At 66.1% G+C, this 57671-nt stretch carries 52 protein-coding genes (2 of these 52 only partly in view); 32 read left to right on the top strand and 20 right to left on the bottom strand.

Going from position 1 to position 57671, the window contains the following annotated elements; translation table 11 throughout:
- On the bottom strand, positions 1–1074 hold the 5' portion of the coding sequence (locus DW2_RS15745) for a LacI family DNA-binding transcriptional regulator (protein WP_051856250.1). The gene continues 6 nt to the left of window position 1, outside the view; the window shows 1074 of its 1080 coding nt (coding positions 1–1074); the start codon lies at positions 1072–1074; its stop codon lies beyond the left edge, outside the window.
- A 311-nt stretch (positions 1075–1385) separates the two neighbouring features.
- Here DW2_RS15745 and DW2_RS15740 point away from each other — a divergent pair, with 311 nt between their 5' ends.
- Entirely contained in the window at positions 1386–1775 is a 390-nt protein-coding gene (locus DW2_RS15740) for a response regulator (RefSeq protein ID WP_051856248.1), read from the top strand.
- 20 nt (positions 1776–1795) lie between these two features.
- On the opposite strand, the gene DW2_RS15735 is transcribed toward DW2_RS15740, so the two are convergent.
- Together DW2_RS15735 and DW2_RS19500 are read right to left on the bottom strand one after the other, a co-directional pair.
- On the bottom strand, positions 1796–2320 hold the full coding sequence (locus DW2_RS15735) for a hypothetical protein (RefSeq protein WP_051856246.1): 525 nt from the start codon (positions 2318–2320) through the stop codon (positions 1796–1798).
- Positions 2307–3053: a response regulator transcription factor gene (locus DW2_RS19500; protein WP_238321347.1), complete on the bottom strand. Its 747-nt coding sequence runs from the start codon at positions 3051–3053 to the stop codon at positions 2307–2309. Before DW2_RS19500 ends, DW2_RS15735 begins: the two co-directional genes overlap by 14 nt.
- A 631-nt stretch (positions 3054–3684) precedes the next feature.
- Between DW2_RS19500 and DW2_RS19850 the strand changes: the two genes are divergently transcribed.
- The 14 genes from DW2_RS19850 (at position 3685) to DW2_RS15660 (ending at position 21655) form a co-directional block, all read left to right on the top strand.
- A complete protein-coding gene (locus tag DW2_RS19850; RefSeq protein WP_038148023.1) occupies positions 3685–5115 on the top strand; it encodes a hypothetical protein in 1431 nt (476 codons plus the stop codon).
- A gap of 177 nt (positions 5116–5292) precedes the next feature.
- Positions 5293–7458 (top strand): hypothetical protein, encoded by a 2166-nt coding sequence (locus DW2_RS15720; protein ID WP_038148022.1) that lies wholly within the window; start codon positions 5293–5295, stop codon positions 7456–7458.
- A 41-nt stretch (positions 7459–7499) separates the two neighbouring features.
- A complete protein-coding gene (locus tag DW2_RS15715; protein WP_081875026.1) occupies positions 7500–9494 on the top strand; it encodes a type I secretion system permease/ATPase in 1995 nt (664 codons plus the stop codon).
- Positions 9491–10831, top strand: coding sequence for an HlyD family type I secretion periplasmic adaptor subunit (locus DW2_RS15710; protein ID WP_038148021.1), 1341 nt, complete (start codon positions 9491–9493; stop codon positions 10829–10831). The genes DW2_RS15715 and DW2_RS15710 overlap by 4 nt, the downstream gene beginning before the upstream one ends.
- 256 nt (positions 10832–11087) lie before the next feature.
- The gene (locus DW2_RS15705; protein ID WP_051856258.1) at positions 11088–11369 is read left to right on the top strand and encodes a FeoA family protein; all 282 of its coding nucleotides are present in this window, start codon (positions 11088–11090) and stop codon (positions 11367–11369) included.
- Positions 11366–13273: a ferrous iron transporter B gene (feoB, locus tag DW2_RS15700; protein ID WP_081875025.1), complete on the top strand. Its 1908-nt coding sequence runs from the start codon at positions 11366–11368 to the stop codon at positions 13271–13273. Before DW2_RS15705 ends, feoB begins: the two co-directional genes overlap by 4 nt.
- Before the next feature lie 162 nt (positions 13274–13435).
- Positions 13436–15058 carry a phospholipase C gene (locus tag DW2_RS15695; RefSeq protein ID WP_038148020.1) on the top strand — a complete coding sequence of 541 codons (1623 nt, stop codon included), beginning with the start codon at positions 13436–13438 and terminating at the stop codon, positions 15056–15058.
- A gap of 702 nt (positions 15059–15760) precedes the next feature.
- Positions 15761–16816 (top strand): phosphate ABC transporter substrate-binding protein PstS, encoded by a 1056-nt coding sequence (gene pstS, locus DW2_RS15690; protein ID WP_038148019.1) that lies wholly within the window; start codon positions 15761–15763, stop codon positions 16814–16816.
- A gap of 73 nt (positions 16817–16889) precedes the next feature.
- Entirely contained in the window at positions 16890–17858 is a 969-nt protein-coding gene (gene pstC / locus DW2_RS15685) for a phosphate ABC transporter permease subunit PstC (protein ID WP_081875024.1), read from the top strand.
- A gap of 3 nt (positions 17859–17861) precedes the next feature.
- A complete protein-coding gene (pstA, locus tag DW2_RS15680) occupies positions 17862–18704 on the top strand; it encodes a phosphate ABC transporter permease PstA (protein ID WP_038148017.1) in 843 nt (280 codons plus the stop codon).
- On the top strand, positions 18704–19513 hold the full coding sequence (gene pstB / locus DW2_RS15675) for a phosphate ABC transporter ATP-binding protein PstB (RefSeq protein ID WP_081875023.1): 810 nt from the start codon (positions 18704–18706) through the stop codon (positions 19511–19513). The genes pstA and pstB overlap by 1 nt, the downstream gene beginning before the upstream one ends.
- 120 nt (positions 19514–19633) lie before the next feature.
- Positions 19634–20281 (top strand): HupE/UreJ family protein, encoded by a 648-nt coding sequence (locus tag DW2_RS15670; RefSeq protein WP_156102994.1) that lies wholly within the window; start codon positions 19634–19636, stop codon positions 20279–20281.
- Positions 20271–21074, top strand: a complete 804-nt coding sequence (locus DW2_RS15665; protein WP_038148016.1) for a hypothetical protein — start codon at positions 20271–20273, stop codon at positions 21072–21074. The genes DW2_RS15670 and DW2_RS15665 overlap by 11 nt, the downstream gene beginning before the upstream one ends.
- Complete coding sequence (locus DW2_RS15660; protein ID WP_038148015.1) at positions 21071–21655, top strand: DUF1007 family protein; 585 nt, start codon at positions 21071–21073, stop codon at positions 21653–21655. Before DW2_RS15665 ends, DW2_RS15660 begins: the two co-directional genes overlap by 4 nt.
- A 70-nt stretch (positions 21656–21725) precedes the next feature.
- Here DW2_RS15660 and DW2_RS15655 read toward each other — a convergent pair whose 3' ends face one another.
- Both DW2_RS15655 and DW2_RS15650 read right to left on the bottom strand, forming a co-directional pair.
- Entirely contained in the window at positions 21726–22847 is a 1122-nt protein-coding gene (locus DW2_RS15655; protein ID WP_038148014.1) for a CaiB/BaiF CoA transferase family protein, read from the bottom strand.
- Positions 22844–24064, bottom strand: a complete 1221-nt coding sequence (locus DW2_RS15650) for an acyl-CoA dehydrogenase (protein ID WP_038148013.1) — start codon at positions 24062–24064, stop codon at positions 22844–22846. Before DW2_RS15650 ends, DW2_RS15655 begins: the two co-directional genes overlap by 4 nt.
- Before the next feature lie 133 nt (positions 24065–24197).
- Between DW2_RS15650 and DW2_RS15645 the strand changes: the two genes are divergently transcribed.
- Positions 24198–25091, top strand: coding sequence for a LysR substrate-binding domain-containing protein (locus DW2_RS15645; protein WP_038148011.1), 894 nt, complete (start codon positions 24198–24200; stop codon positions 25089–25091).
- Here the strand turns inward: DW2_RS15645 and DW2_RS15640 are convergent.
- From DW2_RS15640 to glpD, 6 genes are all read right to left on the bottom strand, one after another.
- Positions 25088–26215: a zinc-dependent alcohol dehydrogenase family protein gene (locus DW2_RS15640; RefSeq protein ID WP_038148010.1), complete on the bottom strand. Its 1128-nt coding sequence runs from the start codon at positions 26213–26215 to the stop codon at positions 25088–25090. The two genes, DW2_RS15645 and DW2_RS15640, sit on opposite strands and share 4 nt — an antisense overlap.
- Before the next feature lie 90 nt (positions 26216–26305).
- The gene (locus tag DW2_RS15635; RefSeq protein WP_038148009.1) at positions 26306–26785 is read right to left on the bottom strand and encodes an ureidoglycolate lyase; all 480 of its coding nucleotides are present in this window, start codon (positions 26783–26785) and stop codon (positions 26306–26308) included.
- Positions 26786–26861: 76 nt separating this feature from the next.
- Entirely contained in the window at positions 26862–27695 is an 834-nt protein-coding gene (locus DW2_RS15630; RefSeq protein WP_038148008.1) for a bifunctional allantoicase/(S)-ureidoglycine aminohydrolase, read from the bottom strand.
- Positions 27695–29110, bottom strand: a complete 1416-nt coding sequence (gene puuE, locus DW2_RS15625; protein ID WP_038148007.1) for an allantoinase PuuE — start codon at positions 29108–29110, stop codon at positions 27695–27697. Before puuE ends, DW2_RS15630 begins: the two co-directional genes overlap by 1 nt.
- An 85-nt stretch (positions 29111–29195) precedes the next feature.
- Positions 29196–30683, bottom strand: a complete 1488-nt coding sequence (glpK, locus tag DW2_RS15620; protein WP_038148006.1) for a glycerol kinase GlpK — start codon at positions 30681–30683, stop codon at positions 29196–29198.
- 20 nt (positions 30684–30703) lie between these two features.
- Positions 30704–32272 carry a glycerol-3-phosphate dehydrogenase gene (glpD, locus tag DW2_RS15615; RefSeq protein ID WP_038148005.1) on the bottom strand — a complete coding sequence of 523 codons (1569 nt, stop codon included), beginning with the start codon at positions 32270–32272 and terminating at the stop codon, positions 30704–30706.
- 284 nt (positions 32273–32556) lie between these two features.
- Between glpD and DW2_RS15610 the strand changes: the two genes are divergently transcribed.
- Positions 32557–33519: an aldose epimerase family protein gene (locus DW2_RS15610; protein WP_051856234.1), complete on the top strand. Its 963-nt coding sequence runs from the start codon at positions 32557–32559 to the stop codon at positions 33517–33519.
- Positions 33520–33594: 75 nt separating this feature from the next.
- Here DW2_RS15610 and xylA read toward each other — a convergent pair whose 3' ends face one another.
- The 5 genes from xylA to DW2_RS15585 all read right to left on the bottom strand — a co-directional run bounded on the left by xylA (position 33595) and on the right by DW2_RS15585 (position 39561).
- Positions 33595–34896, bottom strand: coding sequence for a xylose isomerase (xylA, locus tag DW2_RS15605; RefSeq protein ID WP_038148004.1), 1302 nt, complete (start codon positions 34894–34896; stop codon positions 33595–33597).
- Positions 34893–36329, bottom strand: a complete 1437-nt coding sequence (gene xylB, locus DW2_RS15600) for a xylulokinase (RefSeq protein WP_038148003.1) — start codon at positions 36327–36329, stop codon at positions 34893–34895. Before xylB ends, xylA begins: the two co-directional genes overlap by 4 nt.
- The gene (locus tag DW2_RS15595; RefSeq protein ID WP_238321346.1) at positions 36329–37120 is read right to left on the bottom strand and encodes an ATP-binding cassette domain-containing protein; all 792 of its coding nucleotides are present in this window, start codon (positions 37118–37120) and stop codon (positions 36329–36331) included. The genes xylB and DW2_RS15595 overlap by 1 nt, the downstream gene beginning before the upstream one ends.
- Positions 37117–38442 carry a sugar ABC transporter permease gene (locus DW2_RS15590; protein WP_038148002.1) on the bottom strand — a complete coding sequence of 442 codons (1326 nt, stop codon included), beginning with the start codon at positions 38440–38442 and terminating at the stop codon, positions 37117–37119. Before DW2_RS15590 ends, DW2_RS15595 begins: the two co-directional genes overlap by 4 nt.
- A 96-nt stretch (positions 38443–38538) precedes the next feature.
- Positions 38539–39561: a substrate-binding domain-containing protein gene (locus DW2_RS15585; protein WP_038148001.1), complete on the bottom strand. Its 1023-nt coding sequence runs from the start codon at positions 39559–39561 to the stop codon at positions 38539–38541.
- Positions 39562–39771: 210 nt separating this feature from the next.
- Between DW2_RS15585 and DW2_RS15580 the strand changes: the two genes are divergently transcribed.
- Both DW2_RS15580 and DW2_RS15575 read left to right on the top strand, forming a co-directional pair.
- Positions 39772–41040 (top strand): ROK family transcriptional regulator, encoded by a 1269-nt coding sequence (locus DW2_RS15580; protein WP_038148000.1) that lies wholly within the window; start codon positions 39772–39774, stop codon positions 41038–41040.
- The gene (locus tag DW2_RS15575) at positions 41037–42533 is read left to right on the top strand and encodes a CRTAC1 family protein (protein ID WP_038147999.1); all 1497 of its coding nucleotides are present in this window, start codon (positions 41037–41039) and stop codon (positions 42531–42533) included. Before DW2_RS15580 ends, DW2_RS15575 begins: the two co-directional genes overlap by 4 nt.
- On the opposite strand, the gene DW2_RS15570 is transcribed toward DW2_RS15575, so the two are convergent.
- Together DW2_RS15570 and DW2_RS15565 are read right to left on the bottom strand one after the other, a co-directional pair.
- Positions 42530–43852 (bottom strand): cytochrome-c peroxidase, encoded by a 1323-nt coding sequence (locus DW2_RS15570; protein ID WP_038147998.1) that lies wholly within the window; start codon positions 43850–43852, stop codon positions 42530–42532. The two genes, DW2_RS15575 and DW2_RS15570, sit on opposite strands and share 4 nt — an antisense overlap.
- Positions 43853–43935: 83 nt before the next feature.
- Complete coding sequence (locus DW2_RS15565) at positions 43936–44850, bottom strand: LysR substrate-binding domain-containing protein (protein WP_038147997.1); 915 nt, start codon at positions 44848–44850, stop codon at positions 43936–43938.
- Positions 44851–44925: 75 nt separating this feature from the next.
- Here DW2_RS15565 and pcaD point away from each other — a divergent pair, with 75 nt between their 5' ends.
- From pcaD to ubiV, 13 genes are all read left to right on the top strand, one after another.
- On the top strand, positions 44926–45711 hold the full coding sequence (pcaD, locus tag DW2_RS15560) for a 3-oxoadipate enol-lactonase (RefSeq protein WP_038147996.1): 786 nt from the start codon (positions 44926–44928) through the stop codon (positions 45709–45711).
- Complete coding sequence (gene pcaC / locus DW2_RS15555) at positions 45704–46078, top strand: 4-carboxymuconolactone decarboxylase (RefSeq protein WP_038147995.1); 375 nt, start codon at positions 45704–45706, stop codon at positions 46076–46078. The genes pcaD and pcaC overlap by 8 nt, the downstream gene beginning before the upstream one ends.
- Positions 46075–46797, top strand: coding sequence for a protocatechuate 3,4-dioxygenase subunit beta (gene pcaH / locus DW2_RS15550; RefSeq protein WP_038147994.1), 723 nt, complete (start codon positions 46075–46077; stop codon positions 46795–46797). Before pcaC ends, pcaH begins: the two co-directional genes overlap by 4 nt.
- On the top strand, positions 46797–47396 hold the full coding sequence (pcaG, locus tag DW2_RS15545) for a protocatechuate 3,4-dioxygenase subunit alpha (protein ID WP_038147993.1): 600 nt from the start codon (positions 46797–46799) through the stop codon (positions 47394–47396). Before pcaH ends, pcaG begins: the two co-directional genes overlap by 1 nt.
- 3 nt (positions 47397–47399) lie before the next feature.
- Complete coding sequence (locus DW2_RS15540; protein ID WP_038147992.1) at positions 47400–48242, top strand: 3-oxoadipate:acetyl-CoA acetyltransferase; 843 nt, start codon at positions 47400–47402, stop codon at positions 48240–48242.
- On the top strand, positions 48239–49561 hold the full coding sequence (locus tag DW2_RS15535) for a lyase family protein (protein WP_038147991.1): 1323 nt from the start codon (positions 48239–48241) through the stop codon (positions 49559–49561). Before DW2_RS15540 ends, DW2_RS15535 begins: the two co-directional genes overlap by 4 nt.
- Positions 49558–50727, top strand: a complete 1170-nt coding sequence (gene pobA / locus DW2_RS15530; RefSeq protein ID WP_038147990.1) for a 4-hydroxybenzoate 3-monooxygenase — start codon at positions 49558–49560, stop codon at positions 50725–50727. The genes DW2_RS15535 and pobA overlap by 4 nt, the downstream gene beginning before the upstream one ends.
- Positions 50728–50773: 46 nt before the next feature.
- Positions 50774–51823 (top strand): TRAP transporter substrate-binding protein, encoded by a 1050-nt coding sequence (locus tag DW2_RS15525; protein ID WP_038147989.1) that lies wholly within the window; start codon positions 50774–50776, stop codon positions 51821–51823.
- 17 nt (positions 51824–51840) lie between these two features.
- Positions 51841–52323: a TRAP transporter small permease gene (locus tag DW2_RS15520; RefSeq protein WP_038147988.1), complete on the top strand. Its 483-nt coding sequence runs from the start codon at positions 51841–51843 to the stop codon at positions 52321–52323.
- The gene (locus tag DW2_RS15515; protein WP_038147987.1) at positions 52323–53678 is read left to right on the top strand and encodes a TRAP transporter large permease; all 1356 of its coding nucleotides are present in this window, start codon (positions 52323–52325) and stop codon (positions 53676–53678) included. Before DW2_RS15520 ends, DW2_RS15515 begins: the two co-directional genes overlap by 1 nt.
- A 495-nt stretch (positions 53679–54173) precedes the next feature.
- Positions 54174–54677: a ubiquinone anaerobic biosynthesis accessory factor UbiT gene (gene ubiT, locus DW2_RS15510; RefSeq protein WP_081875020.1), complete on the top strand. Its 504-nt coding sequence runs from the start codon at positions 54174–54176 to the stop codon at positions 54675–54677.
- Complete coding sequence (gene ubiU, locus DW2_RS15505; protein WP_038147986.1) at positions 54674–55690, top strand: ubiquinone anaerobic biosynthesis protein UbiU; 1017 nt, start codon at positions 54674–54676, stop codon at positions 55688–55690. The genes ubiT and ubiU overlap by 4 nt, the downstream gene beginning before the upstream one ends.
- 4 nt (positions 55691–55694) lie before the next feature.
- Complete coding sequence (gene ubiV, locus DW2_RS15500; protein WP_038147985.1) at positions 55695–56603, top strand: ubiquinone anaerobic biosynthesis protein UbiV; 909 nt, start codon at positions 55695–55697, stop codon at positions 56601–56603.
- A gap of 76 nt (positions 56604–56679) precedes the next feature.
- Here ubiV and minE read toward each other — a convergent pair whose 3' ends face one another.
- Together minE and minD are read right to left on the bottom strand one after the other, a co-directional pair.
- Positions 56680–56970 carry a cell division topological specificity factor MinE gene (gene minE, locus DW2_RS15495; protein WP_038147984.1) on the bottom strand — a complete coding sequence of 97 codons (291 nt, stop codon included), beginning with the start codon at positions 56968–56970 and terminating at the stop codon, positions 56680–56682.
- Positions 56967–57671, bottom strand: partial view of a septum site-determining protein MinD gene (gene minD / locus DW2_RS15490; protein ID WP_038147983.1) — the 3' portion only. It continues 138 nt past the right edge of the window; the window shows 705 of its 843 coding nt (coding positions 139–843); its start codon lies beyond the right edge, outside the window; it ends in the stop codon at positions 56967–56969. Before minD ends, minE begins: the two co-directional genes overlap by 4 nt.

The following is a 57671-nucleotide window of genomic DNA, read 5'->3' as shown; positions in this document are numbered from 1 at the left end:
GGTCACGGGCGGCCCGTCCGAGCCACCCGGCTGAAGGCGTGCCTCGACGAGTTCCCTCAGGTTCTCGGCGGGGGCGCCGCGCAGTTGCGCGATGAGCAGCGCGGCGAGCCTTTCGCCCGCCTGACGGCTGTCCACCGCGAAACTCGTGAGGGGCGGATCGATCATCCGCCCGTCGGGGATCCCGTCATAGCCGATGACGGAGAGATCCCGGCCGATCGTGATCCCGCGCGCGCGGGCCGCATCATAGGCCCCGAGCGCGGTCATGTCGGTCGAGAAGACGATCGCGGTCGGCGGGTCGGGGAGATCGAGCAGCTCCTCAGTCGCCCGCATGCCGTCCGCGCGATTGATCACACCGAGCCGCTCGAGCGAGGGATCGAGCGGCAGCCCCGCCTCGGCAAGCCCCTCGCGATAGCCGTCGCGGCGCAGCAGCGCGAAATTGTATTCCTCGGCATATCCGACAAAGCCGATGCGGCGATGGCCGAGCCCCGCGAGCCGCAACACGGCCGCACGCATCGCCTGCCCCCCATCGACATCGAACCAGGACAGACCGTGCTCGGGACCGCCATAGCCGGTGCGGCCATAGAGGACAAAGGGGACATGCTTGGCGCGCAGGAAATCCACCCGGTGATCCGCGACGCGGGTCCGGGGCAGGATGAACCCGTCCACCTTGTGCTCTTGCAGCAGGCGCGTCACCGTCGCTTCCATCTCCTCGCGCGAGCTCGAGGAGGCCACGGTCAACGTCCAGCCCTCGAGAGAGGCCTCCTGCGTGATCCCCCCGAGGAATTCGGCGAGGAAGGGCCCGTACCGGTCCGGCGCGTCAATCTCAAGCACCAGCCCCAGCGCCCGCACGCGTCCCGTGCGCACCGCCTGCGCATAGGGCATCGGCGCGTAGCCCATCTTCGCGGCCATCTCGGCCACCCGGCGGCGCGTCTCCGGCGCAATGTCGGAATAATTGTTCAGAGCCCGCGAGACCGTGCTCTTGGTCAGGCCGAGCGCATCGGCCAGATCGGATATGCGCACTCGCCGCGAAACGGGCGCGCCCTCCGACACTTTGGTATCGCGAATCTCCTCCATGCGGGGAATTTACGATTGCGAAACTGGTTTCGTAAAGCCGAAACTGGTTTCGGTGCGAAAAATTGAGCGTAGATCCGCGGGCGTTCGGGCACCGAGAAGACAGGCGGAAAGCCGGACGGAAACCCGGGATGGGCGGGGGGAACGGGTAGGGGTTCAAGGTGCTGGGGAAAGGCGAAAGCTGTATTTTCTCTCGCCGCTGCGACCCGGCGGCAGACTCAGGTCATCTGGAACCTGCGATGGAACCGGACCCGAGTTTCGCGGGTTCCCTCATTGCATCCATGTGCCAACCGCAACGAAAAAAGGGTAACCCCATGCCCGTGATATCGAGCAGACCTCTCACGGGCACGCAGGTGCTCGTGGTCGAAGATGAATTCTTCATCGCCTACGACATCGCGCAGTCGATCGAGGAGGCAGGCGGCCGCGTCGCCGGCCCCGTCGCCACGCTGGAGCAGGCGCGCGAACTTTTGCACGACGAGTCGCTCGAAATCTCGGGCGTGATCCTCGACATGAACCTGCGCGACGGCCGCGCGGAAGGCCTCGCGCGGGAATTGCACGATCGGGATTTGCCGGTTGTCGTCAATACGGCCGAGCCGCTGCCGCTGCCTTTCCAGGCAACGATGCCGGACATCCCCGTTTTCTCGAAGCCGACGCTTCCCCAGATGCTGACGGACGCACTCTATAGCCGCATGCACGCGGCCTGACAGTTCGCGCCCCGATCTGCTCAGGCGGGGAGGTCGAAGGCGCGGATGATCCCCCAGATCTCGGCATTGATGTCCTGCAACTCGCCCAGTGACACGTCCATTTCGTCAAGCGTCGCCCGGTCGAGCACGCTTTCCTCGCCGATCCTCAGCCCGGATTTGCGATCCGCGATGCGCATCTCGATCGCGCGCACCGGTCCACCCGCGGCATCGAAGGCATAGAGGCAATGGTTGAAATGGTTTCGCAGCCCCGAGACCTTCTTCATCCGCCCCGAGACCGCGAGTATGCGGGCGCGCGCTTCGTCCGGCAGCGGACAGGCGTCGCGCTTGGCGAGCCGCTCCACCAGATCGAGGCGCGCCCGCGTCGTGTTGAGCGTGAGATGGATGATGATTGCGGCATCCTTGTCGGTCCCCGAAAGCCCGGCGATCAGGTGGATCAGCAGGCTTTCGGTATTGGTCCAGGCGTAGTTGATCCGCCCCACCTTCATCAGGAAAGTGTCGAATTCGGGCGGAGGCGAACCGCGCGGTGCCAGCTCAGCATCCGGCATGGCGGTGATACCAGATCGCCGCCTCGGTCCGGTTCGTCACGCCGAGCTTGCCGATGATACGGTGGATGTGAAGCTTCACCGTATGCTCGGAGAGATTGAGGCGGCTCGCGATGATCTTGTTGGCCTGCCCGGAGGACAGCATTCCCAGAACCTCGGCCTCACGCGGGGTCAGCCCCGAATTCGCGGCAGCTTCGCTGTCCGTCTCGGCCGGGATGAGCGCACTGCGCGGCGGGTCCGACGGGCGGCAGCGCACCAGCGTGGGCGGGATGTAATGCCCCCCCGACACGACCATGCGCAGGATCAGAAGCCAGGTCGTCAGGTTCACGTTCATCGGCAGCAGGCTGATCTGACGCGAGATGAGCTGCGGGCCGTACATGTCCATCAGGTGCTGGCCGTAGCCCTGCTCCTCGAAGGCAATGATCGGCTTGACGCGCGTCAGCGGGCTGGACTTGCTCCCCAGCAGCGAAATCAGAGCCTCCGCGTGCCGTTCGTCCACGATCAGCGTACGCAGCGTGCCGCCTTCCGGGAACTCGGCATCCGCGTTCAGCATATCCTCGAGGTCATCGAAGTCGGTGAAGCGATGGCATGCCGAAGGCGGCACTTCCGCCTCGACCGTCCGCAGGACCGTATCCGAGAAGGCCTGCGCCGCCCCGAGAAATCCGATCACGGAATCGTCGCGATGCACAGCCGTGCCCACACGTTCACTGGCAACAGTGTTATGGATTGCATTCATGGTGTCCCCCTTACACAACCAAGAATTTTCATTTTCGTCTTTGGCGGGGCCACACACTATCCCGCCGAATTACATCCTAACATGGATCGCGCGAACCGGCGTCGTCCAATGTGTTTACGCAGCGGTAAGGATTCCCGGACACCGAAGAAGTTCAGCCGAATCGCAGCTTCGCGGGGAGAATTTGGAGATCGAGTCCCGGATCATCTCGTGGATCGCGGGGGTCGCGGACACAAGATGCTGCGGGTCTTGCGGCAGGATTTGGCGAGCGATCCGCAGGGTTTCCCAGAAGGCGACAACCTAGCCGCAAACGCCTCTTTGGCTCGCGAATCACTGCGGAAACAAATCGTTAACGCCCCCATCCGAAGCGCTAGACCCATTTGCTAACTAGGTATGAAGGGGGCCTGCGCGCAGGATGTTCTCGTCACGGCATTCCGCTGTGATCCGTTTTGCCTTCGATCCGCGACGAGCGATCACCACCCGCGAATCATCCTGATTTCCGGGCACGGGAGAGGTCTGTCGGGAATTCGAAGCGGGCGGCCCGGGGGCTCCGGCCCCCATGGTGAAACCGGTCCGATATATCCGTTTGAGAGAGAGTGACGGGGTTCGGACCAGCTCAACTGGGAGAACAACCATGTCCAGGAGACACAATTTCTTCGACCCGAGCTTCCAAATGCAGGGTCAGGGCCAAGGTCAGGCCGAAATTCAGGGCCAGGGCCAGGCCGAAGTGCAGGGCCAGGGTCAGGGCCAAGGTCAGTATCAGCACTCGACCACCACCAATACCAGCGACTCCGGCTCGCTGTCGGGTGCGGGCGCCGGTAGCCTTGCCGGCTCGGGCGCTCTCGCAGGTGCTGGTGCCGGTGCGGTTTCCGGCAGCCACTCGGGCAGCAATTCGGGCTCGGCGGCGGATGCCAACAGCTCGAGCCACAATGCGAACCTGAACGGCAACGGGAACCTCAACGGGAACCTGAACGCCAACCTCAATGCGAACGTCACCGCGGTCGACGTGTCCGTCGGGGTCGCTATGGAAGGCTATGGCCCGTCCGATGACGACTTCGCCGATTTCGATCTCAGCCACTCCTCGGTGGGTGACGTGCTGATGGCGAAGGGCGACATCGAGTACGATCCGGGCAACGACCTCAAGCTCGACGACATCCTGAAGGATGCGCTCGACGGGGCCGGCAACGATGTCGGGATGGTCAATGCGCAGTCGAACAACCTCGTCGACAACGACACGCTGAACAACCCGTCGGTGTCCAATAGCGGGGCCGGCTTTACCATCAGCGGCGACGCGAATGGCGGCGAGGCCTATGCCGACGACGGCATCCAGGCGATCTCGGAAGGCGGCAACGGGGCCGATGATGTCGAGTCCGAGGGCGGAAACTCCTTCGCTGGCGGCGGAATCGCTCTTTCGGGCGGCGGGATCGCGCTCGCGGCATCCAAAGCCGAGGGTGAAGGCGACGACGGCGGCGACGGCGGTGCCGGTCTGGGCATCGGCCTGGGTCTCGGTGTCGGCGCATCCGGCGCGGGTGCCTCCGACGGCGGTGCTATGGCCATGAATGGCGGCGGTGGCGGTGGTCACCACATGCCGAGCATGCTTGGCGGCCACCCCAACAAGGGCGGCGACGACGGTGCGAGCGCTCATGATGGCGGCGCTTCCGCGGGCTCGACCGGCATCGGCGGCGGAATGGGTGGCGGCATCGGAGCCGGTGGCGCTGGCGGCGCTGGCGGTGACGGTTTCGGCCTGGCTGCGACCAAAGCGATGGCGTCCGGCGGTGAGGCCTGGGCCGAGGGCGGCTATGCCGGCGGCGGCAACACGGCAGGCGACGTTACCGCGGGCGGCGGCGGCGCAGGCGGCAACCTCGGAAGCTGGGGCTCGGGCAATGGCGGCGACGGCATCGTCACCGGTCAGTCCTATGCCGATGCGAGCGCGGTGATCGACACGACTGCCTTCAACCAGTCGATCGTGATGGGCGCGAACATCCTCAGCAACGCCGTTGACACCACTGTCGTGGGTGGCTCGCTGACCTCGACGCTGATCGGCGACGACGACATGAGCGGCTAATCGAACAAGCGGCGCGCCCTCCCAACCGGGGGCGCGCCGCATCTCTTTTCCGGGCCTCCGTTACAGCGCCGATATCCGAATGGCGGCCCGACCGGTCGATGCGAGTGAAACGACCGGAAATCCCGAACCCGACGCAGGAACGCGCCACGTTCGGGACAGCGCTACAGGGAGGGTGACATGCTAGATCGTCAGACCGAAATCATTGCCCATTTCATCGGCGCCTTCCAACAAACCACCGAAAAACTGGCCGCACGGCAGGATTACGACGCCTTCCGCGGTCTGAAGCTGGCCGAAGACGAGCCCGGCTCGATTCTGAGCGTGAACGTCAATGTCAGCTCCGATTACGCGCTGGACGGGTTCGACCCGGCCGCAAGACCCTATTTTCCCGGCGACCCGGGCCAGCCCGTTCCGTGGCTTGTCCCCGTCGACACCCTGCCCCGGCTGGGGCCCGAAACGGCCGGCCTGCGCGCGCCGGAATTCGTCGAGCCGCCTTTGACCAGGTTCCCGAACGTGCCGATCCCGCCGGATTATTTCCTGACGCTTCCGCCCCCCTCGTCGGTGATCCACATCACGGTGCAGACGAACCGGCTGATCGACAACGACATCCTGTTCAACCGTCCCCTCGAGATCTCGAACGATCTGTACGATCAGTACGGCCCCGAGGCGAGCGCGGCGAAACTCGTCGAGCTGGCGCAGGTGGCGGACGCCCTTTCGGTTTCGATCCCCCCGCTCGGGGCGAGCGCGGCGACGCAAGCCGAAGCCTTCAACGAAACGGTCCAAGGCCTCGACCCCGATGCGGTCCCCGAAGGCGCCGAGGCATATCTTTTCCGCACGGAAACGATCCTGGCCCGGACCGAAACGGGTGACGCGATGTCGGAGACCGCCTCCGAGACGCAGGATGCACCCGCTTCCCACCCCGCCTTTGCCGGCGCACCGGTGGTGAACGGGGAGATCCTCGAAGAGATTCCCGACACGCTCGCCGTCCGTCTCGAAGCCCGGCACGGCGGTGACGACGAGGAGGGCGATGCGACCGACATGCCCGGCGTGATCGATGTCGAGGATGGCGCCGCGGGCTCCGTCTCCGGGCAGACCGCGAGCGCCGACCCGTTCGAATTCACCCAGACGCTCGAGACCGGAGACAACCTCCTGCTCAACCAGATCCAGGTCGCGCATGACTGGATCGACGCGCCCGTCATCGCGGTGGGCGGCATGATGCAGTCGCTCTCGCTCATTTCGCAGATCAACGTGATGCGCGATCTCGATTTCACGCCGGGCAATTCCGCGTTCGCGCATGGCGGCGCAGGGGATCCCGCATCTGAAGCGATGAACATCGCGAGCTTCACCCAGGACTCGAACATCGCGCAGTTTCTCAATATCGCGACCCCGACCGGAACGCCCCTGATCGCGATGACCTGTATCGGCGGCGATCTCACGATCGACAATCGCATCACCCAGATCAACACCATCTCCGACAGCGATATCGTGAGCTACGAATTCGGCGAGTGTCAGGCCGAGATCTCGCTCGGAGGCAACTCGGTGGTCAACCTCGAGACGCTGCTCGAACTCGGCTCGCGTTTCGACGTGATCATGGTCGGCGGCAACATGATCGAAATCGCCCAGATCCAGCAGATCAACGTCCTGCTCGATGACGATCTCATCATGGGTGGCGGAGCCGGGGCCTGGGATCCCGCCCTGACGAGCCACGGGAACCTGCTATGGAACGAAGCGAGCCTGAACCGGATCGGCGTCGATGCGAGCGCCGAGATGAGCGCCCGCTTCCAGGCAACGCTCGACCAGCTCGCGGAAATCTCGGCCGGCCGGGCCGCGGGCGACCCGCTTTCCTATGACGGCACGCCCGACGCCGGAGCCTATGGCGCGGTCGAGTCGCTCTTCGCGGACCCGCTTCTGGCGGGACTGGGAGCGCTTCGGGTGCTCTGGATCGAGGGCGATCTGATCATTCGCGACACGCTCACCCAGATCAACCTGCTCAACGATGCGGATCTGATCTCGGTGGACGGCCCGGATGGCCTGCAGATTGCCGCCGGCGACAACATTCTCGCGAATGTGGCGGGTCTCACGATTGCGGGCGTGGACAGCACGATCATGGCCTCGGACGGGGTCTATTCCGACGCCGTGCTCTGGCAGTCGGGGCTGATCGCGGGAGACCAGATGCCGGGCAACCTGGGCGGGGGCATGGACGGACTCGCGTCCGAGGCGGTGGTCTTTCTCGCGGACAGCATGCTCGGAGAGGCGCCCGCACTGAGCGATGACGAATTCCAGACGAGCCCGATGCCCGACGGGTCATCGAGCTCGCTGGACGCAATGCATAGCGTGCTCGCCTGAGGGGGCGCACAGCGCACGATGCGAAAAGAGGGGTAAGGGGAATGAAAGACTCGGTGGCGGGGGCCTCGGGAGAGGCGAAGGAATACGGCGACGGGACAGAGAATAGCGACAGGTTGATCCTGAGCCCCGAACAGCGGGCCAAGGAACCCGGAGCGGAGCGAAGCGAAAGCGACGTCTCCGGCCGGTCGGAGGGTGGTGTGGAAACCCCTCAGGAGGCGAGCCGTGTCCCCGCTCGTGAAGCCTCCGGCTCCCCACCCGCGCCGCCCTCCACACCGACGTTTCACAAGCGGCTCGGGCCGGTCGATTACTCGCGCAGCCTGGGTGAGGTGAAGCGGCGCCTGCGCACGAACATCGCCTTCGTGGCGCTGATGACCTGTGCGACGAATGTCCTCATCCTGGCCATTCCGATCTATCTGTTCCAGATCTCCGACCGGGTGTTCACCTCGCGCTCCACCGATACGCTGGTGATGCTGACCATCGTCATCGTCGGTGCGATCGTCGTGCAGACCATGCTCGATGCGGTGCGCAGGCTGGTGCTGATGCGCTCGGCGGTGGACGTCGCCTCCCGGCTCGGCGCGCCGGTCCTTTCGGCCGCGGCCCAGGCATCGCTCCATTCGAACGGGCGCGAATACCAGGTTCTGGGCGATCTCGGCGCGCTGCGCAGCTTTCTTGTTTCGGGGACGCTGTTGTCCTTTCTCGATGTGCCCTTCGCACCGCTTTTCGTATTGGCGGTGTTCCTGATCCACCCGCATCTGGGGATGATCGTGGTGGTGACCGCACTGATCCTCGCGCTCTTCGCCTGGATCAACCAGAAGATCACCAGTGACGGGTTCCGCCGCGCGAATGTCGCGCAGACCCGGGCGAACCTCCACCTCGAGTCGATGTCGCGCAACAGCCAGATAATCAACGCGATGGCGATGATCCCCGAGGCCGTGGCGATCTGGGGACGCGACACCGCGACCTCGCTCAAGGCCCAGACGGAGGCACAGGACCGCAACGTCTTCACCGCCTCGGCCTCGCGCATGTTCCGCCTCTTCACCCAGATCGGCATGCTCGGCTGGGGCGCCTATCTGGCGCTCGACGGGCAACTGACCGGCGGGATGGTGATCGCCGCCTCGATCGTGGCAGGCCGCGCGCTCGCCCCGATCGAAGGCTCGATCGAGGGCTGGAACTCGTTCCTGCTGGCGCGCGGCGCCTATGAGCGGATCGGCAACCTTCTCGCGACCGCCAAGAGCCGCAACGACAAGCTGCGCCTGCCCAAGCCCGAGGGGCGCCTCGACGTGGAGCGGCTTCTCTATGTCCCGCAGGGCACCAAGCATGTCGTCCTGAACGCCTTGACCTTCTCGCTCGCTCCTGGCGACCAGCTGGCCATCATCGGCAATTCGGGAGCGGGCAAGACGACCCTGGGCAAGATGCTGGTGGGCGCGATCCTTCCGACCTCGGGCGCGGTGCGGCTCGACCTGATGGATATCCGCAACTGGGATCCGCGTCAGTTCGGCGAATGCATCGGCTACCTGCCGCAGGACGTGCAGCTGTTCCCCGGCACGATCAAGGCCAATATCGCCCGGATGCGCGAGGATGCGAATGACGCCGCGATCCATCGCGCCGCCGCGCTCGCCGATGTCCACGAGATGATCGCGAGCCTGCCGCAGGGCTACGAAACCGTGGTTGCCGCCGATGGCGCGCCGCTCTCGGGGGGGCAGAAACAGCGGATCGGTCTCGCCCGCGCCTTCTTCGGAGACCCGAAATTCGTGGTGCTCGACGAGCCGAACTCGAATCTCGACACGGCCGGCGACGCCGCGCTGGTTCGCGCGCTCGGCCATGCCAAGGCAAGCGGGATCACCACGGTGGTCGTCACGCAGAAGCCTTCTCTGCTGAGCTCGGTGGACAAGATCATGCTGCTTGCCGACGGCAATATCGCGATGTTCGGCTGGCGCGATCAGGTCCTCGGCGAACTCGACAGACGCAAGCGCCCACAGGAGATGCAGGTTCGGCAGCCTCGCGGGCCCCAATCGCTTGAAGGAGCCCCGGCATGAGCATGCAGATTACAGATGCCACCGCGCATGAGTGGTTCTCCGAGGTCCCGCGCTCGATCCGTGGCCTCGTGTTCGTCGGCTTCGCGATCTTCGCGCTCACCTTCGGCGGGTTCGGCGTCTGGGCGTTCACCGCCCCGCTCGCCGCCGCCGTGATGGCGCCCGGCTCCTTCGTCGCCACGGGCCGCAACAAGATGATCCAGCATCTCGAGGGCGGGATCATCAAGGAGATCCATGTCTCCGAGGGTGATTTCGTCACCGCGGGCCAGCCGCTGATGCGGCTCGACGAAACCTCCGCGCTTGCGAACGAGCGGGCGCTCTTTCTGAGACGTGCCCGGCTCGAGGCGATGGAAACCCGGATTCTTGCCGAGTATGACGGCTGGAAGGAACTCGTCTATCCAGACTGGCTGCAAGCCGCGCGGAGGGATCCCGAGATTGCGGCGATGCTCGACTCGCAACAGCTTTCCTTCGACGTGACGAAGGCCAAGGTGCAAAGCGAACTCGATCTTCTCTCGCGCAACATCTCTGCGATGGACAGTCGCGGCGACGGGTATCGTGCCCAGCTCGGCGCCTCGCGCGCGCAGCTCGAGCTTCTGCGCGACGATCACGACAGCAAGGCGCAGCTTTACGACAACGGGTTGATCCGGCGTTCGGAACTGAACGCCTTGCGCCGCGCGATCGCGGATGCCGAAGGGCAGATCGGACGCCTTCAGGCCGAGGTCTCTGAAAGCGAGGAGATGCGTGCGAAATACGAAGCGCAGAAGACCCAGACGATCGAGACCCACCGGCAAGCCGCGCTCGACGAGCTGGAAACCGTGCAGGCCGAACTCGACTCGGTGCGGGAGCAGGAGCGCAAGGCCAACTCCGTGCTCAAGCGCGTGGTGATCGACAGCCCGGTATCGGGCACGGTGGTGCGGCTGAACTACTCGGGCGCAGGTGGCGTCATCGAGGCCGGCAAGGTGATCGCGGAGATCCTGCCTTCCGAAGCGCCCCTCATCATCGAGACGATGATCGCCCGGACCGATATCGACGCGATCAGGGTGGGTCAGCAGGCCTCGGTGCGGCTCTCAGCGCTCAACCAGCGCACGACTCCGATCCTTCTCGGCGAGGTCTATTACATCTCCGCCGATGCGATCATGGAGCGCTCGAGCGACCATCCCCGCGAAGTCTATCTGGCTCGGATTCGCCTGCCCGCCTCGGAATTGCGCCGGGTGCCGGGCTTCGCGCCCATGCCCGGGATGCCGGTCGAGGTGATGATCCAGACCGCATCGCGCACCTTCGCGCAATACATCGCGAAACCGGTCATGGACTCGATGAATCGTGCCTTCCGGGAGCATTGACGCCACGGAATGCGAAAAAATACGAGGGAGGCGTGTCGATTCAGAACGGATCGGCACGCTTCAATTTTTTCGTCGAAACGACTTATTTTCAGATAGTTGCCGCGCAGATTAGAGTCGGTCTAAATTTCCGACAAAAATTCTCGATCACAAATCCGGAAAAATACCAGAGTTCATTTGTCAGAGATCAAATTCCGCGCTATTTCCCGAGTGTAGAGATCGGGTATCGAGTCCCACCCGTCACGGAGCTGATCGCATGATGGCCAACCCAGAAAAGATCGAAGCTTGCAGCGCCCTCCCGCTTGGCCAGTGCCGCCGCGGGTTCAAGGGCAAGCTGGTCTCGGTGTCCCCGGTCGCCACCCAGGGCGGGTTCGACGCCGAGGAACTGGAGCGCCGCCTGCTCGAGCTCGGCTTCATCGAAGGCGCCTCGGTCCAGATCCTGCATGAAGGTCCGTTCGGCCGCGATCCGATCGCGGTGCGCGTGAATGACACCACGGTCGCCTTGCGCCGTCACGAGGCCATGGCGATCCTCGCGGAATGACCTCGGCCTCCGCCATACCCGCGCCCCAAGACATCCTGCCAGACCCCGACGCCCAGACCATCGAGGCCGCCCTCGTCGGCGCGCCCAATTGCGGCAAGACGGCTCTGTTCAACGCGATGACGGGAGCGACCCAGAAGGTCGGGAACTATTCCGGCGTGACGGTCGAGCGCAAGGTCGGGATCGCGACGACGCCCTCAGGGCGCAAGTTCTCGGTCATCGACCTGCCCGGCACCCACTCGCTGCGCGCCCGCTCCCCCGACGAGGAAGTGACCCGCGACGTGCTCCTCGGGCAGCGCCCGGGCGAACGTGTTCCGGACATGCTCCTCGCCGTGGCCGATGCGACGAACCTGCGCGGCGCGCTGCGGCTCGTGAACGAGCTCAAGAAGGTCGGACTGCCGATCGTCCTGATCCTCAACATGATCGACATCGCGCGCCATCGCGGATTGCAGATAGACCACGAGGCGCTGAGCGCCGAGCTGGGCATCCCGGTGATCCCCGCGACCGCAGTGCGGCGCGGCGGTCTCGATGCGCTGTGGGAGGTGGTCGACCCGATGCTCGAGGCGGGCCTTCCCGAGCGCCGGCCCAGCACCTGGCAAGCGCCCAGTTCACATGATCTGCGCATCGCGATGCGCGAGGCGGAGCGCCTGGTGACGGCCCATGTCGTGCAGCCGCCCGCGCCCGACACCGCGTCGGCACGGATCGACCGCGTCGTCCTTCACCCGGTCGCGGGGCCTCTGATCCTGCTCGGCATCCTGTTCCTGATGTTCCAGGCGGTCTTTTCTTGGGCCGCGCCCTTCATGGACGCGATCGACGCGGTCTTCGGCTGGCTCGGCGCTCTCGTCGCGCAGGTCGTGCCCGCGGGCCTCGTGCAGAGCTTCCTTGCCGACGGGATCGTCGCGGGGATCGGCTCGGTCATCATCTTCCTGCCGCAGATCCTCTTCACCTTCCTCTTCATCCTGCTGCTCGAGGATTTCGGCTACATGGCCCGCGCCGCCTTCCTGATGGACCGGGTGATGGGCAAGGCCGGGCTGAACGGCCGCGCCTTCATTCCGCTGCTCTCGAGTTTCGCCTGCGCGATCCCCGGCATCATGGCCGCGCGCGTGATCGACAACCGCCGCGACCGGCTCACCACGATCCTCGTCGCGCCGCTGATGACCTGCTCGGCCCGGATCCCGGTCTATACGCTCATCATCGCGGCCTTCATCCCGAACGTGAAGGTCTTCGGCGGGCTGAGCCTGCAGGGGCTGGTGATGTTCGGGCTCTATGCGGCGGGCGTGTTCTCTGTCCTGATCGTCGCCTTCGTCGCCCGCTATGTCTTCGCGCGCGAAGAGCGCAACGCGCCGCTGATGCTCGACCTTCCCGATTACAAGATGCCGCGCCCGCGCAACATCGCGCTCGGCCTCTATCAGCGCGCCCGCGTCTTCCTGCGCCGCGCCGGCACGGTGATCTTCTGGGCGATGGTGGTGATCTGGGCGCTTTCGACCTTCCCGCAGCCCCCCGAGGGCGCGACGCAGCCCGCGATCAACTACTCGCTCGCGGCGATGATCGGCAAGGCCGTGGCCCCGATCCTTGCGCCGCTCGGCTTCAACTGGCAGATCGCGGTCGCGCTCGTGCCCGGCATGGCCGCGCGCGAAGTGGCGGTGGCGGGGCTGGCGACGGTCTATGCCGTGTCGGGCGAAGGCGGGCTGATCCACACGCTCGCGGGTCAGTGGAGCCTCGCCACGGCGCTCGCGCTGCTGGCATGGTACATCTTCGCGCCGCAATGCATCTCGACGCTGGCGGTGATCCGGCGCGAGGCGGGTTCGGCGAAATGGATGTGGGTCGCGGTCGTCTACATGTTCGCGCTGGCCTATCTGGCGGCCTTCGCGACCTACCAGATCGCCGCCGCGCTCGGCGCGGGCTAAGCCCGCTCACGCGGCGCTTACGCGTCCGTGTTTGCCCGCGATCAAACGTCATCGCGGCTGTTACCTAACTGTCATCGCGTCTGCCTACCCCGGTTCCCAACCGGAGGGCCCAGCACGCGGCAGTCCGGCATTCATTACGAACATTCAACGAGAGGAACAGCCATGTCTGCCCCCTTCTCCCGCGCGCTCATGCTGAGTGCCGCGTCCGCTCTCGCATTGGCCGGCGCCACCGCACAGGCCAAAGAGGCACAGCGCAATACCGCGACCCCGATCAAGCATCTCGTGGTGATCTTCCAGGAGAACGTCTCCTTCGATCACTACTTCGCCACCTATCCGCATGCGAAGAACCCCGATGGCGTTCCTGCCTTCAAGGCGATGTCCGATACGCCCAAGGCCGACACGCTCGAGGCGGCCGGCCTGCTGGACACGAACCCGAACAAGACCAACCCGAAGAACGCCGACGCGGCCGTGGCTCCGTTCCGGCTCAGCCGCGCCCATGCAGCGACCGCCGACCAGGATCACGGCTACACGGCCGAGCAGGCGGCCTTCAACGGCGGCAAGATGGATCTGTTCCCCGTCAATACCGGGCGCGGCGACAAGACCGGCGACGGCGCCTTCGTGACCAAGGGCCTCGTGATGGGCTATTACGACGGCAACACGGTCACCGCGCTGTGGAACTACGCTCAGCATTTCGCGATGAGCGACAATTCCTTCTCGACCACTTTCGGACCCTCGACCCCGGGCGCGATCAACCTCGTCTCGGGCCAGACCAACGGCATGGAACTGCCCCCGGGTTACAAGCTCGAGGCGGACGGCACCTATGACAAGGGCCGTGTCGTGCCCGATGGCAATGGTGGCTGGACGATGATCTCGGATCTGGACCCGACGGGCGATGTCTGCTCGAAGGGCAAGACCGCGCTGATGACGGGCCGCAATATCGGCGACCTGCTCAACGAGGCGGATGTGACCTGGGGCTGGTTCGAGGGTGGCTTCGATCTGGGCGTGACCAATGCGAACGGCACCACCGGCTGCGCGCGCACCACCACGTCGCAGGTGACGAATGCGAGCCCGGTCGACTACATCCCGCATCACGAGCCCTTCCAGTATTACCCCTCGACCGCGAACCCGACGCACCAGCGTCCGGCCTCGGTCGACGTGATCGGCACCAACAAGGATGGCGGCGCGAACCACCAATACGACCTGACCGATTTCTACGCCGCGCTGAAGGCAGGCAACATGCCGGCGGTCAGCTTCCTCAAGGCGCCGGGTTACCAGGACGGCCATGCCGGCTATTCCGACCCGCTCGACGAGCAGGAATTCGTGGTCAAGGCGGTGAACGACATCGAACAGTCGCCCGAGTGGAAGGACACCGCCATCGTCATCGCCTATGACGACTCCGACGGCTGGTACGACCACGCGATGGCGATCGTGAACGGCTCGAAGATCCCGGTCGGGAACTACGACGTTCTCAACGGCGATCGCTGCGGCGCGGGCACCGCGCTGCCGGGCGTGAACGGTCAACCGGCGCAGGGCCGCTGCGGCTATGGCACGCGCCTGCCGCTGCTGGTGATCTCGCCCTATGCGAAGGCCAACCATGTCGACCACACGCTGACCGACCAGAGCTCGGTGACCCGCTTCATCGAGGACAACTGGCTTGGCGGGCAACGCATCGGCCAAGGGTCCTTCGACGCGATCGCGGGGTCGCTCGACGGGATGTTCGACTGGGCGCGGGCCCCGAACAAGGCGCTGATCCTCGATCCGCAGACCGGCGAACCCAAGGCCTGAAACGGCATTTGCCGAACCTGATACGATCACTCCCAACCTGATCCGTTCGGCAATAGGGGCCGCGAGCGTCACGCTCGCGGCCTGTTTCATGTGCACCGCCTCGCAGATTGCAGCCGCGAGCTGCGCCCCTGTGCGTTCTCCGCTCCGCCCGCGACGATTCGTCCGGGGACGTGACGCCGAGCGCCAAAAAAGCCCGGACTGAGGGCGAAATCTCACATCCGCGAACACGTCACCTCACAAGCGCGTGCAAAGCATGTGAGCAGGTCGGGACGTGTCACATGGAAAAACACGCGGCATGGCGCGTGCAGCGGAGCGCTTCGGACGGAGTGCCGGTCACGGCGGCCTTCTCTACGAGGGCTTCTGAGCGAAGGGCGTAGATGGCACCTTCAGCCCACCCAATGCGTCTATTTTTGTCATTTTAAATCAACGATATAAACCGATACCACGGCTTCCCAAAACCAGCGCCGGGACGCGACACCCCCCTTCCCCACATCCCCCGAAACCAGGCAGCGAAGCCCTCGCGGACGCTCCGTTCTCCGGGGCACTCGCCCCCCCGCTCCGGGCGATCACGTTTCATGAGGGGGGCCGAGAAACCGTTACAAAGCTGTCAAAAACCACCTCTAGGCCGTGCCTCGGCAGCGACGGGTTTTCTCGTCGCGGCACTGAACCGACCACCTGGGACAAACACAAGGACCATAGTTCATGTTCACCCTTCGCAACCTCGTCCGCAGCACCGCGATTGCTGGCGTTGCCATCGTGACCGCGGCTGGCGCTTATGCTGCCGATATCTCGGGCGCCGGCGCGACCTTCCCCTACCCGATCTATTCCGACTGGGCGAAAGCCTACAAAGAGAAGACCGGCACCGGCCTGAACTACCAGGCGATCGGTTCGGGTGGCGGCATCAAGCAGATCGAAGCCCGCACCGTGACCTTCGGCGCCTCGGACAAGCCGCTGGGCGGCGACGAGCTTTCGAAGAACACCCTCGTGCAGTTCCCGACCGTCATGGGCGGCATCGTCCCGGTCGTGAACATCGAAGGCGTCAAGCCGGGTGAGCTGGTGCTCGACGGCGAGACCCTCGCGAAAATCTACGAAGGCAAGATCACCAAGTGGAACGATCCGGCCATCGCCAAGCTCAACGAAGGCGTGAAGCTGCCCGACGCGGCGATCGCGGTCGTGCACCGTTCGGACGGATCGGGCACAACCTTCAACTTCACCTACTACCTGGCCGCGGTCGACGCGGGCTGGAAGAACGATATCGGCGTGTCGACCTCGGTCGAATGGCCGGTGGGTCTGGGCGCCAAGGGCAACCAGGGCGTGGCCGCGAACGTGGATCAGACCGCGAACTCGATCGGCTATGTCGAATATGCCTACGCGCTGCAGAACAAGATGACCTACACCGACATGGTCAACGCTGCCGGCAAGCGCGTTGCGCCGAAGGCCGACGCCTTCGCCGCTGCCGCCGCGAATGCCGACTGGTCGTCGCAGCCGGGCTTCGGCGTCATCCTCGCCAACCAGCCGGGCGATGCGACCTGGCCGATGACCGCCGCGACCTTCATCCTGATGCACTCGGATGCCAAGGACGGCGCCGCGTCGATGGAAGCGCTGAAGTTCTTCGACTGGGCCTATGCCAACGGCAGCGACATGGCCGCGAAGCTCGACTACATCCCGATGCCCGAGAATGTCGTCGCTCAGATCAAGAAAGAGTGGATGGACATCAAAGGCAAAGACGGCAAAGCCGTCTGGGCGATGAACAACTGATCCTTCCCTCAGTGATGCATCGGGGAGGGCCGCGAAGGCGGCCCTCCCTTTTCCCGTTTCAGCGGAGCGCGTGATGACGGCAACGACGGATTATGAAAGCGGCGGGCGCGCCGCACACCCGGCGGCGAGATCCGACCGGGTTTTCGGCACCCTGACCCTCGCGGCGGCAGTGATCGTGCTGCTCACCCTGCTCGGCGTCTTCGTGTCGCTCGTGATGGGCGCCTGGCCCGCCTTCCACGAATTCGGAGCGAAATTCCTCGTCACCGAGAAATGGAACCCGGTCACCGAGAAATTCGGCGCCCTCGCCCCTCTTTACGGGACCGTGATCACCTCCGTCATCGCCATGCTGATCGCCGTGCCCGTCGGCCTCGGGATCGCGATCTTCCTGACCGAGACCTGCCCGCGCCCGCTGCGCCGCCCGCTCGGGATCGCGATCGAGCTGCTCGCGGGCATTCCCTCGATCATCTACGGGATCTGGGGCCTTTTCGTCTTCGCGCCCTTCATGCAGAAAGTGGTCCAGCCCGCGCTGATCGCGACGCTCGGCAAGCTGCCCCTGATCGGCGATCTCTTCGCCGGCCCGCCCTACGGGATCGGGATACTGACCGCGGGGCTGATCCTGGCGATGATGGTGCTGCCCTTCATCGCGTCGCTGGCGCGCGACATCTTCCTGACCGTGCCCGACATGCTGCGCGAAAGCGCCTATGGGCTCGGCATGACCCGCTGGGAGGTCAACCGTCACATCGTGATCCCGCATGTGCGTACCGCGCTCGTGGGCGGGGTCATGCTCGCGCTCGGGCGCGCTCTGGGCGAGACGATGGCCGTGACCTTCGTGATCGGCAACGCGCACCGCATCACCACCTCGATCCTGCAGCCGGGCACCACGATCTCGGCCGCGATCGCCAATGAATTCACCGAAGCGACGACGCCGCTCTACACGGCCTCGCTGGTCGCGCTCGGGCTCGTGCTTTTCATCCTCACCTTCATCGTCCTCGCGGCGGCACAATGGATGCTGCGCCGGATGAAGGCCAAGGCGGGAGTGTAAGCGATGCAAGCCAGAATGACCCGCCGCAAGGCGGTGAACGCGCTGATGATGGCGCTCTCGACGGGCGCGGCGGGGCTGGGGCTCCTCGTCCTCGCGCTGATCCTCGCCCACCTGATCTTCAAGGGAGCGGGCGCGCTCAACCTCGCGGTCTTCACGCAGGACACGCCCTCGCCCAACGATGTCGGCGGACTGCGCAACGCGATCGTCGGATCGCTCATCATGAGCGTGATCGCGGTGGCCATCGGCACCCCGATCGGGATCCTCGCAGGCACCTACATGGCCGAATACGGGCGGTTCACGAAGCTCACCAAGGTGATCCGCTTCGTCAACGACATCCTGCTCTCGGCGCCCTCGATCATCGTCGGCCTCTTCGTCTACCAGATGCTCGTGGTCACGCTGGGCCATTTCTCGGCGCTGGCGGGCTCGGTCGCGCTTGCGATCCTCGTCGTGCCGATCGTGGTGCGCACCACCGAGGACATGCTGCTTCTGGTGCCCGACACGCTGCGCGAGGCCGGGCTCGCGATGGGCGCGCCGCGCTGGCTGGTGATCCGCCAGATCGCCTACAAGGCAGCCCGCGCGGGGATGGTCACCGGCGTGTTGCTCGCGATCGCACGGATCTCGGGCGAGACCGCACCGCTTCTGTTCACCGCGCTGTCGAACAACTTCTTCAGCGCGGATCTGACCCGGCCGATGGCCTCTCTCCCGATCACGATCTTCCAATTCGCGCTTTCGCCCTATGATAACTGGCAGGCGCTGGCCTGGGCCGGGGCGCTTCTGATTACGGTGGCGGTGCTGGCGCTGTCGATCATCGCCCGCCTCGTCACTTCGAAGAAGGACAAATCCTGATGGACACCCTCACGCGAGACCGCAGCCCCTTCACCTTCCAGGAGGTCGACCCGGCCCCGAAGCCGCGCATCTCGATCCGCAATCTGGAGTTCTTCTACGGCGAGACGCGTGCCCTCAAGGGGATCGACCTCGACCTGCCCGAGAACCAGGTCACCGCCTTCATCGGCCCGTCGGGCTGCGGCAAGTCCACGCTCCTGCGCGTTCTCAACCGGATGTATGACCTCTACCCGCATCAGCGCGCCACCGGCGAGGTGCTGCTCGATGGCGAGAACATCCTCGCCAAGGGCACCGATCTGAACCGCCTGCGCGCGAAGGTCGGGATGGTGTTCCAGAAACCCACCCCCTTCCCGATGACGATCCACGAGAATATCGCCTTCGGCCTGCGGCTCAACGGCACCGCGAAATCCGAAATCGACGACCGGGTGCAGGCGGCGCTCAAGGGCGCGGCGCTGTGGGAGGAGGTGAAGGACAAGCTCAACGCCTCGGGCCAGTCGCTCTCGGGGGGCCAGCAGCAGCGCTTGTGCATCGCGCGCACGATCGCCGTGGAACCCGAGGTGATCCTGCTCGACGAGCCGGCCTCGGCGCTCGACCCGATCTCGACCGCGAAGATCGAGGAGACGATCCACCAGCTGAAGGAGCGCTTCACCATCGCCATCGTCACCCACAACATGCAGCAGGCGAGCCGGGTCTCCGACCGCACCGCCTTCATGTATCTGGGCGAATTGATCGAGACCGGCGAGACCGCGCAGATCTTCACCCGCCCCCGCGAGGAGCGCACCTCGGATTATATCACCGGCCGGTTCGGCTGATCGTGGCTGGCGGACCTGCTCCTCAACCGATGGTGACGAGGGCGGCATCTCTGATACCTTGAGTTTCGGGCGGGCATTCGTAAGATGCCTGCCCAGACGTCACGACAAAGAGAGCCCACCATGCCGCTTCGACACCTCGCCGCCCTGCTGGGCCTCATCGCCATGATGATACCCCAGGTCGCCGCCGCCCATATCACCCAGACCGGTTCGGGCGGTTTCACGGCGGGGTTCGAACATCCGCTCTCGGGATACGACCATTTCCTCGCGATGTTCGCGGTGGGCCTGTGGGGGGCGCAGATGGGCGGAAGCCGGGTCTGGTCGCTTCCGGTCACCTTCCCGATGATCATGGTCGTGGGCGGCGTGATCGGCATTCTCGGCCTGCCGCTGCCGGGCATCGAGATCGGCATTGCGCTCTCGATCATCGTGCTCGGCCTCGCGATCGCGGCCGCGTGGAAACCCGCTGAATGGGTGGCCCTCGCGATCATCTCGGTCTTCGCGCTCTATCACGGATACGCGCATGGTGCTGAGCTGCCGATGGCGGCGGACCCGGCCGATTACGCGATCGGCTTCGTGCTCGCGACCGGCTTCATCCATGTGATCGGGGTGGGAGTGGGCCTCGTGCTCGAACCGATCCGGCAAGGGCGCGTCTCACGGGGGCTCGGCGTCTTCATCGCCGTGGTGGGCTGCAGCTTCCTGGCACTCGCCTTCGGCCTTCTGACCGCGCAACTCGGGTTCCTGCAAGGAGGGTTGTCGCTCTTTGGCAAGTGATCTGACTTTTCGGCGCCCGGCGCGCCTGGGCTGGCTGCGTCACCTCTGGGTGCTGGCCGGACTGTCCGTGTTGATCGCGCTGGCCCTGCTCGGGCCCGAACAGCGCGGCGAGGCCGGCGCCTGGCTGATCCGGGATGCAGTATCGGCGGCCCGGCTCTTCCCGCTCGTCGGCCTCGGCATTGCGCTTGCGCTGGCGCCACGCCGCGCAGCCGGGACCGCGGCCGCGCTCTGGGTGGCGGGCATGGCGGCGGGCCTCGTGTTCCGGGTCGAGATCATGGCCGCGCTCCAGCAGATCCCCGGCGCGATCACGCATCACTTTCTCACGCTGCCGATCTCGGCCATCGCGATCGGTGCCACGCTGGCCCTCGGGCGCTGGCCGCGCCCCGTGCTGATCCAGCCCGCCGCGCTGATCGTCGGCGCGATGTACGCGCTCGCCACGAAGCTCTCGGATCCGAGCTATGGCGGCGCGCCGTGGATCTTCGCGGCCGGAGCGGCGCTCGCAATCTGGCTGATCGGCGCGGTGTATCTCGTGCTGCGCAGCTGGAACGCGCGCTGGTTCGAGATCGCGGGCCGGATCGTCGGAAGCTGGCTCGTCGCGATCGGGCTGCTCTATGGCGGGGTCGCGCTGATGGGCGGCAAGCTGAAACCGAAGACGCAGACCCCCGCCAATGCGGCGTCGGAAAACGCCCCCGCCCCGCAGGCGGCCGTGCCCGGCGCCGACGAATTCCCGAGCTTCGGAGCGCCACCCTCCTCCGCGCCGCCCGGCGCCCGCACACCGGATTTCCAGCCATGATCCGCCGCGCCGTCCTCCCCGCCCTGATCGCGCTGCTGCCGCTCGCCGCACCGGCCCATCCCGAAGACGAAATCCTCATCCGTCTCCTCGTCGGAATGGAGGGCGGCAAGGTCACGCATATCGGTGAGAGCTGGACCTTCGATCCGAGCGTGTCGCAATGGCTGTTGCAAAGCTTCGATACGAATGGCGATGGCCGGTTCGAGGCGGACGAATTGGAGGGGGTGCAGGAGGCCGCGCGGCAGAACACCGAAGGGTCCTATTTCTATACCCGGATCTGGAAAGGGGATACGCAACTCCCCGACCCCGAACTCTACGGTTTCCAGGCAACGGTGAAGGACGGGTCGGTGACGATGGCCTTCGCGCTCGCTCTCCCGCAGCCCGAGGATCCCGAGGGAATGCGTATCGAACTCTACGACCCGGAGAACCTGACCGGGCTGGTGCCGGTAAAGGAGAACCCGGTGATCATCCGCGGGGCGGAGGAAGGCCAGACCTGCGTGCCGAATGTCGCGGTGAACCAGCCCGATGCGCATGGCGGGCCGGGCGATATCCCGATCGCGCTGACGCTGGCCTGCAGCGGATAGGGTGGAGAGGGGCGCTGCCCCTCCGCCTTGCGGCCTCACCCCGGGATATTTCGATCAAGAGGAAGCAGGCTCAGTCCGGTCGGCCCAATTTCGGGGCGGCTCTCGGATCGGCAAGTGGCGTATCCGAGAACCGGATCGGCGTGCGGATGCCGGGGATGCCCTCGGACTCCACCGCCATCCCGCGCGCGCGCACCTGCGGATCGGCGAAGACCTGGTCGAGCGAGTTGATGGGCCCCGCCGGGACCGTGTCAGCCTCGAGCGCTGCCAGCAGCTCGGCGCGCGGCCATTGCGCGAGCGCAGGCAGCAAGACCGTCCGCAGCGCCTCGCGATGGGCCACCCGTGCCTCATTCGTCGCGAATTCCGCCTGCTCCGCGAGATCGAGCCCGAGAACCGTGCAGAGCCGTTTGAATTGCCCGTCATTGCCGACCGCGAGGATCAGATCGCCATCGGCGGCGCTCACCACCTCATAGGGCGCGATATTGGGATGTGCATTGCCCAGTCGATGCGGTGCGGTGCCGGTGGCGAGGAAGTTCATCCCCTGATTGGCGAGCACGCCCACCGCGCAATCCAAGAGCGCCATATCGACGAGCTGGCCCCGCCCGGTGCGGGCCCGCGCCGCCAGCGCCGCCTGGATCCCGATCACCGCGTAGAGCCCGGTGAATATATCGGCGAAGGCCACGCCCACCTTCTGCGGCTGGCCGTCGGGATCGCCGGTGAGATCCATCCAGCCCGCCATGCCCTGGATCAGGAAATCATAGCCCGCCCGCGTCGCATAGGGCCCGTCCTGGCCGAAACCGGTGATCGAGCAATAGACGAGGCGCGGGTTGATCGCTGAAAGGCTCTCGTAATCGAGCCCGTATTTCTTGAGGCCCCCGAGTTTGAAATTCTCGATCACCACATCGGCGTCCTTGACCAGATCGTGCACGATCTTCTGGCCTTGCTCGGTGCGAAAATCGGCCACGACCGAACGCTTGCCGCGATTGGTGGCGTGGAAATAGGCGGCCGAGCGGCCCTCGGGGCCGTCGCCGTCGCGTGCGATGAAGGGAGGGCCCCAGCGGCGGGTGTCGTCGCCTTCGGGGGCCTCCACCTTGATCACTTCGGCGCCGAGATCGGCGAGCACCTGACCGGCCCAGGGCCCGGCCAGGATACGCGCCAGTTCGACGACCTTCACACCTTCCAGCGGGGCCATCAGAAGAAGGCCTGCAGGCCCGTCTGCGCACGGCCCAGGATCAGTGCATGGACGTCATGGGTGCCCTCATAGGTGTTGACCGTCTCGAGGTTGACCATGTGGCGGATCACCTGGAACTCGCCCGAGATCCCGTTGCCGCCATGCATGTCGCGCGCCACCCGTGCGATATCGAGCGCCTTGCCGCAATTGTTGCGCTTGATGAGCGAGATCATCTCGGGCGCGGCATCGGCTTCGTCCATCAGGCGACCGACTTGCAGCGCCGCTTGCAGACCCAGCGTAATTTCGGTCTGCATGTCGGCGAGCTTCTTCTGGAAGAGCTGGGTCTGCGCCAGCGGCTTGCCGAACTGCTTGCGGTCGAGCCCGTATTGCCGCGCGGCGTGCCAGCAGAATTCGGCAGCCCCCATCACGCCCCAGGCGATGCCGTAGCGGGCGCGGTTGAGGCAGCCAAACGGGCCTTTGAGCCCTTCGACATGCGGCAGCAGCGCGTCCTCGCCGAGCTCGACGCCATCCATCACGATCTCGCCGGTGATCGAGGCGCGCAAGCTGAGCTTCTGACCGATCTTCGGCGCGCTCAGCCCCTTCATCCCCTTTTCCAGCACGAAGCCGCGGATCTTGCCGCCATGGGCTTCGGATTTCGCCCAGACCACGAAAACGTCGGCGATCGGGGAGTTGGTGATCCACATCTTCGAGCCGGTCAGGCGATAGCCGGTCGCGGTCTTCTCGGCGCGGGTCTTCATCCCCGCCGGGTCCGAGCCCGCATCGGGTTCGGTCAGGCCGAAACAGCCGATCCATTCGCCGCTGGCCAGTTTCGGCAGGTATTTCTGCCGCTGCTCTTCCGAGCCATAGGCATAGATCGGATACATCACGAGGCTCGATTGCACCGACATCATCGAGCGGTAACCGCTATCGACCCGCTCGATCTCGCGCGCGACGAGGCCGTAGGAGACGTAGCCCGCGCCCAAGCCGCCATATTCCTCGGGGATCGTCGCGCCGAGCAGACCCATCTCGCCCATCTCGGTGAATATCGCGGGATCGGTGGTTTCGGTGGCGAAGGCGTCGATCACGCGCGGGGCGAGCTTGTCCTGCGCATAGGCGCGCGCCGCATCGCGCAGCATCCGTTCTTCCTCGGTCAGTTGCGCATCCAGGCGCAGCGCGTCCTCCCAGGAAAAGCGGCCCAGGTCCGGGGCGTCCTTGGCTTTGATCTTCGGTCTCTCGCTCATGCTCGTCCTCACCGCAAAGGGGTCAATTCCCGACCGGACTCTAGGCGTGCGCGCGGCAGGCGCAAACGATTAAAATTGCGCAGTTCATGAGTAGGGCGCATAATCGACACGAAAGATCCGGAGGGCGCCCGCGATGCGCAAGGCCTATACCCCGACCGTCAGCGAATTGCTGGCTTTCACCGCCTGCGCCCGGCACGGCACGACCACCCGCGCCGCGGAGGTTCTGAACCTCACCCAAAGCGCGGTCTCGCGCTCGCTCGGCACGCTCGAGGAACGGCTCGGTGTCGCGCTCTTCAACCGGGTGCGCAAGCGGCTCGTCCTCTCGCCCGCAGGCCAGGCATTCCTGACCCAGGCGGATGATATCCTGAACCGGATCGACGCGGCGGCGATGGGGGCGATGGCGTTCGGAGGGGCACAGGCCGTCCTGCGCATGGCGGTTCTGCCGAGCTTTGCGCGTAGCTGGCTGATCCCCCGGCTGGCGGGTTTCGAGACGATCGCGCCGCAGGTCAGCCTCGACATCACCGCGCGGCTGCATCCGGTCGATTTCCAGGAGGAGCCCTTCGACCTTGCGATCATGCGTTCCCAGCATGAACGTCCCGGAACCGAGATCGAGGAACTTCTGCGCGAGGAACTGATCGTCGTGGCGGCGCCGGGGCTTCTGCAGGGGCGCGCGGCACTCGACGACGAAGCGCTTTTGGAGCTTCCGCTGCTCCAGCAATCGACGCGCCCCACGCTCTGGCTCGACTGGTTTCGCGAAAGCGGGCGCGATCCGCGCCGGATCCTGCGCGGGGCGCGCTTCGATCATTTCGACATGATCATGGATGCGGCCGTGGCCGGGATGGGGATCGGCCTCGTGCCCGCGATCATCGCCGAGGGGGCTCTGAACGCGGGACGGCTGGCCCTCGCCACACCGCGCCGTTTCTCCACCGGCGAGACCTATTCGCTGATCCTGCCCGAAGGCGCGCGGGAGGCCCCGCATGTGCGCGCCTTCCGCGACTGGCTGCTGGCCGAGATCGGGGCGGTCTAGTCGAAGACGACGACCTGCCGGATCGCCTCGCCCGCCGCGAGCCGCTCGAAGCCCTCGTTGATCTCCTCGAGCTTGAGCGTGTGGGTCATCAGTTCCGGGATCGGGAGCTGGCCCTGGACCATCATCTGCGCGAAACGCGGGATGTCACGCACCGGCACGCAGGAGCCCATATAGGAGCCCTTGAGCGCATGCTCGTTCGCGGTGAGCGACACGGCGGGGATCTTGAACTCGGCCTGCGGGTTGGGCAGGCCTGCGGTGACGGTGGTGCCGCCGCGCCGCGTGATCGCATAGGCGAATTGCAGCGCCGGGACCGCACCGGCCAGTTCCACCGCCAGATCGACGCCGCCGCCGGTGAGGGCGCGCAGCTTCTCGACCGCGCCTTCCTCGCTCGGGTCGATCGCATGGGTGGCGCCGAGTTTCAGCGCCAATTCGCGCTTGTCCTGCGCGAGATCCACGGCGATCACCGTGCGCGCGCCCGCCGCGATCGCGCCCAGCAGCCCCGCCAGCCCGACCCCGCCGAGACCGACGACCGCGCAGGTCTGTCCCGTCTTCAGCCCGCCCGAATTGAGCACCGCACCCACGCCGGTCAGCACCGCGCAGCCCAGCAGCGCCGCCTGATCGAGCGGGATCGACTTGTCGATCTTCACGCAGGAGGCCTCGGAGACGACGGCGTAATCGGAGAAGGCCGAGACCCCGATATGGTGATTGACCACCTCCTGCCCGACGGAGATGCGCTTGGAGCCGGTGATCAGGCTTCCCTTGCCCGCCGCGACCGCCGCCGGTTCGCACAGGGCGGGCCGCCCTTCGGCGCAGGGCACGCAATGACCGCAGGAGGGCGCGAAGACCAGAACGACGTGATCGCCGGGCTGGAAGCGGGTGACATGGGGGCCGACCGCCTCGACGATACCCGCCGCCTCGTGGCCGAGCGCCACCGGCATGTCGCGCGGACGATCGCCGTTGATCACCGAGAGATCGGAATGGCACAGCCCCGCCGCCGCCATCTTGATCAGCAGCTCGCCCGGGCCCGGGTCGCCCAGCTCGGCCTCCACGATCTCGAGCGGCTTGCTGTCCGTATAGGGCCGCGCCCGGCCCATCTCGCGCAAGAGTGCGATCCGCGTCTTCATATCCTGCTCCTCCCTCGACTCGAATTGCGCACAGCTTCGACAAGTTCCCCGGGAGTGTCCATGCCCCCTCGCTTGTCCGCGGGCACGGGGTCAGGCGAGGACGGAGAAGGGCGCGGCGAGCGGGTATTCCTCGAGATTCGCACCGGGCCCGATCCGGTCGATCACCGCGAAGAGCCCGGGCTCCGCGAGCGGGGTGAGAACCCCGTGCCAGGTGCCGCGAAGGAGATTGATCCCCTGCGCGCCGTTGGTGAGAAAAGCGCGCGGCGCACCGGGGCGGCCGCCCTCATCGGGCGCGACGATCACGAGGAAAGGCTCGGCGCTCATCGGGATGAAGGCCTGGCTGCCCTCGGGATGCCGCTCGAGCAGGTCGCAGCTGCAGGGGAGCGCGCGCGGCGCGGCCTTGAAGATCGAGATCCCTGCCCGGCCATCCGCGAAATCGAGCCGGGCGCGGTCGTGGAAGCGCCCGCAGAGTCCCTGATTGATGATCTTGTCCGGCGCGCCCGAAGCGTCGAGCACATCGCCGAAAGGGGCGAAGTCTTCGGGCGTGAGCGGTTTGGCCTTGATCTGCATCGGTGCGGCTCCGGTGGCGGGCGGGGGCAAGGGGGCGCGGCCCCCTCGGGATATTTCGGTCAAGAGGAAGACAGGGTCAGCCGGTGAACGGCGCGCCGAGCTTCGGGTGGCGGTTCACATCCTTGTAGAGCAGGTAGCGGAACGGGCGGCGCCCGGCGGCATAGCAGGCCTGCGGGCAGAACGCGCGCAGCCACATGAAATCCCCTTCCTCGACCTCGACCCAGTCCTGGTTGAGAAGGTAGACCCCTCTGCCCTGCAGCACGTAGATCCCGTGCTCCATCACATGGGTTTCCGCGAAGGGGATGGTGCCGCCCGGCATGAAGGTCACGATATTCACATGCATGTCGTGGCGCAGGTCGGCCGGATCGACGAAGCGCGAGGTCGACCAGTAGCCCGAGGTGTCGGGCATTTCCTGCGGCGGCTTTTCGCGATCGGTGGTCACGAAGCTTTCGGGCGCATCGATGCCGGGGGCGCGTTCGTAGCGCTTGCGGACCCAGACGAAGGTGGCAGGGGTGTCGAGATCGTTGGCCAGCGACCATTGCGCCCCGGGGGCCATGAAGGCATAGCCGCCCGGCTCGAGCTCATGGCCCAGCCCGTCGGTCACCAGCCGCAGATGGCCCGCCAGCACGAAGAGCACGCTCTCGCCCTGCGGGTCGGGTTCGGGATGATCGGAGCCGCCGCCCGGGGCCACCTCGACGATGAGCTGGGCGAAGGTCTCGGCGAAGCCGGAGAGAGGCCGCGCCAGCACCCAGGCGCGGGTTTTCTCCCAGCCCGGCAGGAGCGAGATCGTGATGTCGGAAAGCACCCCGCGCGGGATCACCGCATAGGCGGTGTTGAACTGCGCGCGCTCGCGGGCACGCTGGTTCTGGTCGGGCAGGCCCCCGGTGGGGGTGTAATAGGTGTATTCCATCAAAGATCCATGGCGTTGAGACGATGCCACGCGATCCGCTCGACCTGCGTGCAGGCTTCGGCGAATTCCCAGTCGCGATCCTGGTCGAGACGGCGGCGGAAGGCGTGGAGAATGGACGCTTTCGTATTGTCCTTCACCGCGATGATGAAGGGAAAGCCGAATTTTGCGGTGTAGCGTGTATTGAGATCCTCGAAAGCCGCGCGTTCGTCATCGGTGAGAGCGTCGAGGCCTGCGCTGGCCTGTTCGGCGGTGCTGTCGGCGGTGAGGCGCTTCGCCTGCGCGAGTTTTCCGGCCAGATCGGGATGGGCCGCGAGCACGGCGAGGCGTTCGGCGTCAGAGGCGGTGCGGAAGATGCGGGCGAGCGCGGAGGCCATGCCCTCGGTGCAGTCATGCGCGGGGCCGAGCTCGAGATCGAAGGCGCGCTCGGCGATCCAGGGAGAGTGTTCGTAGATCCCGCCGAAGGTCTCGACGAAGCGGGCGCGACTCATCCGGCTCGGGCGTTCGCGGCGCTTGTGCGGATGGGTGGCGGCCCAATGCGCCGCGATCGCGCCGCGCGTCGCGAACCACACGCCCTCGCGGGTCCGCGCATAATCGAGAAAGCGCTTGAGCCCCGCGACCTTGCCGGGCCGACCGATCAGGCGGTTATGGAGACCGACCGAGAACATCTTCGGCGCGCCCGCCAGCCCCTCGGAATAGAGCGTGTCGAACGTGTCCTTGAGATAGATGAAGAACTGCTCGCCCTCGATCCAGCCGGGGCTAGTCGCGAAGCGCATGTCGTTGGCCTCGAGCGTGTAGGGGATCACCAGCTGGTCGCGATCCCCGGCTTCCAGCCAATAGGGCAGGTCGTCATCATAGGTATCCGAGATCCAGTCGAACCCGCCCTCCTGGGCCGTCAGCCGCACCGTATTGGCCGAACAGCGCCCGGTATACCAGCCGCGCGGGCGCTCGCCGACGACCTCGGTATGCAGGCGGATCGCCTCGGCGATCTGGGCGCGTTCCTCCGCCTCGGGCATGTCCTTGTGCTCGACCCATTTGAGCCCGTGCGAGGCGATCTCCCAGCCTGCCGCCCTCATCGCCGCGAGTTGTTCGGGCGCGCGGGCGAGCGCGGTCGCGACGCCATAGACCGTGAGCGGGATGCCAAGGCCGGTGAAGAGACGATGCAGCCGCCAGAACCCGGCGCGCGCGCCGTATTCGTAGATCGATTCCATGTTCCAGTGGCGCTGACCGGGCCATTGCGCGGCACCCGGAATATCCGACAGGAAGGCCTCGGAGGCGGCATCCCCGTGCAGGATGTTGTTCTCCCCGCCCTCCTCGAAATTCAGCACCATCGAGATCGCGATGCGCGCGCCGCCCGGCCATTGCGGATCGGGGGGCGTGGGGCCGTAGCCGCGCAGATCGCGGGGGTATCGGGTCATCCAAGAGGCTCCGTTATCGCTGCCGGACCGGGCCAGAAGAAAGCAAAATGCAAGGAAGGGAAAGCCCTTCCCGGGGCACGCGCGCTCAGACCGCCGCGATCGTGGCTTTCACGGCCTTTTTCCATGCCTCGTAGCGCGCTTCGCGGGCATCCTCGTCCATTTTCGGAGCGAAGTTGCGATCGAGCGCCCAGGCCTTCGCGAAGTCCGCCGGTTCGGGATAGATCCCCGCCTTGTAGCCTGCGAGCCAGGCCGCGCCGAGCGCCGTCGTCTCCAGCACCTCGGGCCGGTCGACGGGCGCACCGAGGATATCGGCGAGGAACTGCATCGCCCAGTCGGAGGCGGTCATGCCGCCATCCACGCGCAGGGTGGGCCGGGCCTCGTCGGACCAGTCTGCCTTCATCGCCTCCAGAAGATCGCGGGTCTGGAAGCCCACCGATTCCAGCGCGGCGCGGGCGAATTCGGCGGGGCCGGAGTTGCGGGTCAGGCCGAAGACCGCGCCACGGCAATCGGGGTTCCAATAGGGCGCGCCAAGGCCGGTGAAGGCGGGGACGATGATGACTTCCTGCCCGGGATCGGCCGTTTCCGCGAGGCTCTGGGTCTCGTCCGCGCTCTCGATGATCGTCAGCCCGTCGCGCAGCCATTGCACCACCGCGCCCGCGATGAAGATCGAGCCTTCGAGCGCGTAGGTCACCTGACCGTCCAGCTGATAGGCGATGGTCGTGAGCAGCCGGTTTTGCGAGCGCACCATCTGATCGCCGGTATTGAGCAGCGCGAAGCAGCCCGTTCCATAGGTCGATTTCAGCATCCCCGGTTCGAAACAGGCCTGCCCCACGGTCGCGGCCTGCTGATCGCCCGCCACGCCGAGGATCGGGATCTCCGCGCCGAAGAGATCGGCCTGCGCGGTGCCGAAATCGGCGGCGCAATCCTTGACCTCGGGCAGCATCTCCATCGGCACGCCGAGCTTCGCGGCGATGGTGGTCGACCAGCGCCCCTTGGCGATGTCGTAAAGCATCGTGCGCGCCGCGTTGGTGGCGTCGGTCACATGCGCGGTGCCGCCCGTCAGCTTCCAGATCAGCCAGCTGTCGATCGTGCCGAAGGCGAGCTTGCCCGCCTCCGCCTTCTCGCGCGCGCCCTCGACGTTTTCCAGAAGCCAGCGCAGCTTGGTGGCCGAGAAATACGGATCGATCAGGAGGCCCGTGCGCGCGGTCACGGTCTCTTCGAACCCGTCTTCGCGCAGGTCCCGGCAATATCCGGCGGTGCGGCGGTCCTGCCAGACGATCGCCTTGTGGATCGGCTTGCCGCTCTCGCGGTCCCAGACCAGCGTCGTCTCGCGTTGATTGGTGATGCCGATCCCGACGATCTCGGAGGACTCGATCCCCGCCTTGGCGATCGCCGCGCGCGCAGTCGCGAACACGCTCTCCCAGATCTCCTCGGCGTCATGCTCGACCCAGCCCGAGCGCGGGAAATGCTGGGTGAATTCCTGCTGCGCGCTCGCCACCGGTTGCAGATCCGCATCGAACAGGATCGCGCGCGAGGACGTGGTGCCCTGATCGATTGCCAGAATAAAACCCATGCTCTCCTCCCCGGTCGGTTTCAGCCCGCGTGCTCCTCCAGCCACGCGGCGACAGACTGAACCTGTTCCGGGGTGAGCCGCAAGCCCAGCTTGGTGCGTCGCCAGATCACGTCATCGACGCCGCGGGCCCATTCCTTTTCGACGAGCCAGCGCAGTTCCGCCTCGCTCAGTGTCGCGCCGAAATCCTGTCCCAGATCCCCAACGGATCTCGCGTCGGCAAGAATCTCCCAGGCTTCCGTCCCGTAGTGGCGGATCATCCGTTCGGCCCATTTCGCGCTCAGGAAAGGATATTCCCGGCCGAGCTGGGCGATCTTGGCCTGCACCTGCTCGACGGGGAAATCGCCCCCGGGAAGGTGCGCCTCCTTCGTCCATGGCCCCGCCATTCCGGGCAGATGCGGGCGCAGCTTGTCGAGCGCGTCTTCCGCGAGCCGCCGATAGGTGGTGATCTTGCCCCCGAAGACATGGAGGGCGGCAGGCTGCCCCTTGGGCGCGTCGAGCGACAGCACATATTCGCGCGTCGCTGCGGTGGCCGATTTCGCCCCGTCCTCATAGAGCGGACGCACGCCGGAATAGGTCCAGACGACATCCTCCGCCGTGACCGGGCGCTTGAAATATTGCGAGGCGAAAGCGCAGAGATAGTCACGCTCCTCGTCCGAACAGCGCGCCTCGAGCGGGGAGGCCTCATGCGTGGCCTCGGTCGTACCGATCAGGGTGAAATCCTGCTCGTAGGGAATGGCGAAGATGATCCGCCCGTCAGCCCCCTGGAAGAAGTAGCACTTGTCGTGATCGTAGAGCTTGCGGGTCACGATATGCGAACCCCGCACGAGCCGGACATGCTCGCGGCTGTCGCTGCCCATCGTGCCCTTGAGAACCTGCTCGACCCAGGGGCCGCCGGCATTCACCACCGCGCGGGCGAGATGCTCCTCGCGCCCCTCGGGGCCTTCGGTGACGATCCGCCAATACCCGCCGTCGCGCCGCGCCTCGATCACCTTGGTGCGCACCCGGATATCGGCACCGCGCGCTTCGGCATCGCGCGCATTCAGGACGACGAGCCGCGCGTCCTGCACCCATCCGTCGGAATATTCGAAGGCGTGGAGGAACTCGTCCTTGAGAGGTACGCCCTCGGGACTGCCGCGCAGATCGAGCCGCTTCGTACCCGGGAGGAGCGTCTGGCCCCCAAGATGATCATAGAGGAAAAGCCCCGAGCGGATCATCCAGGACGGACGGCGCCCCTTCATCCAGGGCATCACCGTGCCGAGGAGCTTCGAGACGGGCGTGTCGCTCTCGAAACGCATCTCGGCGCTGTAGGGGAGCACGAAACGCATCGGCCAGGAGATATGCGGCATCGCGCGGATCAGCACCTCGCGTTCACGCAGCGCCTCGCGCACGAGATGGATCTCGAGATATTCGAGATAGCGCAGACCGCCGTGAAACAGCTTGGTCGACGCCGACGAGGTCGCCTGCGCGAGATCTCCCATCTCGGCGAGCCGCACCCGCAAGCCGCGCCCGGCCGCATCACGCGCAATGCCGCATCCGTTCACACCGCCGCCGATCACGAAGAGGTCCACCGGCTCCGTCGTCGTAGTCATGATTATCTCCTGAGTGAGCGGCGCCCCTGTCGAGATGGCCCCGCTCGGATGTTCGATTTATGATTTATAGAACAAATTCGCTCAATTTCGAGCGCTTTTCTACGCGCTAAATGTTCGCACCGAAAGATCTTCTTCGAGAAAAGGAACATTTCAAATGAAGCGGCGTTTCAAACGAAGAAGATCAACCGGCCACGTTTTTGCCACAAAAAGATGCATGCAACTGTGTCGGGGACATGTCATGCTTTCCATGCATGCGGCCAATCTTTTTGAGGGGGTTCAGAAACGTGACGGGAGATGGCGATAAGAGCCTGATCATTGGCCTGCCGTCAGGCATCCGCGCCGAGATCCTGCCTTTTGGCGCCTCGCTGCGCGGCATTTTCGTGCCCGGCCGCGACGGAACTGTTCACAATATTCTGATCTCTCCTGCCAAACCGGAGGACCATCGCCGGCACCGGAATTATCGCGGCGCGACGGTCGGCCGATTCGCGAATCGGATCGGTGGCGCGCGTTTCGAGCTAGACGGGGAAAGCTTCGATCTGAGCGCCAACGAACCGCCGAACCTCCTTCATGGCGGCGTCGACGGTTTCGACCGGCGCGACTGGAACGTGGCGTCGCACTGGATGAACGCGGCGACGCTCAAACTCGAGAGCCCGGACGGGGACCAGGGCTTTCCCGGCACGATGTCTGTGCTTGCCGAATTCGCGCTCGAGCCTCCGGCGACGCTGGTGATCACCTACCGCGCGACGGTGACCCGACCTTGTCCCGTCTCGATCACCTCGCATGGCTATTTCAACCTCGCGGGCGGTGGCTCGGTCGCGGACCACATGCTGCAGATCCCGGCCGAGCAGTATCTGCCGGTCGATGAGGCGCTGATCCCGGAGGGGCCGCCACGCGCGGTCGCGGGCACGCATTTCGATTTCCGCAGCCCGCGGCCGGTCCTGCGCCCGGGGGAGCCGGGTTTCGACCATTGCTTCTGCCTCGCACCGAGCACCGAGGTCCGCCGGGTGGCCACCCTCTACGATCCGGGCTCTGGCCGCGAAATGCGGGTCGAGAGCAACCAGCCGGGCCTGCAGGTCTTCGCGCCGCTTCAGCCCAATCCGGAAATCCCCGATCATAACGCCATCTGCCTCGAACCCGAGGCATGGCCCGACGCACCGAACCGGCCCGACTTCCCGTCGGCGATCCTGCGCCCGGGTGAGACCTACGAACACAAGATGCGACTGGTCTTCTCGACGCGCGACAACTGAGGGATCGCCCCGCCGACCAAGAAAAAGCCGCCGCTTCGGTTCGAAGCGGCGCCTTTCGTTTCAAATCCCGTTCCGTCAGACGAAGCGGTTCCAGAGGTTCTCGAGGCGCTCCTGCCGCCCCGAACGCGGCTCCGGATTGATCCCTTCGGAGCGCACGCGCTCCTCGATCGCAGCGAGATCCGAGCTCAGCATGGCGCTGTTCTCCGGCTGATCCCAACCGGCGTAACGCGCCTTGCGCGCCGCCTCCAGCGAGCCGTCCTCGAGCAGGGCCGAGGCCGCCTTGAGCGCCCGGGCGCAGACATCCATCGCGCCGACATGGGCGAGGATCAGGTCTTCCGCGTCGAGCGACTGGCGGCGCAGCTTGGCGTCGAAATTGGTCCCGCCGGTGGTAAAGCCGCCTGCCTTGAGGATCTCGTAATAGGCACGCGCCATCTCGGGGACGTTGTCAGGGAACTGGTCGGTATCCCAGCCGGACTGGTAGTCGTTGCGGTTCATGTCGATCGAGCCGAAGATCCCGAGCGACGTCGCCAGCGCGATCTCGTGTTCGAAGCTGTGACCGGCAAGGATCGCGTGGCCCTGCTCGATATTCACCTTCACCTCGTTTTCCAGACCGAAGCGCTTGAGGAAGCCGTAGACCGTCGCGACGTCGAAGTCGTACTGGTGCTTCGAGGGCTCCTGCGGTTTCGGTTCGATCAGGATCGTGCCCTTGAAGCCGATCTTGTGCTTGTAATCGACGACCATCGACAGGAATGCGCCCGCCTGCTCGGCCTCGCGGGTGAGATCGGTGTTCAGGAGCGTCTCATAGCCTTCGCGGCCGCCCCAGAGCACGTAGTTCTCGCCGCCCAGCTTGTGGGTTGCGTCCATGCAGGTCTTCACGGTCGCGGCCGACCAGGCGAAGACTTCGGGATCGGGATTGGTCGCGGCGCCCGACATGAAGCGGCGATGCGAGAACAGGTTCGCCGTGCCCCAGAGGAGCTTGGTCTGCGAACTTTCCATCTTCTGCGCGAAGTAGTCGACGATCGCTTCGAGGTTGCGGGTATTCTCGGCGAAATCCGCGCCTTCGGGGCGCACATCCGCATCGTGGAAACAGAAATAGGGCGCGCCGAGGATGTCGAACATCTCGAAGGCGACATCGGCCTTCATCTTCGCCAGATCGAGCGTGTCGCCGAACCACGGGCGATCGAAGGTCTGCCCGCCGAACGGGTCGCCGCCGGGCCAGGCGAAGCTGTGCCAATAGGCGACGGCGAAACGCAGGTGGTCTTCCATCCGCTTGCCCGCGACGACCTCGTCGGGGTTGTAATGGCGGAAGGCGAAGTCGTTGCTGCTGTCGGGGCCTTCGTATTTGATCTGCGGAATGCCCTTGAAGAAGTCGGTCATGTCAGTCCCTTGATGGCTGCGGCCGCGGCGCGGTAGCGCGCGTGGCCTTCGTCGAATGCATCGGAAAGCGCCGCGACCGGGTCGATCACGGCGGAGATTTCGGGCTGTGTGGCGATCTCGGCGCCTGCGCCGGTTGCCGCCATCATGCCCAGTCGCGCGGCGCCGAACGCGCCGCCGAAATCGCCCGAAACGGGCAGCGAGACGGGCGTGCCAAGCGCCGTCGCGATCGCCTCGCACCAATAGCGCGAACGCGATCCGCCCCCCACCGCCAGCAGGCTTTCGATCCGGGTGCCGGTCGCGGCCAGCGCATCGCGGCAATCGCGGATGGCGAAACTCACCCCTTCGAGCACCGCGCGCGTCGCCGCCGCGCGATCGGTCGCGTGTTCCAGGCCGATGAACGCGCCCCGGATCGCGGCGTCGTTATGCGGTGTGCGCTCGCCGCCCAGATAGGGCAGGAAGCGCGCCTTGCCGGGCGCCTGCAGACCGCCCATTCCGGACGTCAGATCGGCGGGTTCGGCCTCGAGCAGCCGCGCATACCAGTTGAGCGCGTCCGTCGCGGCTAGGATCACCCCCATCTGGTGCCAGGTGCCGGGAAGCGCGTGGCAGAAGGTATGAACGGCGGTCGCCGGGTCGGGCTGATAGCCGTCATTCGCCGCGAAAAGCACGCCGGAGGTGCCGAGGCTCACGAAGGCCTGCCCGGCCTTCACCACGCCCACGCCGATCCCCGACGCGGCATTGTCGCCGCCGCCGCCGGCCACGACGACCCCGCGCGGGATGCCGAAGCGCTCGGCCAGGTCGGGACGCAACTCGCCCGAGACTTCCGAGCCCTCGACAAGGCGCGGCATCTGGGCGCGGGTCATCCCCGATGCGTCCAGAAGCTCGTCCGACCAGTCGCGCGCGCCGGTATCGAACCAGCTCGTGCCCGCGGCATCCGACATCTCGGCCACTTGCTCGCCGGTCAGCCAGAAGCGCAGGTAATCCTTCGGAAGAAGAACCTTCGCCAGTTTCGAGAAAACCTCGGGCTCGTGCCGCGCCACCCAGACCAGCTTCGGCGCGGTGAACCCGGGGAAGACGATATTGCCGCTGATCTGGCGAAAGCGCGGATCGGCATCGAGGTCGGCGGCTTCGGCATGGGCGCGGGTATCGTTCCACAGGATGCAGGGCCGCAGCACATCGCCCGAGGCGTCGAGCAGCGTCGCGCCATGCATCTGCCCCGACAGGCCGATCCCGCGCAGCTTCGAAAGGCCATGCTTCGACAGCTCGCCGAGCACCGCCTCCGCCGCCTGCAACCACGCGGCAGGGGCCTGCTCGGACCAGCCTTCATGGGGGCGCGACACGCTCAGCGGCGCGGTGGCCTCGGCCAGCACCCGCTGGTCGTCGTCGATCAGGATACCCTTGAGCCCCGAAGTGCCCAGATCAAGTCCTAGATACATCATTCCCCCGGTCGTTTGCCGAGGATGATCATGCCAAGGATATCCTCGTCGGTCACATCATCGACATTCACGGTTCCGACAAGCTGGCCGTTCTTCATCACGCTGGCGCGGTCGCACAGGCGCATGACGTTGTGGATGTCATGCTCGATCAGGAAGATCCCGAGGCCCTGCGCCTTCAGCTCCTCGATCAGCTCGGCCACCATCTGGGTCTCGTGCGGGCCGAGCGCTGCGGTGGGCTCGTCCATGATCAGGATGCGGGCGTTGAAATAGACCGCGCGCGCGATCGCCACCGATTGCCGCTGGCCGCCCGAAAGCGCCATCACCGGATCCTTGAACTTGCGGAAGTTCGGATTGAGACGGCCCATGATCTTGCGGGTCTCGGCCTCCATGCGTGCATCGTCGACGAAGCCGCCCGGCCCCGTGATCTCGCGCCCGAGGAAGAGGTTCGAGGCCGCGTCGAGATTGTCCGCCAGCGCGAGCGTCTGGTAGATCGTCTCGATATTGTAGTCGCGCGCGTCGCGCGGATTGCGGATCTCGGCTTTCTCGCCGTTGATGAAGATCTCCCCGGCATCCATCTGATAGGCGCCCGAGAGGCATTTGATGAGGGTGGATTTGCCCGCGCCGTTATGGCCCAGAAGCCCCACCACCTCGCCCGGATAGAGGTCGAGCGACACATGGTCGACCGCCTTGATGCCGCCGAAGGCTATGGAGATGTCGCGCAGCTCGACAAGCGGGGTGCCGGTGCGATCCACGGGTGCGGATTTCGTCATGGTCATGCTGGTCTCGCTCATTTCAGGTTCCGCCGATAGATCGTGTCGATGAAGACCGCGAACACGAGGACCGAGCCGACGACGATCTGCTGCATCGCACTGTCGAAGCCGATCAGAACCATGCCCGTCTGCAGCGACTGCATCACGAAGGCGCCGAGGATCGCCCCGTAGATCGTGCCGACACCGCCGGCCAGCGACGTGCCCCCGATCACCGCCGCCGCGATGACGTAAAGCTCGTCGAGCGTGCCCAGCGAGTTCGTGGCCGAACCGAGGCGCGCCGAGGCGACCACCGAGGACAGCCCCGTCAGAAGCCCCATCAGCGCGAAGATCTTGACCGTCATCAGCCGGGTGTTGATGCCCGCGAGTTCCGCCGCGTCCGGGTTGCCACCGATCGCGAGGACGTAGCGGCCGAAGCGGGTGCGGTTGAGAAGGACGGTCATCGCGATCCCGACAGCGACGAGGATCAGGACCGGAATGGCGAAGCCGTGCGAGATGAAGAGACCGCCATCGGGGACCTCGATATTGTTGGCCTTGGCGTATTGCCGCACGATGCCCTTCGGCCAGGGATAGGCGTTCACCACGAGAACCGCGCCGATGATCAGCACGCACCCGATCGTGCCCAGAACGCCCTCGGCCCAGAGCGGGCGCAGCGGGAATTCGTAGGAACGGCGGCGCTTGCGGCCGTTCCACAGGAGCCAGAGGACGCCCGCGCAGCCCAGCAGGCCGACGATCCAGCTGCCGGTCTCGCCGATCGCCCCGTAGGGCCCGCCACCGAGCAGCTTGAAGGTTTCGTCGAGCGGCGCGATCGTCTCGCCGCGGGTGATCAGATAGGCCACGCCGCGCCAGACCAGCAGGCCGCCCAGCGTCACGATGAAGGCCGGGACCTTGCCATAGGCGATGATGAAGCCGTGGAAGGCGCCGATCATCGTGCCGACCGCCATGCCGATGATCGCCGCGATGATCCAGATCGCCGGGTTGCCGAAGCCGATCAGGCCGGGCAGAACCTGCACCTGCACCACGCCCATCACGACCGCGCAGACCCCCAGCATCGAGCCGACCGAGAGATCGATATGGCGGGTGATGATCACCAGCACCATGCCCGTCGCCATGATCCCGATCGAGGCGGTCTGCACCGAGAGGTTCCACAGGTTGCGCGGTGTCAGGAAGGCGCCGAAGCCCTTGAAGGTCGCGCCGTAAAGGTGAAAGCCGATCCAGATCAGCGCGAGCGCGCCGATCATGCCAAGCAGTCTCGTGTCGATTTCCGTCGCGCGCAGGAAGCGCCCGATCGCGGAGGTGTGCGGCGACGCGCCGTCTTGCCGCGTGGCGGAGCTGGTCTGGGTCATGATGAGGTCCGAAGAATTGATCCGGGCGCCTTCAGGCGCCGCATGTCAGGAGCGGGTCCGGCGCGCGCTCGGCGCCGGCCCCTGTGAGCTTCAGGCTTACTGGCAGGCCGCGACGTCGGCCATCGCGCCTTCGCAGGCCTGATCTTTCGAGATGTGGCCCGCGTCGATCACCAGGTTCAGGTTGTCCTTCGTGATCGGCGTCGGTGCGAGGAAGATCGCGTTCATCTCGACGCCCTTCTCGCCACCCGACCATTTCTCGGCGCCCGGCACCTGATCCATCGCGGTGCCGTCGGCCATGGCGATCGCGATATCCGCCGCCGCCTTGCCGAGCTCGCGCGAGTCCTTCCAGACCGACACGGTCTGGGTGCCGCGCGCGACGCGGTTCAGCGCGGCGAGGTCGCCGTCCTGACCACCGACCGGGACGTTCAGGCCCTGCGCCTGAAGCGCCGCGATCGCACCGCCCGCCATGCCGTCATTCTCCGAGAGAACCGCATCGACGTTGTTGTTGTTCGCGGTGAGGATCTGCTCCATGTTCTTCTGCGCGTTATCGGGCTTCCAGCCATCGGTGAAGCTCTCGCCGACGATCTTGATCTTGCCCGAGTCGATCGAAGGCTGAAGCACTTCCATCATGCCCGACAGGAGGAATGCGGCGTTCGGATCACCCTTGTCGCCCTTGATGATCGCGAAATTGCCCTCGGGCTGAACCTTCGAGACTTCCTGCGCGATGATCGAACCCACGCCCTTGTTGTCGAAGGTCAGGTAGAAGGCGCGCGGATCCTCGATCAGCCGGTCATAGCCGACAACCGGGATGCCTTCGGCGGCGGCCTTGTCGAGGGCCGGGCCGATCGCGTCCTTGTCGACCGACAGGATGATGAGGGCATCGGCGCCCTGGGCGATCAGCGCCTCGATATCGGTAAGCTGCTTGGCCGCCGAGTTCTGGGCGTCGGCCGAAATATACTTGTTGCCGGTCGCCGCGAGCTCCGCCTTGATCGCCCCCTCGTCGGTCTTCCAGCGCTCCTCCTGGAAGTTCGACCAGGACACGCCCACGGTCATCTCGGCGAAGGCCGAGGTCGAGAGCCCCACCGTCAGCGCAACGGCGGCGAGAATCGATTTATGCATGTTTTCCTCCCTAGATGGCCCAAAGGCCTCCCGATGGACTCACCGGGACGTGAGGAGATTGGCGCGATTAAATTTAGTTGTCAAAATAAAATTTACGAAGAACACTGCTGACGGGGCGTCTGACCGCTTAATTTCGCCGCAATGCGGCATTTTTTGAGGCTCGAGGCACCGTCTCGCCGAGGAATAACTTAACCCACCGAAGGAAATGTAATGATCACGCAGCGCAGCCCGAACGAGCCTCCGACCGGCTGCGGCCCCCTCATCCAGCCGCTCGCGATTCCCCCGCGCCCGCTGCGCCAGCAGGTCTTCGAGCGCGTCCGCGCGGTGGGCGAGATCGCACGCGTTCAGCTCGCCAAGGATCTGGGGATCAGCCCGGCCTCGGTCACGACCATCACCTCCGAGCTGATCGAGACCGGCCTTCTCGAAGCGGCCGCCGCGCCGCGCGACCCCGATGGAGCGCGCGGCCGGCCGGCGGTCTCGCTGCGGGTCCGCCCCGGCACCCATCACGTCGTGGGAGTGAAGCTTTCGGATCGCGAGCATACCGGCGTCGTCGTGGATTTCGCGGGCAATGTCGTGGCCTCCGCCGCGATCGAGCGCAGCCCCGGCGCGCTCGATACAGAAACGGTCGTCGAGGCCGCGGCCCACCTGCTCGCGACGCTGTGCGACCGTGCGGGTCTCGCGCCGAGCGACCTGCGCGCGGTGGGGCTGGGCGTTCCCGGTTTCGTCGATGGCCCGAGCGGTATCGTGCACTGGTCCCCGATCCTCGACACCCGGCAGGTCGCGCTGCGCGACGCGATCGAGGCGCGGATCGGCATCCCGACCCATATCGACAATGACGCCAACCTGGTGACCCTTGCCGAGCTTTGGTTCGGAGTCGGCCGCGAATTGTCGGATTTCGCCGTCGTTACGATCGAGCATGGCGTGGGGATGGGCTATGTCATCAATCACCGGCTCTATCGCGGCGCGCGCGGCATGGGGATGGAGCTCGGCCACACCAAGGTCCAGCTCGACGGGGCGTTGTGCCGGTGCGGTCAGCGGGGCTGCCTCGAAGCCTATCTCGCGGATTATGCGCTGGTGCGCGAGGCGCGCACGGCGCTCAACATCTCGGTGCTCGAGACGCGCTCGGTGGGCGTGATGCTCGAAAGCCTCTTCGATCATGCGAAGGCCGGGAACGGGGCGGCGCGCTCGATCTTCCGTCGGGCGGGGCGCTATCTCGCGCTCGGATTGTCGAATGTCGTCAATCTCTTCGATCCGCAGCTCCTGATCCTCTCGGGTGAGCGGATGCGCTATGACTACCTTTACGCCCGCGAGACGCTCTCGGAAATGTCCGAGATGATGCTGGACACCGGGCGCGCGCCGCCGCGCGTCGAGATCCATGCCTGGGGCGACCTGCTCTGGGCTCACGGGGCCGCAGCGCTCGCGCTGCACGAGGTGACCGAACAGATGCTTGGCCAGACACGGGAGATCGCCGCGCAATGAGATGCCTTCTCGCCCTTCTGCTCTTCGCATCGCCCGCCCTCGCCGATCCCGCTTTCGAGAACGATGCGGACGGCCTGCCCTTCGCTCATCTCTATTCCGGCGGCTGGGAGCATTTCGTGGGCGGCGGCGTGGCCGTCTTCGACTGCAATGGCGACGCGAAGCCCGATCTCTTCGCGGCCGGCGGCAGCGCCCCGGCGACCCTCTTCGTCAACCGCTCCGAACCGGGCGGCAAGCTGCATTTCAAGGACGGACACGCGCCGGAACTGCTGGAGACGACCGGTGCCTATCCGCTCGATATCGACGGCGACGGTCAGATGGATCTCGCAGTAATGCGCGTCGGGGCGAACAAGATCCTGCGCGGGCTCGGCGATTGCCGCTTCGAGGACGTGACCGAGGCCTGGGGGCTGCCCACGGGCGACGCCTGGACCACCGCGTTCTCGGCCACATGGGAAAAGGGCCAGACCCGCCCCACGCTGTTCTTCGGCAATTACGTCGACCGCAAGGACCCGGACGGACCATTCGAGGCCTGCGATCGCTCGCAGCTGATCCGACCCGAGGGCGACCGGTACGGGCGCGTGGAAGAGATCGACCCCGGCTATTGCACCCTCTCGGCGCTGATCTCGGACTGGCAGCGCAACGGCCATCCCGAGCTGCGCCTCTCGAACGACCGGCATTATTACGTGCGCGGCGGTTACGAGCAGATGTTCGAACTCTCGCCGCTGCGCGAGCGGGCGAATTGGCGCCACGTCTCGCTCTGGGGCATGGGCATCGCCAGCCGCGACATCACCGGGGACGGGCTCCCCGAGGTCATGATGACCTCGATGGGCGATCAGCTTTTGCAGTTCAATCGCGGCGACCGGTTCGAAAACGCCCCCTTCTCGATCGGCACCTATTCGCAGCGCCCCTTCCTCGGCGATGACGGACGCCCCTCGACCGGCTGGCACGCGGAATTCGGGGATATCGACAATGACGGGCGCGCGGATCTCTTCATCGCGAAGGGCAATGTGGACCAGATGCCCTCGAACGCGATTCACGACCCCAACAACCTGTTGATCCAGAAACCCGACGGCACCTTCGTCGAGAAGGCGGATGTCGCGGGCATCGCGACCACTGAACGCTCCCGCGGCGCGGCGCTGGCCGACCTCAATGCGGACGGGAAGCTCGATCTGGTGGTGGTGAACCGGCGCGCGCCGATGGAGCTCTGGCGCAACGTCACGCAAGCGACCGGTCACTGGGCCGAAGTGACGCTCGGCCAGGCCCGTGCGAACCGCAACGCGGTCGGCGCCTGGGTCGAGCTGCGCACCGCGGCAGGTGTCCAGTCGCAGGAGGTGACTGTGGGCGGCGGCCATGCCGGGGGTCAGGCCGGGCCGCTCCATTTCGGGCTTGGTGCGGACACCGAGGCAGAGCTGCGCGTGATCTGGCCCGACGGGCGCACCGATAGGTGGCGCAGGATCGAACCCGACCGCTGCACCCATATCGCGCGCGCCGATTAACGGTCGATCGGCAGCCCGCTCGGAACGGTTTCGGGAATGCCCATCCGGCCGTGCAGCGCGACCGGGTCGCTCAGCGTCGCGAGAAAGGCCATCAGCGCATCGGCCTGCTCCGACGAAAGCGTGATCCCCTCACCCGCCGCAGCCGCGATCTCGGCGACCTGCGCCGGATCGTCCATCACCACCCAATCGGGTTTCGTGTCGGGCAGGTCCGGCAAGACGGCGGCGCGCACATATTCGGCCGTCGCCGCGCCGCGCGCCGCGTGATCTTTCAGGAAAGCGCGCAGGCCGGCATGCGCTCCGGCATGCCCCCACGGGCCCGTCTGCAGCACGTTGCGCAGGCTCGGGGTGCGGAAGGCGAAGCGATCCTCGGGCCGCCCGGTCACCCGCATCCGCCCCTCGTCGCGGGAATGGCTCTCGAAGCGCTCGGCCTTGCCGGGCCCGAGCTGCGGCGCGCCCATCGCATGGAACCCCTGATCGGTGAGAAAGGGCCCGGAATGGCAGGACGCGCAGCCAAGATCGCCATAGAAGAGCTGCGCACCCTCGGCCGCGAGCCCCGTCAACGGCACCTCCTGCCGGAGCGCGGCATCGAACGGGCTTTGATCGGAGCGCCATTCGAACGCCACGAAAGCCGCGATCGCATTCGAGATATCGGTGAAATGCACGGGCCGCCCGCCCGCGACCTCGGGATAGACCGCGCGAAACCGTTCGGCATAGGAAGGAATATCGGCCACACGTTTCGCGATCCGTTCCCACGCGCCATCCGGCCCGGTGATCCGTCCCGAGCGCACCGCCTTGGAGATATCGTTCTCCGAATAATGTCCCGCCATCTCGTCGGGGGCGAGAACCGGGAACATCGTCTGGGCCGAGAGCACGGAGGCGAAGCCCGTCACCATCTCGTCCTCCATCGGCGTGCGCAGGCCGGAGGGACGGCTCGGGTCGGCCTCGATCCGCCCGTCATCGAAAAGGCGCGTGAACTCCCGCGCGCCCAGATTGAAGAGCGCGGGCGAGTTGCGCGGGATACGCTGCTCGGGGATGTCGCGATCGGTGATATGCCGCGTCGGTCCGACGCCCACCGCCCCCTCGCCGAGCCCCAGGCTCATCCCGTCCGAGGTGCCGAAACGCGGATGATGACAGGTGGCACAGGAGATGTTGCGATTGCCCGAGAGGATCGGATCGTAGAAGAGATCGCGCCCCAGCTCGGCCTCGGCACGGTCGATGGGCGCGAAATCGTTATCCGTGACCGGCGCGGGCAATTCCCAGCCGAAGACCGGGGCGGCAATGAGCGCCGCTCCGAAAGCGATGACAAGACGCGACTGCATGATCCTCCCCGAAACGGTCTCTCTCCCCGGAGCGATCTTTCACCGGCGCCGGGGCATGTGCAAGAGCGAGATCCGCCGCGCTCTCACCCCTGATCGCGCCGTTGCGCCGCGACATGGAGCATCTCGACGAGCTGCGCGATCTCGGGACGCTCCTGCACCTCGCGCGTCATCGTCAGGCCGACCGCGCCCGACATGAACTGCGCCCCGAGCGGGAGGCTCACCAACACCCCCGCCGCAAGTTCGCGCGCGATCACGCCGCGCGAGATGAACCAGAGCATGTCGGAGCTCTCGAGCAATCCCAGCCCGGTCGCGAGCGAGACCGTCTCGATGGCGCAGCGCGGCTCCACGATGCCCTGCGCCCCGAGATAGTCGTCCACGATCCGGCGGATGATCGCCCCGCGCGGCGGCAGGATCAGGTCGCAATGGCGCAAGGCCTCGACCGCGGGCTGGCCGGTGAAGGGGTGGCCACTGCGCGCGGCCAGCACGACCTCTTCCTCGTAGAGATAATCGAAGCGCAGCCCCGGCATCTCGCGCGCGGCGGGCATCCGTCCGATCATCAGGTCGAGCGCACCCGAGCGCACCCGTTCGAGCAGGTAGAGGTTCGGCCCGGTGCTGATCGAGAGCCGGATGCCCGGGCGCGAGCGGGTGAAGTCGAGCGCCACGCCGGGGAAGAACGACCCCGCGACCGTAGGCAGGGCGCCGACCGTCACCACGTCCCCCGCGGCCTCGCCATTGAGCGCCATCGCGCCCGCATCGAGCTCCTGCAAGGCGAGAAGGGCGTGCCTGCGAAAGGTCTCGCCGGCCGGTGTGAGATAGGTCTTCCGCCCGCGCCGAATCAGGAGCGCGCCCCCCAGCATCGCCTCGAGCTCGGCGAGCGTCTTCGACAGCGCGGGCTGGGAAATTCCCTGCTTGCGTGCCGCAGCCGAAATCCCGCCCTCCTCGTGAACGTCGAGAAAGGCCCTGATATGCCGAAGTTTGATGCCCTTATGCATAGCCATGTGGTTATATCTCTGAATGCGTTTTGTATTTGGCTCAAGTGAAATCCTGCGGAAATATGACAGCGGGAGGAAATCATGCACGCTCTGACATTCGACTGGGGTCATACCAACTACCGGGAGGACGGCTCGCCGTCCGGCCGTCCGATCATCTTTCTCAATTCGCTCGGGACCGACCTGCGGATGTGGGACGGATTGATCGCCCCGCTCTCGGCGCATCGTCTGGTGCGGCTCGACAATCGGGGGCACGGGTTGAGCGCGCGCTCCCCCCAAACGCCCACGATCGACGATCTCGCGAAGGATGCGCTCGCGCTCGCCGATCACCTCGAAATCGAGAAGGCGGTCTTCGTCGGATGTTCGCTCGGCGGGCTGATCGTGCAGGAAATCGCGCGCATTGCGCCCGAGCGGGTCGAAGGCGTCGTGCTGAGCAATACCGCAGGCCGGATCGGCGCCCGCGAGGGTTGGGAGACCCGCATCGCGCAGGTGCGCGAGAGCGGTCTGGCCGCGATGACCGACGCGATCCTCGAGCGCTGGTTCGCGCCCGAATTCCGCGCCCATCCCGATTGCGCGATCTGGGCGACCGAAGTCGCCCGCTGCGACCGCGAGGGATATATCGGCGGCTGCGAGGTGCTCGCCGCGACCGATCTCGAGGCCGATCTCCCCCGCATCGCCGCCCCCACCCTCGTCATCGCCGGCCGCCATGACGGGGCGACCCTGCCCGAACAGGTGCTCGGCATGGCCGCCCGCATTCCCGGAGCGCGCACCGAGATGATCGAGACCGCGGGCCATCTGCCCGCGATCGAAACCCCCGATCTGGTGGCCCGCCACATTACCGATTTTCTGAAGGAGCACGCGCTTGTCTGACCGCTATCAAGCCGGAATGGAAACCCGCCGCCGTGTCCTGGGCGACGCACATGTCGACCGGGCCGACGCCTCCAAGACGGAGTTCGACGCGCCGTTTCAGGAATTCATCACCGAGGGCGCATGGGGCTCGGTCTGGTCGCGCCCCGATCTGACGCCGCGGGAACGCTCGATCGTGACGATCGCGCTGCTGGCGGCCCTGGGCAATCACGAGGAGGTCGCGATGCATACCCGCGCGACCGCCAATACCGGCGCAACGCCCGAGGATCTGCGTGAGGCGATGCTGCATGTCGCGGTCTATGCCGGCGTTCCGCGCGCCAATCACGCGATCAAGATCATCAAGGAAACATTCAAGGAGATGGGACGATGACCGGAGCACTCTTCCCGCGCCAGGCGGGCCTGCACCCGCCAGCCTTCACGCCCGGCTACAAGACCTCGGTGCTGCGCAGCCCGCAGCGCGCGCTGATCTCCTTCGGCAGCGGGCCGAGCGAGGAAACCGGCCCCGCCTTCGGCCATGTGAAGCTCGGCGAACATGACAACGACCTGCTGCTCAACCACGCCCGCCCCGGGCAGAGCGCGATCGGCGAGCGGATCATTGTCCATGGCCGCCTGCTCGACGAAGGCGGGCGTCCGATCCCGGGCGCGCTGATCGAGATCTGGCAGGCCAATGCGGGCGGGCGCTACCGTCACAAGAAGGACGGCTATCTCGCCCCGCTCGATCCCGATTTCGGCGGCTGCGGACGCGCGATCACCGCAGAGGACGGCTCCTACGTCTTCCGCACGATCAAGCCCGGCGCCTATCCCTGGCCCAATGGCCCGAACGAGTGGCGCCCCGCGCATATCCACTTCTCCATCTTCGGCCACAGCTTCGGCCAGCGACTGATCAGCCAGATGTATTTCGAGGGCGACCCGCTGATCGCGCGCTGCCCGATCGCGCAGACGATCCCCGACAAGGAGGCGCTGAACCGCCTCGTCGCCGCGCTCGACATGGCCGAGACCAAGCCGATGGACGCGATCGCCTACAAGTTCGACATCGTGCTGCGCGGCCGCCGCCAGACCCATTTCGAAAACCGCCTGGAGGGGATGTGATGGTGCAGAAACTCGACCGCCTCGGACTGACGCCCTCGCAGACCGCGGGGCCCTATGTCCATATCGGCCTCGCCCCCGAAGCCTGCGGGATCGAGAAGCCGCCCTTCCCGACGCTGGGGACAGAAATCGCGGGCCCCGCGGCCAAGGGCACCCGAATCACGGTGCGTGGACGCGTCGTGGATGGCGGCGATCTGCCGCTGCGCGATTGCCTGATCGAGACCTGGCAGGCCGATGCCGCCGGGATCTATCCCGGACAACAGGGCGCGGACCCGGCGGTGACGGGCTTCGGCCGCTTCCCTGCCGATTTCACCTCGGGCGAGTTCAGCTTCGAGACGGTCAGGCCCGGGGCCGTCGACCTTCCGGGCGATCAGGCGATCCCGCCGCATATCTCGTTCTGGATCTTCGCCCGCGGGATCAATCACGGGCTCCATACCCGGATGTATTTCCCCGAGGACAACCTCTCGGGCGATCCGCTGCTGGCGCGGATCGAACATCGCGACCGGATCGCGACGCTCGTGGCCGAGGCCCGCGGCGAGACCGAGTACTGGTTTGAAATCCGTCTGCAGGGCGCAGGCGAAACTGTCTTCTTCGATATCTGAGCCATGACCCAAGACCCTTGCATCATCTGTGTCGCGATCACCGGCTCCGTGCCGCAGCAATCCGACAACCCGGCCGTTCCGATCACCATCTCGGAACAGATCGAGTCCACCCACGAAGCCTTCGAGGCGGGCGCGAGCATCGCCCATTGCCACGTGCGCAACGAGGATGGCTCGACCACCTCGGACCCGGACAAGTTCGCGAAACTCATGGAGGGGCTCCACAAGCATTGCCCCGGCATGATCGTGCAGCTCTCGACGGGCGGACGCTCGGGCGCGGGCCAGGCGCGCGGCGGGATGCTGCCGCTGCGTCCCGACATGGCCTCGCTCTCGGTGGGCTCGAACAATTTCCCGACCCGCGTCTATGAGAACCCGCCGGATCTCGTGGACTGGCTGGCCTCGGAGATGAAGACCTACGGCGTGCGCCCCGAGATCGAGTGTTTCGACCTCAGCCACATCTTCCAGGCCGCGAAGATGGTCGGGGACGGACGGCTGCCCGCGAATGTCCATGTGCAGTTCGTGATGGGCGTGAAGAACGCGATGCCGGTGGATCGCGCCGCGTTCGATTTCATGCGCGAGACCCGCGCACGGGTGCTTCCCGAGGCGTCATGGTGCGCAGCCGGGATCGGCCCGGGCCAGATCGTCGTGAACGAATGGTGTGTCGAGACCGGGGGCCATTGCCGCACCGGGCTCGAGGACAATATCCGGCTCGACCGCGACACGCTCGCGCCGTCGAACGCAGCGCTCGTCAAGCGCGTCGTCGATCTGTGCGAGAAGGCCGATCGTCCCGTCGCCACCTGGCAACAGGCGCGCGAGATCCTCGCCTTGCCGCTCCGGGAGGCCGCATGAGCCTCTCGCCTCTCGACAGCCCGCTCTGGAGTGGCCTGTTCGGCGACCCGGACCTGAGCGCCATGCTCGGGGACGAGGCGCTGCTGGCCGCGATGGTGCGGGTCGAGGTGGCGTTGGCGCAGGCCTGCGCGCAAGTCGGCATCGTCCCCGCAGAAGCCGCGCGCGAGATGGCCACGGCGCTTGCCGATTACAGGCCCGACCCGGCCGCGCTTGCCGAAGGAGCGGCGCGCGACGGGGTGGCGGTCCCCGCCCTGCTGGCGGATCTGCGCGCGCGCCTGTCGTCCGAGGCGTCTCAAGCCCTGCATTGGGGCGCGACCTCTCAGGACATCGTCGACAGCGCCACCGCGCTTGTCGTCTCGGAGGCGCTCGCCCTATTCGATCGACGTCTCGTGACGCTGGGACGCCGTCTCGGCGCGCTCGCCGAGGCCGAGGCCGACACCGTGATGGCCGCGCGCACCCGCAGCCAGATCGGCCTGCCCACCACCTTCGGCGCATTGCTCGCGGTCTGGGGCCAGCCGGTGCTCGATGCGCGCGATCGGCTCGCGATGCTGAAACCCGCCGTGGCGCGGCTCTCGCTCCACGGGGCGGTCGGATCGGATGCGGCGCTTGGCGACAGGGCCGCCGCCGTTCGCGAGACGATGGGCGCCACTCTCGGCCTGACGGTCGAGGATCTCGCCTCCCACGCGCGGCGCGAGCGGATCGTGGATCTGGGCGCGCAGTCGACCGCGCTGTGTGGCTCGCTCGGCAAGATCGGCCTCGACGTCGTGACCCTCACCCAATCGGGCATCGCCGAGGTGAAGATCGCCGGTGGCGGGTCCTCCACGATGCCGCACAAATCGAACCCGGTGGCGGCCGAAGCACTCGTGAGCCTCGCGCGCCATTGCGCCCATCTCCAGGGAAGCCTGTTCGAATCCGCGCTGCACGGCCAGTTCCGCGACGGCGCGGCCTGGGCGCTCGAATGGATGAGCCTGCGCCCGATCCTCGTCGCGACCGGTGCGGCGCTTCGCCTCGCGCAGCAGATGCTCGACGGGCTGGAGGCCGATGCGGGGCAGATGCGTGCCAATCTCGATGCGGCGGGCTTCGGACCCTATGCCGAACGCGCGATCTTCACCCTGGCCGAGACGATACCGCGCGACGCCGCGAAGACGGCCGTGCGCGACGCGCTCGCCACTCCCGATCCTCATCGCGCGCTTCTGGCCGCGCATCCCGAACTGGAATCCCGCGCCCTGACCGATCCGCTCGCCGCGGCCGGGCAGGCGCCGAAACTCGCGCGCGCCTTCGCGCAGCGCTGCAAGCTTGAATGCGGAGACAAGACATGAAGACCCAAGTGGCCATCATCGGCGGCGGACCCGCCGGGCTGCTGCTTTCGCAGCTTCTCGACCTGCACGGGATCGACTCGGTCGTACTCGAACGCCGCTCGCGCGACTACGTTCTGGGGCGGATCCGGGCCGGTGTTCTCGAACAGGGCACGGTCGACCTTCTGCGCGCAGCCGAAGCGGGGTCGCGCATGGACCGCGAGGGGCAGATCCACGACGGCGTGGAAATCTCCTGGCATGACGAGCGTCTTCATGTCCCGATCAAGGATCTGACCGGGCGCGGCGTGATGGTCTATGGCCAGACCGAGGTGACCCACGATCTCTACGATGCGCGCGACGCGCGGGGCGGCGCGGTGCTGCACGAGGCCGAGGTCACCGCGATCGAAGGGCTCGAAGACGACCGCGTCACCATCCGTTTCACCCACGAGGGCGAAGAGAACGTTCTCGAAGCCGATTTCGTCGCGGGCTGCGACGGCTTCCACGGCCCCTCGCGCAAGGCGATCCCCGAAAGTCATCGCCGCGAATTCGAGCGCGCCTATCCGTTCGGCTGGCTCGGCCTGCTGTCGAAGACGCCGCCGGCCGCCCCCGAACTGATCTACGCCGCGCATGATCGGGGCTTCGCGCTCTGCTCGATGCGCTCCGACACTCTGAGCCGCTATTACGTTCAGGTCGCGCTGACCGAAAAACTCGAGGACTGGCCCGAGGAACGGTTCTGGGACGAGCTTCGCACCCGCATCCCCGCGGATGTCGCGGAAGGGCTGGTGACGGGCCCCGCGATCGAGATGTCGATTGCGCCGCTGCGCAGCTTCGTCTCCGAGCCGATGCGCTATGGCCGTCTGTTCCTCGCGGGGGACTCGGCGCACATCGTCCCGCCGACCGGGGCGAAGGGCCTCAATCTCGCGGCGTCGGATGTCTATTACCTGCATCGCGCCTTCGACCAGTTCTACAACCACCGGAATTCCACCGGGATCGACACCTATTCGGACCAGGCGCTGTCGCGGGTCTGGAAATGCGAACGGTTCTCGTGGTGGATGACCTCGATGCTGCATGACTTCCCGCAGACCGGCGCCTTCGAGCGGCGGATGCAGCGCGCCGAGTTCGAATATCTGCAACTCTCGGAAACGGCACGGAAAAGTTTTGCGGAAAACTACGTTGGCCTGCCTTATTGAGGGGCCGGAGAACCCCGTTCACGGGGATAAACAGGGAGGAAGACCGATGAAACATCTCAAACTGGCCGGCTTGACCGCGGCCGCGGTGCTCTGGGCGAGCGGGGCGATGGCCCAGCAGATCACGCTCAAGCTGCACCATTTCCTCGGGGCCAAGGCTCCGGCGCAGACGCAGATGCTCGAGCCCTGGGTGAAGCGCGTCGAGGAACTCTCGAAGGGCAAGGTCAAGATCGACATCTACCCGGCGATGACGCTGGGCGGCCGCCCGCCGGAGCTGGTGCAGCAGGCCCGTGACGGCGTCGTGGACCTGATCTGGACGCTCAACGGCTACACGCCGGGCCTCTTCCCGCGTACCGAAGTGTTCGAGCTTCCGACCGTCTTCAACGACGATCCGACCGCGACGAACCTCGCGATGCGCAAGATGTTCGACAAGGAACTGAAGCAGGAATACGAGGACAAGGGCCTCGAGGTGCTGTTCCTGCATGCGCATGCGGGCAACGGCATCCATACCGTCGACAAAGCCTTGCATTCGCCCGCCGACGTGGCCGGTCTGAAACTGCGCACCCCCTCGCGCACCGGCGCCTGGGTGATCGAGGCGCTCAAGGCGCAGCCGGTCGCGATGCCGGTTCCCGAACTGCCGCAGGCGCTCTCGAAGAAGGTCGTGGACGGTGCGCTGATCCCGTGGGAAATCATCCCCGCGCTCAAGCTTCAGCAGCAGACCAAGTACCAGATCGAGGGTCAGAACCACTGGCGTCTCGGGACCTCGATCTTCCAGGTCTCGATGAACAAGGCGAAATGGGACAGCCTGCCCGACGACGTGAAGGCGGCCTTCCGTCAGGCCTCGGACGAGGAGTGGCTCAAGGAAGTCGGGAAGATCTGGCGCACCAGCGACGATAACGGGATCAAGGCGGCCGAAGCCGCGGGCAACGAGCTGATCACGCTCTCGCCCGAGGAGACCCAGGCCTTCAAGGACGCGATGCAACCGGTCGTGGCCCGCTGGGAGAAGGAAGTGAGCGCGCAGGGCATCGACGGCGCGGCGCTCGTGAAAGAGGCCCGCGACCTGACCGCCGAAGAAGAAAAGACCCTGGCGCAGCAATGAGTGGAGCGGCGACGACCATGCATTCCCCGATCGAGTCCTTCTTGCGCAAGACCATCTACTTCTGGGCCCTTGCAGGCGGCGGGGTTCTGGCAGCGGTCGTCGCCGTGAACGTCTGGGCCGTGGTGGGCGGGCTGATCGGCCTGCCCTTCGCGGGCGATTTCGAACTCACCGAGATGGGGGTCGCGATCGCGGCCTTCATGTTCCTGCCCTATTGCCAACTGGCCGATCAGAACGTGACGGCCGATATCTTCACCTCGAAACTCAGCCCCGCCGTTCAGCGCCGGTTTTCGACGATCGGCTCGGTGCTCGCGCTCGGATTTGCGGCACTCCTGCTGTGGCGGATGTATTTCGGCATGCTCGATCAGAAATCCTACTCGCTCGCCTCGACGATCCTCCAGGTCCCGGTCTGGTGGGTCTACCTGCCCGCACTCGCTTCGCTGGCACTGCTTTTCGTGGCCGCGGCGCTGAGCCTGCGTGACAACTGGACCGGGAGCAACTGATGGATCCGATCGTTCTTGGCCTTCTGGGCCTCGTCATTCTCGTCGCGCTCATCGTCGCGCGCGTTCCCATCGCCTATGCGATGATCGTGGTGGGCGCCGGCGGCACCGCCATCATCAACGGCCCGGCGATCCTGCTGAGCCAGCTCAAGACACTCGCCTATGGGCAGTTCTCGATCTACGACCTCTCGGTCGTGCCGATGTTCGTGCTGATGGGCGCGCTCGCCACGAAGACCGGTCTCTCGCGCGACATGTTCCGCGCCGCGAATGCCTGGTTCGGCTGGATGCGCGGCGGAACCGCGATGGCGGCGATCGCGGCCTGCGCGGGCTTCGGCGCGGTCTGCGGCTCGTCGCTCGCCACCGCCTCGACGATGGGCAAGGTCGCCCTGCCCGAGCTCGAACGCTACAACTACTCGCCCGCGCTCGCGACCGGATCGGTCGCCGCTGGTGGCGTGCTCGGGATCCTCATCCCGCCCTCGGTGATCCTCGTGATCTACGCGGTCATCGTCGAGGCCAATATCGTGACGATGTTCATGGCGGCGCTGGTGCCGGGGCTGATCGCCGTCGCGCTGTTCCTGCTCACCATCGCGATCTATGTCCGCCTCGTGCCGAGCGCGGGCCCCGCGCAGGGCGTGAGCGACCGCGCGGAGTTCTGGGCGGCCACCCGCGGTGTCCTGCCGGTGCTCGGGATCTTCGGCGTCGTCATCGGCGGGATCTATGCGGGCTTCTACAACCCCACCCCCGCCGCCGCGATCGGCGTGTTCGCGGTGTTCCTCTACGGGCTCGCCCGCGGGCTGATGTCACGCGAAGCGCTCCGGTCCTCGATCCTCGAGACCGCGGGCACCACCGGCATGATCTACCTGATCCTGCTCGGCGCGGAGCTACTCAAGATCTTCATGTCGCGCGCAGGCGTCCCGCAGGCGGCGGCGGACATGGCCGTACATAGCGGGCTGCCGCCGATGATGGTGATGGCGATCCTCCTGATCGCGCTGATCCTGCTCGGCTGCCTGATGGATTCGATGTCGATGATCCTGCTCGTGCTGCCCTTCTTCTGGCCGGTGCTGGTCGAGATCAATGGCGGGCTCTACCAGATGGCGGACGGTTCGGGCTTCGGTCTCTCGACCGACGAGCTGAAGGTCTGGTTCGGCATCCTCGCCCTCGTAGTGGTGGAACTGGGGCTGATAACGCCTCCCGTCGGGATGAATGTCTTCGTCATCTCGGCGCTGGCGCGCAACGTTCCGATGGGGACGACCTTCCGAGGTGTCTTCCCGTTCTTCCTCTCCGAACTGGTCCGGGTCGCGCTCCTTCTGGCATTCCCGGCGCTCACCCTGTGGCTACCCCGAGTCCTGGGTGGATGAGGCCTCTCCCGGCTCCCTCCTCCGGCTTTCCGGAGGGGGAGCGGGTCGCCCTCACCACCCACTAAACTATTAATATAAAATACATTTTTATTACCTATCCCTTTTCCAGAGCGCGCAAACCCTTGTTATCAAAAGCTTGTCCGAAGCGGGCGCCCTTCGGCGGACGAGTTGTCGCAGTGACCCGCTATTTACAAGCTTCAGAGCCAGTCCTAGAGCCGATCGCACGTCCCAGATGACGGAGGCGGAGATGCGCTCTGCGACCCATTCCCCAGTTCCGTTCGCACGCACGCGACCGGTGATCACGACCGCTCCAAGGGCCGTGCACCCGGGAGATGTGAGGTTTCCGCTCGGCCTCTCCCTCAGCTTCCAGATCATCCGCAATCACCCCGGTTCCAGGCGCCCGCCGCAAGAGCCGGGGTGTTTTCTTTCGGGGCCGCGCGCCGCGCCGAAGGACGCCTTTTCGATCACCCGAGACATGTCAAAACGGAGGGGAGAATGACTGAAACCCAGATGATGACGTCACCATCGCAACGTCGGCTCGTGCCGGTGGGGCTGCTCTGTGCGGCGCTGCGTCCGGTCCTCGGCCGGGTCGTGCGCCGCATTGCCCAGCACCATCCAGAGATGTTCGAACGCATCGCCCCCTACCAGAAATCGGATTTCGTCATCGTGCCGGTCGAACTGCCCTTCGCCCTGCATCTGCGCCCCGATCCGGAGGCCCCGATGCTGCGCGCCGTGCCGCAAGACAGGCTGCCCGAGCATGATGCGCGCATCGAGGGGCGCTTCTTCACGCTTCTGGAACTGGTGGACGGGGAGAGCGACGGGGATGCGGCCTTCTTTTCGCGCGACCTGACGATCTCGGGCAATACCGAAGCCGTCGTCAGCCTGCGCAACGCGCTGGACGATGTCGACGGCTCTGTCGCTCAGGAAACCGCGGATTCCTTCGGCCCGCCGGGCCGCGCGTTCCTGTCCATGCTGCGCCGCAGGAGTGCCCGCCAATGAGCCCAACCGATTTTTCCACCGCCGGCGAACTCGTCTGTCCCGCCGGGACACCCGCCGCGCTGCGCACCGCTGTCGATGCCGGGGCCGATTCCGTCTATTGCGGGTTTCGCAACGCCACCAACGCGCGCAACTTCCCGGGCCTGAACTTCACGCCCGAGGAGCTCGAGGCCTCGGTCGCCTATGCCCATGCCCGCGGCGCGCGGGTGCTGCTCGCGCTCAACACCTATCCGCCTGCGGGCAAGGTCGATCTGTGGCGCGAAGCCGCCGCGATCGGCGCCCGGGTCGGGGTCGATGCCTTCATCGTCGCGGATATGGGGGTGGCGCGCCATATCGCGCAGACCCATCCCGGGTCGCGCCTGCATCTCTCGGTCCAGGCTGCCGCATCGAGCCCGGAGGCCATCCGCTATTACTGCGAGAATTTCGGCGTGAAGCGCGTGGTCCTGCCGCGCATCCTCACCATCCCCGAGATCCGTGCCATCAAGTCGGAGATCCCCTGCGAGATCGAAACCTTCATCTTCGGCAATCACGGGCTGATGGTGGAGGGCCGGTGCAGCCTCACCAACTGGATGAGCGGATTGTCGACCAACATGGACGGCGTCTGCTCGCCCGCCGCGGATGTCACCTATGAGCGCGAAGCCGACGGGTCGATGCGCAGCTGCCTGTCCGGCTTCACGATCGACCATTTCGCCCCCGACGAGAATGCGGGCTATCCGACGATCTGCAAGGGCCGGTACGTCGCCCCCCACCGCCCCGAGGGGTATTACGCCTTCGAGGAGCCGGTGAGCCTCAATCTCGGCCGTTTGCTGCCCGAGCTGATGGAGGCCGGGGTCCACGCCTTCAAGATCGAGGGGCGTCAGCGCTCGAAATCCTATGTCCGCAGCGTCGTTCGCTCCTTCCGCCAGGCGGTCGACGCCATTCGCGCCGGCGCGGAGCCCGATCTCGCCAATCTCGTCGCCCTGACCGAAGGCCAGAAGGAAACCCAGGGCGCGTTCAGAAGCAAGAAATGGAGGTAAGGCGATGGAACTGACCCTGGGGCCGATCGCCTATCACTGGTCGGCAGAGAAGAAGCGCGACTTCTACGCGCGGATCGCGGATGAGGCGCCGGTGAGCACGGTCTATCTCGGCGAGGTGATCTGTTCGAAACGCGCGCCCTTCTTCGACAAGGAACTTCCCGAAACGATCGAGCGACTCGAGCGCGCGGGCAAGCGCGTCGTCCTGTCGTCGCTCGCCGAAGTGATGCTGCCGCGCGAGCGCAAGGCGACCGCGGACCTCGCGCAGATGGAGCATCCCGAGATCGAGATCAACAACGCCGCCGGGCTATTGGCGCGCAATACCCGCCCGCACCGGATCGGCCCCTTCCTCAACGCCTATAGCGAGGCGACGATTGCCTGGATGGTCGAACAGGGCGCGACCCATGTCTGCCTGCCCACCGAGATGCCCGCCGAGGCGATCGCCGTCGCCGCCGCAGCGGGCTCGGAGCTCGGCGTCGGGATCGAGGTCCAGGTCTTCGGCCGCGCGCCGCTCGCCGTCTCGGCCCGCTGCTATCACGCCCGCGCGCATTCGCGGACGAAGGACAATTGCCAGTTCATCTGCGAGGAAGATCCTGACGGGATGCCGCTCTCGACCCGCGACGATCAGGCGATCTTGCGGGTGAACGGCATCCAGACCCAGTCGGAGAGCTATATCGAGCTGCTCGACGAACTGCCCGGGCTTGCGGAGATGGGCGTCACCCATGCCCGCCTGTTGCCGCAGGATGTGGACATGGTCGCGGTCGCCGAGATTTTCGCAGACCGGCTGGCGGCCCGGATCGAGGCGGCGGAAGCGCGGGCGCGGCTCGCGGAAATCTGCGAGGGACGCGACTTCAGCAACGGTTTCTTCCATGGTGCCGCCGGGTATCGGCGGATCGAGGCGGCCGCCCGGGGCTGAGCTGGTTGCGCCCGACACCGAAAAGCGCCGCCCCGGGGGGCGGCGCTCGATCAGGGTTCCAGGGCCTCGGACGCGCTCAGTCCTTCTTCTTCGCGCTCTCGCCCTTCTTTTCATCCGCCGACATCTCGATGTTGATCTCGAGGCTCGAAAGGCCGTTCTCGCGTTCCATGCGGATCATGACGTCGTCGTCCTGAACCTTCATGTATTTGCGGATCACCTCGATGATGTCGCGCTGCAACTTGGGAAGGTAATCGGGCTCCTTCGATCCGCTCCGGCTTTCATGCGCGAGCAGGATCTGCAGACGGTCCTTTGCCGTCTGGGCCGATTTCGATCTGCGGGGCTTTAGAGCGAAACCGAAAAGGCTCATGCCGACCGTCCGAACAGTCGGCTGATGAGACCCGGACGCTTTTCCTGCCCGACCTTCAGGGGCACGTCCTCGCCCACGAGGCGCGCCACCGCGTCTTCATAGGCGGCCGCCGCGTTCGAGGGCGCGTCGAGCACCACCGGCATCCCGACGTTCGAGGCGCGCAGAACCGCCGTGCTTTCGGGCACGATCCCCAGAAGCGGGACGGCGAGCAGCTCGAGCACGTCCTCGACCGTCATCATCTCGCCCTTATCGATGCGCGCCTGATCGTGACGCGTGAGAAGGACCTGCGCCTTGACCGGCTCTTCGCCCGACTCCGCCCGCTGGGTCTTGCTGGCGAGAAGGCCGAGCACCCGGTCGCTGTCGCGCACCGAGGAGACCTCGGGGTTGGTCACCACGACGGCCTCGTCGGCGTAATACATCGCCAGCTGGGCGCCACGCTCGATCCCGGCGGGGCTGTCGCAGACGATGTAGTCGTAATCCTTCTTGAGTTCCTTGAGGACCTCCTCGACGCCTTCCTTGGTAAGCGCGTCCTTGTCGCGGGTCTGCGAGGTCGGCAGGATCGAGAGCGTCTCGACCCGCTTGTCCTTGATCAGCGCCTGCTTGAGCCGCGCGTCACCCTGGATGACGTTGATGAAGTCGAAGACCACGCGGCGTTCGCAGCCCATGATCATGTCGAGGTTGCGCAGGCCCACGTCGAAATC

This window comes from Thioclava atlantica (assembly GCF_000737065.1).
In the GTDB taxonomy this organism is placed as follows: Bacteria; Pseudomonadota; Alphaproteobacteria; order Rhodobacterales; family Rhodobacteraceae; genus Thioclava; species Thioclava atlantica.
This window is presented reverse-complemented; position numbering and strand designations above follow the sequence as displayed.

Bases quoted from the DNA above. Each gene is read 5' to 3' on its own strand.
- DW2_RS15640 (WP_038148010.1), bottom strand. From the start codon at position 26,215: ATGAAGACGCGGATCGCACTCTTGCGCGAGATGGGCCGGGCGCGGCCC.
- DW2_RS15570 (WP_038147998.1), bottom strand. From the start codon at position 43,852: ATGCAGTCGCGTCTTGTCATCGCTTTCGGAGCGGCGCTCATTGCCGCC.
- pstB (WP_081875023.1), top strand. From the start codon at position 18,704: ATGGACACCCTCACGCGAGACCGCAGCCCCTTCACCTTCCAGGAGGTC.
- DW2_RS15585 (WP_038148001.1), bottom strand. From the start codon at position 39,561: ATGCATAAATCGATTCTCGCCGCCGTTGCGCTGACGGTGGGGCTCTCG.
- puuE (WP_038148007.1), bottom strand. From the start codon at position 29,110: ATGACCCGATACCCCCGCGATCTGCGCGGCTACGGCCCCACGCCCCCC.
- DW2_RS15595 (WP_238321346.1), bottom strand. From the start codon at position 37,120: ATGAGCGAGACCAGCATGACCATGACGAAATCCGCACCCGTGGATCGC.
- DW2_RS15705 (WP_051856258.1), top strand. From the start codon at position 11,088: ATGGCCAACCCAGAAAAGATCGAAGCTTGCAGCGCCCTCCCGCTTGGC.
- pcaD (WP_038147996.1), top strand. From the start codon at position 44,926: ATGCACGCTCTGACATTCGACTGGGGTCATACCAACTACCGGGAGGAC.
- minE (WP_038147984.1), bottom strand. From the start codon at position 56,970: ATGAGCCTTTTCGGTTTCGCTCTAAAGCCCCGCAGATCGAAATCGGCC.
- DW2_RS19850 (WP_038148023.1), top strand. From the start codon at position 3,685: ATGTCCAGGAGACACAATTTCTTCGACCCGAGCTTCCAAATGCAGGGT.
- DW2_RS15575 (WP_038147999.1), top strand. From the start codon at position 41,037: ATGAGATGCCTTCTCGCCCTTCTGCTCTTCGCATCGCCCGCCCTCGCC.
- DW2_RS15540 (WP_038147992.1), top strand. From the start codon at position 47,400: ATGACCCAAGACCCTTGCATCATCTGTGTCGCGATCACCGGCTCCGTG.
- DW2_RS15650 (WP_038148013.1), bottom strand. From the start codon at position 24,064: ATGAGCGAGAGACCGAAGATCAAAGCCAAGGACGCCCCGGACCTGGGC.
- DW2_RS19500 (WP_238321347.1), bottom strand. From the start codon at position 3,053: ATGAATGCAATCCATAACACTGTTGCCAGTGAACGTGTGGGCACGGCT.
- DW2_RS15525 (WP_038147989.1), top strand. From the start codon at position 50,774: ATGAAACATCTCAAACTGGCCGGCTTGACCGCGGCCGCGGTGCTCTGG.
- DW2_RS15535 (WP_038147991.1), top strand. From the start codon at position 48,239: ATGAGCCTCTCGCCTCTCGACAGCCCGCTCTGGAGTGGCCTGTTCGGC.
- DW2_RS15565 (WP_038147997.1), bottom strand. From the start codon at position 44,850: ATGGCTATGCATAAGGGCATCAAACTTCGGCATATCAGGGCCTTTCTC.
- glpD (WP_038148005.1), bottom strand. From the start codon at position 32,272: ATGACTACGACGACGGAGCCGGTGGACCTCTTCGTGATCGGCGGCGGT.
- feoB (WP_081875025.1), top strand. From the start codon at position 11,366: ATGACCTCGGCCTCCGCCATACCCGCGCCCCAAGACATCCTGCCAGAC.
- DW2_RS15720 (WP_038148022.1), top strand. From the start codon at position 5,293: ATGCTAGATCGTCAGACCGAAATCATTGCCCATTTCATCGGCGCCTTC.
- glpK (WP_038148006.1), bottom strand. From the start codon at position 30,683: ATGGGTTTTATTCTGGCAATCGATCAGGGCACCACGTCCTCGCGCGCG.
- DW2_RS15645 (WP_038148011.1), top strand. From the start codon at position 24,198: ATGCGCAAGGCCTATACCCCGACCGTCAGCGAATTGCTGGCTTTCACC.
- DW2_RS15630 (WP_038148008.1), bottom strand. From the start codon at position 27,695: ATGGAATACACCTATTACACCCCCACCGGGGGCCTGCCCGACCAGAAC.
- ubiU (WP_038147986.1), top strand. From the start codon at position 54,674: ATGAGCCCAACCGATTTTTCCACCGCCGGCGAACTCGTCTGTCCCGCC.
- ubiT (WP_081875020.1), top strand. From the start codon at position 54,174: ATGACTGAAACCCAGATGATGACGTCACCATCGCAACGTCGGCTCGTG.
- pcaG (WP_038147993.1), top strand. From the start codon at position 46,797: ATGGTGCAGAAACTCGACCGCCTCGGACTGACGCCCTCGCAGACCGCG.
- DW2_RS15670 (WP_156102994.1), top strand. From the start codon at position 19,634: ATGCCGCTTCGACACCTCGCCGCCCTGCTGGGCCTCATCGCCATGATG.
- ubiV (WP_038147985.1), top strand. From the start codon at position 55,695: ATGGAACTGACCCTGGGGCCGATCGCCTATCACTGGTCGGCAGAGAAG.
- xylB (WP_038148003.1), bottom strand. From the start codon at position 36,329: ATGTATCTAGGACTTGATCTGGGCACTTCGGGGCTCAAGGGTATCCTG.
- pstS (WP_038148019.1), top strand. From the start codon at position 15,761: ATGTTCACCCTTCGCAACCTCGTCCGCAGCACCGCGATTGCTGGCGTT.
- pstC (WP_081875024.1), top strand. From the start codon at position 16,890: ATGACGGCAACGACGGATTATGAAAGCGGCGGGCGCGCCGCACACCCG.
- pstA (WP_038148017.1), top strand. From the start codon at position 17,862: ATGCAAGCCAGAATGACCCGCCGCAAGGCGGTGAACGCGCTGATGATG.
- DW2_RS15710 (WP_038148021.1), top strand. From the start codon at position 9,491: ATGAGCATGCAGATTACAGATGCCACCGCGCATGAGTGGTTCTCCGAG.
- DW2_RS15590 (WP_038148002.1), bottom strand. From the start codon at position 38,442: ATGACCCAGACCAGCTCCGCCACGCGGCAAGACGGCGCGTCGCCGCAC.
- pcaH (WP_038147994.1), top strand. From the start codon at position 46,075: ATGACCGGAGCACTCTTCCCGCGCCAGGCGGGCCTGCACCCGCCAGCC.
- pobA (WP_038147990.1), top strand. From the start codon at position 49,558: ATGAAGACCCAAGTGGCCATCATCGGCGGCGGACCCGCCGGGCTGCTG.
- DW2_RS15660 (WP_038148015.1), top strand. From the start codon at position 21,071: ATGATCCGCCGCGCCGTCCTCCCCGCCCTGATCGCGCTGCTGCCGCTC.
- DW2_RS15635 (WP_038148009.1), bottom strand. From the start codon at position 26,785: ATGCAGATCAAGGCCAAACCGCTCACGCCCGAAGACTTCGCCCCTTTC.
- DW2_RS15715 (WP_081875026.1), top strand. From the start codon at position 7,500: ATGAAAGACTCGGTGGCGGGGGCCTCGGGAGAGGCGAAGGAATACGGC.
- DW2_RS15740 (WP_051856248.1), top strand. From the start codon at position 1,386: ATGCCCGTGATATCGAGCAGACCTCTCACGGGCACGCAGGTGCTCGTG.
- DW2_RS15580 (WP_038148000.1), top strand. From the start codon at position 39,772: ATGATCACGCAGCGCAGCCCGAACGAGCCTCCGACCGGCTGCGGCCCC.
- xylA (WP_038148004.1), bottom strand. From the start codon at position 34,896: ATGACCGACTTCTTCAAGGGCATTCCGCAGATCAAATACGAAGGCCCC.
- DW2_RS15520 (WP_038147988.1), top strand. From the start codon at position 51,841: ATGCATTCCCCGATCGAGTCCTTCTTGCGCAAGACCATCTACTTCTGG.
- DW2_RS15515 (WP_038147987.1), top strand. From the start codon at position 52,323: ATGGATCCGATCGTTCTTGGCCTTCTGGGCCTCGTCATTCTCGTCGCG.
- DW2_RS15735 (WP_051856246.1), bottom strand. From the start codon at position 2,320: ATGCCGGATGCTGAGCTGGCACCGCGCGGTTCGCCTCCGCCCGAATTC.
- DW2_RS15695 (WP_038148020.1), top strand. From the start codon at position 13,436: ATGTCTGCCCCCTTCTCCCGCGCGCTCATGCTGAGTGCCGCGTCCGCT.